The organism is Clostridium ljungdahlii (genome assembly GCF_001636845.1).
Taxonomy (GTDB): domain Bacteria; phylum Bacillota; class Clostridia; order Clostridiales; family Clostridiaceae; genus Clostridium_B; species Clostridium_B ljungdahlii_A.
In genome coordinates, this window is sequence record NZ_LITT01000002.1 from 1 (window position 1) to 57,671 (window position 57,671).

At 31.4% G+C, this 57,671-nt stretch carries 50 protein-coding genes and 5 riboswitches (1 of these 55 running past the window's edge); of the genes, 45 read left to right on the forward strand and 5 right to left on the reverse strand.

All coding sequences use genetic code 11. From position 1 onward, the window contains the following. Positions 1 to 213: 213 nt before the first annotated feature. The 6 genes from WY13_RS00735 (at position 214) to WY13_RS21600 (ending at position 6,885) form a co-directional block, all read left to right on the forward strand. On the forward strand, positions 214 to 1,731 hold the full coding sequence (locus tag WY13_RS00735; protein WP_063553811.1) for a hypothetical protein: 1,518 nt from the start codon (positions 214 to 216) through the stop codon (positions 1,729 to 1,731). A 167-nt stretch (positions 1,732 to 1,898) separates the two neighbouring features. After that, the gene (locus WY13_RS00740) at positions 1,899 to 2,489 is read left to right on the forward strand and encodes an ECF transporter S component (protein WP_063553922.1); all 591 of its coding nucleotides are present in this window, start codon (positions 1,899 to 1,901) and stop codon (positions 2,487 to 2,489) included. 84 nt (positions 2,490 to 2,573) lie between these two features. Beyond that, a complete protein-coding gene (locus WY13_RS00745) occupies positions 2,574 to 3,533 on the forward strand; it encodes a P1 family peptidase (RefSeq protein WP_063553812.1) in 960 nt (319 codons plus the stop codon). Between the two features lie 124 nt (positions 3,534 to 3,657). After that, a complete protein-coding gene (gene rpsA, locus WY13_RS00750; RefSeq protein ID WP_063553813.1) occupies positions 3,658 to 4,836 on the forward strand; it encodes a 30S ribosomal protein S1 in 1,179 nt (392 codons plus the stop codon). 142 nt (positions 4,837 to 4,978) lie between these two features. Next, on the forward strand, positions 4,979 to 5,695 hold the full coding sequence (locus tag WY13_RS21595; protein WP_242866293.1) for a PocR ligand-binding domain-containing protein: 717 nt from the start codon (positions 4,979 to 4,981) through the stop codon (positions 5,693 to 5,695). Positions 5,696 to 5,724: 29 nt separating this feature from the next. After that, positions 5,725 to 6,885, forward strand: coding sequence for a putative bifunctional diguanylate cyclase/phosphodiesterase (locus WY13_RS21600; RefSeq protein ID WP_242866294.1), 1,161 nt, complete (start codon positions 5,725 to 5,727; stop codon positions 6,883 to 6,885). 75 nt (positions 6,886 to 6,960) lie between these two features. On the opposite strand, the gene WY13_RS00760 is transcribed toward WY13_RS21600, so the two are convergent. Beyond that, the gene (locus WY13_RS00760) at positions 6,961 to 7,662 is read right to left on the reverse strand and encodes a hypothetical protein (protein ID WP_063553814.1); all 702 of its coding nucleotides are present in this window, start codon (positions 7,660 to 7,662) and stop codon (positions 6,961 to 6,963) included. 325 nt (positions 7,663 to 7,987) lie between these two features. Here WY13_RS00760 and WY13_RS20255 point away from each other — a divergent pair, with 325 nt between their 5' ends. The 19 genes from WY13_RS20255 (at position 7,988) to WY13_RS00850 (ending at position 31,371) form a co-directional block, all read left to right on the forward strand. Then, positions 7,988 to 8,131 (forward strand): AgrD family cyclic lactone autoinducer peptide, encoded by a 144-nt coding sequence (locus WY13_RS20255; RefSeq protein ID WP_082848333.1) that lies wholly within the window; start codon positions 7,988 to 7,990, stop codon positions 8,129 to 8,131. Positions 8,132 to 8,231: 100 nt separating this feature from the next. Further along, positions 8,232 to 9,551 (forward strand): sensor histidine kinase, encoded by a 1,320-nt coding sequence (locus WY13_RS00765; protein ID WP_063553815.1) that lies wholly within the window; start codon positions 8,232 to 8,234, stop codon positions 9,549 to 9,551. Between the two features lie 4 nt (positions 9,552 to 9,555). After that, positions 9,556 to 10,107: an accessory gene regulator B family protein gene (locus WY13_RS00770; RefSeq protein WP_063553816.1), complete on the forward strand. Its 552-nt coding sequence runs from the start codon at positions 9,556 to 9,558 to the stop codon at positions 10,105 to 10,107. 148 nt (positions 10,108 to 10,255) lie between these two features. Further along, entirely contained in the window at positions 10,256 to 10,429 is a 174-nt protein-coding gene (locus WY13_RS00775) for an aspartyl-phosphate phosphatase Spo0E family protein (protein WP_063553817.1), read from the forward strand. A gap of 272 nt (positions 10,430 to 10,701) precedes the next feature. Next, a complete protein-coding gene (locus tag WY13_RS21605) occupies positions 10,702 to 11,955 on the forward strand; it encodes a transposase (protein ID WP_063553818.1) in 1,254 nt (417 codons plus the stop codon). 234 nt (positions 11,956 to 12,189) lie between these two features. Further along, positions 12,190 to 12,373, forward strand: a riboswitch (cobalamin riboswitch). 235 nt (positions 12,374 to 12,608) lie between these two features. Next, the gene (locus WY13_RS00785) at positions 12,609 to 14,573 is read left to right on the forward strand and encodes a cell wall-binding repeat-containing protein (protein ID WP_063553819.1); all 1,965 of its coding nucleotides are present in this window, start codon (positions 12,609 to 12,611) and stop codon (positions 14,571 to 14,573) included. Between the two features lie 41 nt (positions 14,574 to 14,614). After that, positions 14,615 to 17,641, forward strand: a complete 3,027-nt coding sequence (locus tag WY13_RS21610) for an Ig-like domain-containing protein (protein WP_063553820.1) — start codon at positions 14,615 to 14,617, stop codon at positions 17,639 to 17,641. Between the two features lie 99 nt (positions 17,642 to 17,740). Next, a complete protein-coding gene (locus WY13_RS00795) occupies positions 17,741 to 20,638 on the forward strand; it encodes a cell wall-binding repeat-containing protein (protein ID WP_063553821.1) in 2,898 nt (965 codons plus the stop codon). A 62-nt stretch (positions 20,639 to 20,700) separates the two neighbouring features. Further along, positions 20,701 to 21,639 carry an energy-coupling factor transporter transmembrane component T gene (locus WY13_RS00800; RefSeq protein ID WP_063553822.1) on the forward strand — a complete coding sequence of 313 codons (939 nt, stop codon included), beginning with the start codon at positions 20,701 to 20,703 and terminating at the stop codon, positions 21,637 to 21,639. Beyond that, positions 21,620 to 23,248 (forward strand): ABC transporter ATP-binding protein, encoded by a 1,629-nt coding sequence (locus WY13_RS00805; RefSeq protein ID WP_063553823.1) that lies wholly within the window; start codon positions 21,620 to 21,622, stop codon positions 23,246 to 23,248. Before WY13_RS00800 ends, WY13_RS00805 begins: the two co-directional genes overlap by 20 nt. Beyond that, positions 23,245 to 23,934, forward strand: a complete 690-nt coding sequence (locus WY13_RS00810) for an ECF transporter S component (RefSeq protein WP_063553824.1) — start codon at positions 23,245 to 23,247, stop codon at positions 23,932 to 23,934. Before WY13_RS00805 ends, WY13_RS00810 begins: the two co-directional genes overlap by 4 nt. A 22-nt stretch (positions 23,935 to 23,956) precedes the next feature. Further along, positions 23,957 to 24,721 carry a DUF4430 domain-containing protein gene (locus WY13_RS00815; RefSeq protein ID WP_082848335.1) on the forward strand — a complete coding sequence of 255 codons (765 nt, stop codon included), beginning with the start codon at positions 23,957 to 23,959 and terminating at the stop codon, positions 24,719 to 24,721. Positions 24,722 to 24,753: 32 nt separating this feature from the next. Further along, on the forward strand, positions 24,754 to 26,643 hold the full coding sequence (locus WY13_RS00820) for a cell wall-binding repeat-containing protein (RefSeq protein WP_063553825.1): 1,890 nt from the start codon (positions 24,754 to 24,756) through the stop codon (positions 26,641 to 26,643). 38 nt (positions 26,644 to 26,681) lie between these two features. Further along, the gene (locus WY13_RS00825; RefSeq protein WP_063553826.1) at positions 26,682 to 27,425 is read left to right on the forward strand and encodes a hypothetical protein; all 744 of its coding nucleotides are present in this window, start codon (positions 26,682 to 26,684) and stop codon (positions 27,423 to 27,425) included. A gap of 22 nt (positions 27,426 to 27,447) precedes the next feature. Further along, the gene (locus tag WY13_RS00830; RefSeq protein ID WP_063553827.1) at positions 27,448 to 28,203 is read left to right on the forward strand and encodes an efflux RND transporter periplasmic adaptor subunit; all 756 of its coding nucleotides are present in this window, start codon (positions 27,448 to 27,450) and stop codon (positions 28,201 to 28,203) included. An 18-nt stretch (positions 28,204 to 28,221) separates the two neighbouring features. Next, positions 28,222 to 28,929 carry an HlyD family secretion protein gene (locus WY13_RS00835; RefSeq protein ID WP_063553828.1) on the forward strand — a complete coding sequence of 236 codons (708 nt, stop codon included), beginning with the start codon at positions 28,222 to 28,224 and terminating at the stop codon, positions 28,927 to 28,929. 13 nt (positions 28,930 to 28,942) lie between these two features. After that, on the forward strand, positions 28,943 to 29,911 hold the full coding sequence (locus WY13_RS00840) for a TIM barrel protein (protein WP_063553829.1): 969 nt from the start codon (positions 28,943 to 28,945) through the stop codon (positions 29,909 to 29,911). Between the two features lie 97 nt (positions 29,912 to 30,008). Next, positions 30,009 to 30,182: riboswitch (cobalamin riboswitch) on the forward strand. Positions 30,183 to 30,334: 152 nt separating this feature from the next. After that, on the forward strand, positions 30,335 to 31,009 hold the full coding sequence (locus tag WY13_RS00845) for an energy-coupling factor ABC transporter permease (protein WP_063553830.1): 675 nt from the start codon (positions 30,335 to 30,337) through the stop codon (positions 31,007 to 31,009). 2 nt (positions 31,010 to 31,011) lie between these two features. Beyond that, positions 31,012 to 31,371 (forward strand): hypothetical protein, encoded by a 360-nt coding sequence (locus WY13_RS00850; protein WP_063553831.1) that lies wholly within the window; start codon positions 31,012 to 31,014, stop codon positions 31,369 to 31,371. 98 nt (positions 31,372 to 31,469) lie between these two features. Further along, positions 31,470 to 31,646, forward strand: a riboswitch (cobalamin riboswitch). A gap of 230 nt (positions 31,647 to 31,876) precedes the next feature. On the opposite strand, the gene WY13_RS00855 is transcribed toward WY13_RS00850, so the two are convergent. Further along, complete coding sequence (locus WY13_RS00855; protein WP_063553832.1) at positions 31,877 to 33,052, reverse strand: phosphoribosylaminoimidazolecarboxamide formyltransferase; 1,176 nt, start codon at positions 33,050 to 33,052, stop codon at positions 31,877 to 31,879. A 52-nt stretch (positions 33,053 to 33,104) separates the two neighbouring features. Further along, positions 33,105 to 33,185, reverse strand: a riboswitch (ZMP/ZTP riboswitch). 61 nt (positions 33,186 to 33,246) lie between these two features. After that, entirely contained in the window at positions 33,247 to 34,179 is a 933-nt protein-coding gene (locus WY13_RS00860; protein ID WP_063553833.1) for a metal ABC transporter substrate-binding protein, read from the reverse strand. A 217-nt stretch (positions 34,180 to 34,396) separates the two neighbouring features. Here WY13_RS00860 and WY13_RS00865 point away from each other — a divergent pair, with 217 nt between their 5' ends. The 11 genes from WY13_RS00865 to WY13_RS00915 all read left to right on the forward strand — a co-directional run bounded on the left by WY13_RS00865 (position 34,397) and on the right by WY13_RS00915 (position 45,882). Beyond that, positions 34,397 to 34,870: an HAD family hydrolase gene (locus tag WY13_RS00865; protein WP_063553834.1), complete on the forward strand. Its 474-nt coding sequence runs from the start codon at positions 34,397 to 34,399 to the stop codon at positions 34,868 to 34,870. Positions 34,871 to 34,886: 16 nt separating this feature from the next. Further along, entirely contained in the window at positions 34,887 to 36,569 is a 1,683-nt protein-coding gene (locus WY13_RS00870; protein WP_063553835.1) for a MutS-related protein, read from the forward strand. Between the two features lie 276 nt (positions 36,570 to 36,845). Further along, positions 36,846 to 37,667: a molybdate ABC transporter substrate-binding protein gene (gene modA / locus WY13_RS00875; RefSeq protein WP_063553836.1), complete on the forward strand. Its 822-nt coding sequence runs from the start codon at positions 36,846 to 36,848 to the stop codon at positions 37,665 to 37,667. Between the two features lie 26 nt (positions 37,668 to 37,693). Then, complete coding sequence (gene modB / locus WY13_RS00880; protein ID WP_063553837.1) at positions 37,694 to 38,380, forward strand: molybdate ABC transporter permease subunit; 687 nt, start codon at positions 37,694 to 37,696, stop codon at positions 38,378 to 38,380. Between the two features lie 2 nt (positions 38,381 to 38,382). Continuing rightward, a complete protein-coding gene (locus WY13_RS00885) occupies positions 38,383 to 39,447 on the forward strand; it encodes a sulfate/molybdate ABC transporter ATP-binding protein (protein WP_063553838.1) in 1,065 nt (354 codons plus the stop codon). A 96-nt stretch (positions 39,448 to 39,543) separates the two neighbouring features. Next, positions 39,544 to 39,750 (forward strand): TOBE domain-containing protein, encoded by a 207-nt coding sequence (locus WY13_RS00890; protein WP_063553839.1) that lies wholly within the window; start codon positions 39,544 to 39,546, stop codon positions 39,748 to 39,750. Positions 39,751 to 40,206: 456 nt separating this feature from the next. Then, a complete protein-coding gene (locus WY13_RS00895; protein WP_063553840.1) occupies positions 40,207 to 40,569 on the forward strand; it encodes a response regulator in 363 nt (120 codons plus the stop codon). A gap of 25 nt (positions 40,570 to 40,594) precedes the next feature. After that, positions 40,595 to 42,580, forward strand: a complete 1,986-nt coding sequence (locus WY13_RS00900; RefSeq protein ID WP_063553841.1) for a chemotaxis protein CheA — start codon at positions 40,595 to 40,597, stop codon at positions 42,578 to 42,580. Positions 42,581 to 42,608: 28 nt separating this feature from the next. Then, complete coding sequence (locus WY13_RS00905; protein ID WP_063553842.1) at positions 42,609 to 43,097, forward strand: chemotaxis protein CheW; 489 nt, start codon at positions 42,609 to 42,611, stop codon at positions 43,095 to 43,097. A gap of 20 nt (positions 43,098 to 43,117) precedes the next feature. After that, complete coding sequence (locus tag WY13_RS00910; protein WP_063553843.1) at positions 43,118 to 44,785, forward strand: methyl-accepting chemotaxis protein; 1,668 nt, start codon at positions 43,118 to 43,120, stop codon at positions 44,783 to 44,785. Between the two features lie 77 nt (positions 44,786 to 44,862). Then, complete coding sequence (locus WY13_RS00915; RefSeq protein ID WP_063553844.1) at positions 44,863 to 45,882, forward strand: protein-glutamate methylesterase/protein-glutamine glutaminase; 1,020 nt, start codon at positions 44,863 to 44,865, stop codon at positions 45,880 to 45,882. On the opposite strand, the gene WY13_RS00920 is transcribed toward WY13_RS00915, so the two are convergent. Then, positions 45,879 to 46,661, reverse strand: coding sequence for an SDR family NAD(P)-dependent oxidoreductase (locus tag WY13_RS00920; RefSeq protein ID WP_063553845.1), 783 nt, complete (start codon positions 46,659 to 46,661; stop codon positions 45,879 to 45,881). The genes WY13_RS00915 and WY13_RS00920 overlap by 4 nt on opposite strands. A 500-nt stretch (positions 46,662 to 47,161) precedes the next feature. After that, a riboswitch (FMN riboswitch) is annotated at positions 47,162 to 47,277 on the forward strand. 172 nt (positions 47,278 to 47,449) lie between these two features. Between WY13_RS00920 and ribD the strand changes: the two genes are divergently transcribed. From ribD to ribH, 4 genes are all read left to right on the forward strand, one after another. Continuing rightward, on the forward strand, positions 47,450 to 48,568 hold the full coding sequence (gene ribD, locus WY13_RS00925) for a bifunctional diaminohydroxyphosphoribosylaminopyrimidine deaminase/5-amino-6-(5-phosphoribosylamino)uracil reductase RibD (RefSeq protein ID WP_063553846.1): 1,119 nt from the start codon (positions 47,450 to 47,452) through the stop codon (positions 48,566 to 48,568). A 15-nt stretch (positions 48,569 to 48,583) separates the two neighbouring features. Further along, a complete protein-coding gene (locus tag WY13_RS00930) occupies positions 48,584 to 49,237 on the forward strand; it encodes a riboflavin synthase (protein ID WP_063553847.1) in 654 nt (217 codons plus the stop codon). Positions 49,238 to 49,570: 333 nt separating this feature from the next. Then, a complete protein-coding gene (locus tag WY13_RS00935) occupies positions 49,571 to 50,776 on the forward strand; it encodes a bifunctional 3,4-dihydroxy-2-butanone-4-phosphate synthase/GTP cyclohydrolase II (RefSeq protein ID WP_063553848.1) in 1,206 nt (401 codons plus the stop codon). A 23-nt stretch (positions 50,777 to 50,799) separates the two neighbouring features. Beyond that, entirely contained in the window at positions 50,800 to 51,261 is a 462-nt protein-coding gene (gene ribH, locus WY13_RS00940; RefSeq protein ID WP_063553849.1) for a 6,7-dimethyl-8-ribityllumazine synthase, read from the forward strand. A gap of 100 nt (positions 51,262 to 51,361) precedes the next feature. Here the strand turns inward: ribH and spoVB are convergent, their stop codons facing one another. Further along, complete coding sequence (spoVB, locus tag WY13_RS00945) at positions 51,362 to 52,699, reverse strand: stage V sporulation protein B (RefSeq protein WP_063553850.1); 1,338 nt, start codon at positions 52,697 to 52,699, stop codon at positions 51,362 to 51,364. 161 nt (positions 52,700 to 52,860) lie between these two features. Here spoVB and WY13_RS00950 point away from each other — a divergent pair, with 161 nt between their 5' ends. From WY13_RS00950 to WY13_RS00970, 5 genes are all read left to right on the forward strand, one after another. Further along, positions 52,861 to 53,424, forward strand: coding sequence for a ferritin family protein (locus WY13_RS00950; RefSeq protein WP_063553851.1), 564 nt, complete (start codon positions 52,861 to 52,863; stop codon positions 53,422 to 53,424). 120 nt (positions 53,425 to 53,544) lie between these two features. Then, a complete protein-coding gene (locus WY13_RS00955) occupies positions 53,545 to 54,852 on the forward strand; it encodes a hypothetical protein (RefSeq protein WP_063553852.1) in 1,308 nt (435 codons plus the stop codon). Between the two features lie 40 nt (positions 54,853 to 54,892). Then, the gene (locus tag WY13_RS00960; protein WP_063553853.1) at positions 54,893 to 55,597 is read left to right on the forward strand and encodes a zinc dependent phospholipase C family protein; all 705 of its coding nucleotides are present in this window, start codon (positions 54,893 to 54,895) and stop codon (positions 55,595 to 55,597) included. Between the two features lie 91 nt (positions 55,598 to 55,688). Then, positions 55,689 to 56,216, forward strand: coding sequence for a class I SAM-dependent methyltransferase (locus WY13_RS00965; protein WP_156498938.1), 528 nt, complete (start codon positions 55,689 to 55,691; stop codon positions 56,214 to 56,216). 31 nt (positions 56,217 to 56,247) lie between these two features. Next, positions 56,248 to 57,671: the 5' portion of a B12-binding domain-containing radical SAM protein gene (locus tag WY13_RS00970; RefSeq protein ID WP_063553855.1), read on the forward strand. The gene runs 289 nt beyond the window's last position; only the first 1,424 of its 1,713 coding nucleotides appear in the window; its start codon is at positions 56,248 to 56,250; its stop codon lies off the right edge, out of view.

Sequence of the window (57,671 nt, forward strand, 5' to 3'; positions counted from 1 at the left end):
CCACCAAGGGTGGTTGCTGGAAATGTTTTGCGATTGGCGGTCTATTCAGGGCGCGAGTAGCGCTTGCCAGTACCATGCCCTTATAGGGCTTAATCAAGCCACCAGCTTAGCTGGTGGTACTTGACTTATATGAAAGGTTTTGCGGTGGTATAATATATATATTTGAAAAATAGTAATTAATTAAAATTGAATTAAAAGGAGGGAGATGGGTTTATGCCTGAAAAGTATTGGCCTGAAACGGTAGTATTATGGGGAGCTGGTGCTACTAAAAATTTGGGACTTCACCCTACAAGTGAGTTAATACAATTGGTCTTAAAAATCAGTAAAAATGACTTTTCTTTTTTAGAAGGTAAAGACCAAAAACTAGCAAGTGCTTTTAAAAAATTAGTAACAGAAGATCTGGTTAAGGATTCTAAATTGTCAAAAATTTATGACTTTAAGGCTCTTGAAACTATAATAAGTACAAATACTAAGTTTAATATGCATGAATTATTTACTATGCTGGATCAGCTTATTGATAATAACATGGGCTTTAATGCATTTTGTGATGGAAAAAGGAAATTTTTAAGAGTTGAGAGAGTACAGGCAGCTAAAAGATGTCTTATACTTCTTATTGAAGAATTAGAAAGATTGAGTATACAAAAGGTACCGGGATATATGGATGAAGAAAAAATGAAACCTTATTATCAATTTGGAAAAATTCTTTCCGAGCTTATGGTAGAGGAGGCAAAAACATTTGAAAGCAGAGGATATAAAATGGATACAAGGAGGTTTTACCTTTATTCCTATGCTATAATATCTTTTAATTGGGATCCTGTAATACTTTGGAACATATTTAATGTGCACAAAGAAGAGAATAGGGATCCTACCTATCTAGAAAATGGATTAAAGCTTCAGCTATATGATGATTTTGGAACTCAAATAGCTTCTGCTGGATTAGACGGAAATGAATGCGAAATACGGTATACTACTAATGAATCCCAGTGCAAGGTCATAAATGATTATAGCTATCCTTCTAGAACAATGAGAATAGGTAAAGTATTATTTCCTCATGGAATGTTTGGATCAAGGATTTGCCCTGAATGTGGGAAATCTATAGTAACCTTTGCAGAAAAATGGGATAGATTATCTTCAGAAATTTTTGGACCATCTATTTTAAAACCTCTACAAAAAAATTGGAAGTATAGGACACCTAAGGAAAAGTTAAATAAAAGAGGAGCAATAGAATGTCCTTATTGTGGACAGATAACCTATCCCTATGATATGACACTTATAATACAGAGTCTTTCTAAAAAAAAGAATATACCTGCTTTAGAAGAGTTAAAAACCGAGATGGGACTTCTTATAAAGAATGCAAAACATATAATTTTTGCAGGATATAGTTTGCCTATAGATGATATTATGGTTAAAACTTTTTTTATGTCATCTATATCGGGAAATGATAAAGAAAAATTAAAATGTACTGTTATAAACTATGATGAGAAATATAAAGGGCCTGATTGGCTAAAGGGAGGAAAAATAGACGAGTACATAAGGAAATCTAAAAATAATTCTGTTGTAGAATGTATAAAAAATGTATGTGATATATTTCCTAAAGAAAATGTACGGGTTTATTTGAAAGGAATACCTGACGTATTTATGAAAGATGGAAAATGCAGTAAGGAAAAGGTAATAAATTTACTGTATCCTAAGGAATGTTTTAAAGATGGCTTTCCAATAAAACGAGATTAAATTCTATATTTATAATTTATATATTGAACTTTTGGTTAAACATGATAGAATTAAATCGTCAGTATTTATTAAAATAAAACTGAACTAAATTTTATAAAGGAGGGTCCGTGTTGTATCTACATAAGGCATTTTTTTTCAAATGCCTAAGAACAACAACGGGAAAAATTATGGAAAGACAAATAAAAAGTCATTCAAAGTTTGGAATTAGGCAGATTACTTTAATTGGAATGCTGTCTGGTATTTCTATTGTACTTGGAATTACAGGACTGGGTTTTATACCTATTCCACCGGTGAAAGCCACTATAATGCATGTACCTGTTATAATAGGTTCTATTTTAGAAGGACCTATAGTTGGTGCCTCAGTAGGGCTTATTTTCGGCATATTTAGTATGATTCAGTCTATAACTGCACCTACACCAGTTTCTTTTGTATTTATGAATCCACTGGTATCAGTTATACCTAGAGTACTCATAGGTATAATACCTTATTATGTATACAGGTGCTTGAGTATGAAGAAAAAAATTATTCCTATAGGAATAGCTTCAGCAGTAGGTTCATTGATGAATACTATTGGGGTTTTAGGAATGATATACATTATATATCTTGGATCTTATGCAAAGGCTTTGAATATAAGTTCAAGTGCTGCCCAAAAGGGAATTATGGCTATAGGTGTTACACATGGTATACCTGAAATGATTTTATGTATACTTATTACAATATCTGTAGTTACTGCAGTTACTAAGATAAAACACAAATAGATGCAATTATGTTTTATCTTAAATTGATAATATAGAAATAAACCCTAAGCTTTTAGCTTAGGGTTTTGATATAGGAGGAAAAAAATGAAGGAAATAACATTTAATAGCATAGAGGGAATGAGAATAGGAAATTCTCAAAAATTAAATGGACCTACAGGTTGTACTGTACTTGTGTTTGAAGAAGGAGCAGCTGCTGGAGTTGATGTAAGGGGAGGTTCTCCAGGTACAAGGGAAACCGATCTTTTAAATCCCGTAAACTTAGTAGACAAAATTCATGCTGTAGTACTTGCAGGAGGAAGTGCTTTTGGGCTTGATGCAGCAGGAGGAGTAATGCAGTACTTAGAAGAAAATAGTATTGGTTTTGATGTATCAGTTACAAAAGTGCCTATAGTTTGTGGAGCTGTTTTATTTGATTTGAATATAGGAGATTTTAGAGTAAGACCAGATAAAGCTATGGGATATGAAGCCTGTAAAAATTCAGAATTAAATCTATGTGAAAATGGAAATGTGGGTGCTGGAGCAGGTGCAACTGTAGGAAAGATACTTGGAAATGAACATGCTATGAAGGGTGGACTTGGAAGTTTTGCAATTCAGGTTGGAGAGCTTAAGGTAGGAGCTGTAGTTGCAGTTAATTGTCTTGGGGATGTAATAGATAGCAAGAGCCAGCGTATAATTGCAGGAGCCTTAAATAGGGATGGAAAATCTTTTGCAGGCACTGAAAAAGTAATGCTTGAAAGATATGCTGAAAAGAAAAATTTATTTAGTGGAAATACTACCATTGGGGCTGTGGTAACCAATGGAAATTTTACAAAAACACAAATGAATAAAATTGCTTCAATGGCACATAATGGCTATGGAAGAGCAATAAGACCTGCCCACTCTATGTTTGATGGAGATACTATTTTTGCTGCATCATGTGGAAAAATAGAAGCTGATTTAAGTGTAGTTGGATTTTTAGCTGCTGAAGTTATGGAAAAAGCTATTGTAAGAGCTGTAAAAAGTGCAGATTCAATTTTACAGTATAAAAGTTATAAAGACCTTTAAGTATGTTTAGCTAGGTAAATGTAACTTTATATAGCATTTGTGATAAAATATAATTATTAAAATGGTATAGTGATTTTAAGTAAAAATTAAACTATAACTATAACAGAATGGGAGATGGAATTTAATGGATAATGATAATGAATTAAATTCAATGAATGAAGTTATGGATCAAATTGATTCATCTATGAAAAATGTGAGAAATGGAGAAGTAGTAAAAGGTAAAGTAATTTCTGTAACCGATGAACAGGCTACGATAAATATTGGCTACATAGTTGATGGAATATTACCTAAAAGTGAAGTATGTAAAGATGAAAATGCAAATATGGATGAAGTCCTAAAAGTTGGGGATGAGGTATACGTTTATGTAATTAAAACAAATGATGAAGATGGAAATGTACTGTTGTCAAAAATTAAAGCAGATAGGGAGATATCCTGGGACAGGCTTACTAAGTTGTTAAAGGATGACAAAGCATTTGAAATAGATGTAAAACAAGTGGTAAAAGGTGGAGTAATCGCCAATTTATATGGCCTTAGAGCATTTATACCGGCTTCACAACTTTCAGTTAAATATGTTAGCGATTTAAACGAATTTTTAGGAAAAACTCTTCTGGTGAAGATAATAGAACTGGATAAAAGTAAATCAAGAATTGTGTTATCTAGAAAAGAAGTAGAAAAACTAGAGGTTGAAAAGAAAAAAGAAAAACTTTGGAGCAGCATATCTAAAGGAGATAAGGTGAAAGGAGTAGTAAGCAGGCTAACTGGATTTGGAGCTTTTATTGATTTAGGTGGTGTAGAAGGACTTGCACATATTTCAGAACTTTCTTGGAGAAGAATAAAAAATCCTTCTGAAGTAGTGTCTGTTGGGGATTGTGTAGAGGCATATGTGCTGAACGCAGATAAAGATAAAAATAGAATATCACTTTCCTTAAAGGATACAAAAAAAAATCCATGGGATAATATGGATGAGAAGTATAACGTAAATGATATAATAGATGGAACTGTAAGCAAGATTATAAATATAGGTGCATTTGTAGAAATTGAAACAGGAGTAGAAGGACTTGTCCATATTTCAGAAATATCTGAAGAACATATTGCAAAACCATCTGATGTATTAAAAGTAGGTGATAGAGTAAAAGTAAGAATATTGGATATAAATACAAAAGACAGCAGAATATCCCTTAGTATAAAAGATGCAGTGGATAATCCTAAAGATAATTTTAAACAGTATTTAGATGAGGATGAAAGTGGAGTTACCCTTGGAGATTTACTAAAAGATAAATTAAAAAACATAAAATTTGAATAAAAGTATTTTCAAAATCATGAAATGATTATATAATTTAAAGACAATATGCAAATTTATTAACACTTTCAAGTAAAGCTTTGCAATATGATTATGATAGTAACAATTTAAATAGTAAAATACACTTTATAATTTCTGTAAATAAATGAGAATGAAAGTTGGTGCCCATATGGCCTTTGTATTAGCTGATATGATAAATATATCCGAACTTAAAAATTTAATGGAAAGATTTTATTCTATAACTTCAATAGCCTGTTATGTAAAAGATATAAGTGGAGAAGTACTTAATATAAATTCACAAAAATACATACATATATTTGATAAATTAGGTGATAACAAAAAAGAAGAATATATATTAAATCAAATTAGAAACGAAAGGAAAATAGGAGTTTTCGAAGGATATGGTAATTTAGTTTACATAGGTATACCAATTACCATAAATGAAGATCATATTGGCACGATTTTTTTAAACCCTGTCTTTCTTGAAAAGTCTGATAAAGATTGTTTTAAAGTTAAATTTGAAGAACCTAACTATGATGAAGGAAAATATAAGCTTCTAATAAAAAATACACCTGTTATTTCGGAAAGGTACATTGAAAAAATTACCCAGTTTTTTCATTATGGGTTGATATTAGCACAAAAGACGGAAAATGGATTTATCACGGATTTGGATACAAATAAAAAGCTAAATCAAAGTTATGTAGAACTTTTTGGTATATATGAACGATTATGTGCATCAGAACGGCAGCTTAGATCTAAATATTATGGGATAAAAAAATTAGCCTATTATGATCAATTAACTAACTTACCTAATTGGAATCTTTTCAAAAAGGAAGTTGAAAAGAGAATAGAAAAAAATTAGAGGATAATTTTTCTATATTCCAAATAGACTTGGATAATTTTAAAAATATAAACGATATCTTTGGATATGAGTATGGAGATAAACTGTTAAGAAAAACAGGAGAGGTTTTAAGCCAATTGCATTTGGGTATGGTTGCAAGGATGGGCGGAAGTGAGTTTTTAATTTTAAAAAATGGATATGATAATAAACAGCAGTTGGAAAGCATAGCTCAGTGTATGATAAATACCATAAGTGGACTTTGGAATATAGATGGAACGGAAACCTTAATATCGGTTACTGTGGGAATAACTGTATATCCTAGAGACGGAGAAGAAGTTGCCACTTTACTTAGAAATGCAGATATAGCGTTAAATAGAACTAAATTGCTAGGTAAAAATTCTTATAAATTGTTTGAAAAATCCATGTACAATGAAATTTTGAAAAAAGTTGAGATGGAAAAAGAACTGAGAAAGGCAATAAAAAATAATGAATTTATTCTATACTATCAACCTCAAGTGGATATGGAAAATACAAAAGTAGTAGGGTTTGAAGCCTTAATTAGATGGAATAGTCCTAAGCTAGGATGGGTTATGCCTTTAGAATTTATAAATTTAGCAGAGGAAACAGGACTTATAATACCTATAGGAGAATGGGTTTTGAAAACTGCTTGTTCTCAAAATAAAATGTGGAAGGATAATGGATATTCTTATGATTTTATATCTATAAATGTATCACCAATACAACTTAAAGATGATAATTTTGTATATACGGTAAAGAAAGTTCTGGAGGAAACCGAATTAAAACCAGAATACTTGGAAATAGAAATAACTGAAAGTGTGATGATGGAATCTCTTGAAGGTAACTTAAAGGTCATAAATGAACTTAAAAACATGGGAGTAAAAGTGGCATTAGATGATTTTGGAAGTGGGTATTCTTCTTTGAACTATTTAAAAAGTATTCCAATAAATACACTTAAGATTGACAAAACTTTTATAGATGGTATATGCAGTGATTATTATGAAGGTATTATAACGGAAGAGATAATAAAACTTGCTCATAGAATGAAATTGGAAGTAGTAGCAGAAGGTGTTGAAGAAGAGGATCAGATTAAATCTTTAAAAGGTAAAAAATGTAATAAAATTCAAGGATATTATTTTGGAAAACCAATGCCTTCAGAAGATATAAAAGATTTTTTAAAAAAACAGCTTTAATGTAATAAATACATTTGTATTTATTACATTAAAGCTGGCTTACCTTCTGGTAAGTTAATGATTTAACGTAGATTTTTAACTGTCACAAATAGTTCCAACACCAAAATCAGTATTATTCCAAAGCACTTCTATATTTTTTTCTCCATCTAAAAAGGAATAATTTTTTTTAAACCAATTTATTAATTTTTCATCTCTTTTTATGTTTGTTGAATTTTGTGTAAATATATTTACGCATCCGTATTGAAAATATTTAATCAGGTACTCTATATCTTTTTTTATCATTTCAGTAGTCTGTCCTTTTATGCCAACTAAAAGACATATGGATTTAAAATATTTGGCAACTTCAGCTGGACCGGAAAAAACAGCACCTTTACGTAATACCTTATTTCTAAAATTATCGTCAAAGGTTTCGATACCACATTTGAATATTATAGGTACTTTAAAAAAATTTTCCATTTCATGAAGCCTGTCTTTGTAAAGCCAGTGGCTTTCAAAAAATAACTTTTTTATGCCTTTTGAAACTACTACGGATTTAATGTATTCCAGTGTTTCAATGGGTAATTCAAAGCAGCTTCCTGAATTTATGATCTCTAGAGTTTTATATTTTCCTGTAACTTTTTTGAGAATGTTCTCATTAAAAATTATATTTGAATTAGTGTCTGTGCTGTTGTCATCTATGTAATCACAAAAACTGCAGTGTCCCCATATGCAAGGAGAGGCTTTAAGTAAAACAATCTCTCTGGGATTTTTTTGTGTTACTAAGCTGTATCTTATCATATTAAAATCCTCCTTATTTAGTGTATTTATCTAAAATATGTTCAGTTATTTTATTAGAATTTTTTATTTGTTCTCTAGTTTAAAGATTTGCGTGTCTATAATACTACAAAATTAATAAGAATGTAAAGAAGGGTTATTTGTGTAATTAGAAATCTGCTAATTGCAAAGTTTTTTAGATATGTTTTAAGTAATATTTATGCAAAAAAATGATTTTTTATATAAATGTTACTTTTTTATAAGTTGAGGAAGGAAAAAACAATATATTGTAGAATATATAAAATGGGCTATATAATTACAAAATTTTTATTAAGGAGTGTAGTATAAAATGAAAAATTTGAAAAAATCTTTATTAAGTAAGACAATGAAGGCAGTAGGTTCATTATCTCTATTTTTGGCAGCAATAGTTATAACTCCTACTTCATTGGGCATGGGACATCAACCAAAGTGTTCTGAAGATCTTTTAAAATAATGAAGTAGAATATTTATAAATATTGGGGTTAAAATTTTAACATGATATTAATTTTTAACTTCAATATTTATTAGAAGGACATAAATAGAGGAGATGGCATATGAATGTGGTAAAAGAAATAATATTAGATGAAATCGAAGCTTTACTTTTTTTGGGTGTCTTTGAAGCACTTTATAATGAAAAAAGATTTATGATGAACAATAAAATTAGAATCACTTTATTTTCTATAGCATATATTTCTGTAACTTGTTGGAGTACATTTTATATTCCAAATGTTTATCATACACTTTTTCTTTCAGCAGTTAATATTTTACTATTATCCTGCATTATAAAAATAAAAATATATGATTCAACGGTCGTGTATTGTTTATTTGTTACAGTAATTTTGGCTACTGAAACTTTTGTTGAAATTATCGAAATGTTTATATTTAACGTAAATATAAATCAAGTTTTTCTAAAACCTCAACATGTGTGGATATTTTTGTCATTCTCTAAAATTCTACAAATAACCGTTGTAGTTATACTTTTGAAATTTAATTTCTATTTTACAAAGCTCAAATTATTTGAAAAAGAAGGTCGTATTTTTTCAAATTTAATAATTGAAATTGGAACAGTTACTTTATTTGTATATAGTGTTAATTTAAGTATTCTTGATATAAAAAATATACAAACCTATAATATATTAATTTTCACCGTATACTTCATATTTCTGATTTTGAAGTTCAAGAACTTAAAAGAGAAAGAAACTCTCGTAGACATAAATGCTAAGTATAAAGTTCAAGAAAGCCAAATTAAAAACATGGAGGAAATAATTAGTATAATAAGGCAGGAAAAACATGATTTTGCCAATCATATAAATGTCATACAAGGACTATGCATGTTAAATAAGCCTAACACTGTTGAAAGAATAAACGATTATGTGTTAAAAATTTCAGATACCGTGCATTCTTCTTTTAAGTACTTGGATACAGGAAATGATTACATAGATGGAATATTGTCTATCAAAAATAACTATGCTATGAAAAATAATATAGATTTTGAAGTGATGATCGATGAACCTTTTGACTTGATAAAAATTAGGCAGGATGAGTTGATAAGCATTATAAGTAATCTAGTAGACAATGCTTTTGAGGCCTTCCAATCTAAATCATATACAGATTATAAAGAGATAGCTGTCAGTACCTTCAGAGAGCATGAGGATTTTTGCATTGAAGTAGCTGACAATGGAGATGTTATTTCAGAAAATACGAAAAAAAAGATTTTTGATAAAGGCTTCTCTACGAAAACCAGCAAAAAAAGTGATCATGGTTTTGGACTATATATTATTAAACAGCTAGTTGAAAAAAACGATGGAAGTATATATGTGGAAAGTAATCCTGAAATTACTAAATTTACAATAAGATTTAAGATAGAAGGATAGATAAATGGATGAACTTATAGGAGCTATAGTAAAAAAAATTTCTGAAACAAATCCTGAATTTTCTGATTTGGAACTAAAAAAGATGGAATATGGATTGCTTTGTATTTTTGATGAGATAACAAAGATTATTCCATATTTTATTATATTTTGGTTGTTCTCATTGCAGCAGTATTATATAGTTATTCTCATATTTTTTTGCCCAATTAGGATATTCTCAGGAGGGTATCATGCAAAAACCTATTGGGGATGTTTTTTCATTAGTTTTATTGCATTTTTATCTATAATAATTGTTGGAAAATATGTTTCATTTAATACGTACATATTGTTGATGCTGGAGGCTATTTCGTTTGTACTTATTTGTATTTTTTCTCCTGTAGATAATATTAATAAAAGAATAAAAAGTAAAGAACGTAAAATGAAGCTTAAATATACTTCTATAATAATTACGTCCTTTTTAATTATATTATGCTATTTTTTACCACATAAATTTTTAAATACTGCAGTAATATCTATTACTAGTGCAGCAGTATTTATGATTGCTGGTAAATTTAAATAATTGATAATTTTGTTTAGAACTGGTATTTACCAGTTCTTATTTTTGTATTTAAATACAATTAATCAATACTATGGTAGTATTTCCAATAAACTAATATTTATAAGAATTTCCTTCCTTTCTATACTAATTTGAGAGAGGAGGGAATAATATGGATGAAATTGAAGGAATATTTCAAAAAATAGCTGAATTAAGAAAAGAACTAGAAAATTTAATTGAGCAAAAGAAAAATTTGCTTGATCCAGAAGTAATTGTTGCAAGTCAAATGTTGGATTCAATTTTAAATGAATACAATAAAATAATTAAAAACAAAACAGGCAATTAACAAAAGAGAGAGACAAAATGTCTGTCTTATACATATAAAAGTTGACATACTAGAGAAATAATAAAGGAGAATGAATTATTAAAACCAGAAGTTTAGCACTTAAAAAATTTTTAGGACGATAGTCCTTTGTATTATAAAGCCTTATGAATATTTATAGTAGAATTAATAGATTCCGATTTTTACTGGAAATTATATGAGTAAAATTTGCATAATAAAAGCATCCTTTTTATAATGGTTTTGCTGAAAACTAAAAATAAAAGGATGCTGATAAAATGAGTAAAAGTTATTTAAAACAGTTTCTCACTTATATTAACAGGGTATATGATATAGGTGAAAAAATCAATACCTTGAAAGATAAAATGGTAAGATCTCCAGTAAAAGTTTCAACAATAGCTTTCGTAGTATTATTTGGATTCATGCTTCAAATAAGAAGTTTCAATAGATTAGAACATTGGATTAAAAAGAATAAATTTAAAAAGGTATTACCTAAAAATACTAAAATGCTGCGCATTGACGCCGTTAGACGTTGCTTGAGTGATTTTGATCTTGATGGCTTAAAAAACATGAACAAACACATAATAAAAACTACTATGAAGAATAAAGTATTTAGAAATGGAACTATAGACGGTTTAAAAGTAGCCGCCATAGATGGTGTAGAATTATTTGATAGCATTAAAAAATCTTGTAAAAACTGTCTTACAAGGATTGATAAAAATGGTATAACTCATTATTTCCACAGGTCAGTAGTTTGTGCAATGGTTGGTTCTGATCCACATGTTGTCTTAGGTCAGGAAATGCTTGAACCTAAAAAGGATAGCTCTAATAAAGATGAAGGCGAAATTACAAGTGGTAAACGACTAATTAAAAAACTATATAAGGAATATCATCACTTTGCAGATATTATTGTAGCTGATGCTTTATATTGTAAGTCCACATGGGTAAAGGAAGTCCTTTCCATAGGAATGGATGTAGTAGTTAGAGTAAAAGATCACAGACTTAATATTGTAAAAGATGCGTTAGCCCTATTTAAATGTCGTGAGGCAGATAAATGTTGGACTGTAAAGAAAAACATAAATGCTTATAGAAATATTAAAGCTTGGGATGATGATAATTTCCAAATGTCCAATTCAGATATAGAAGTAAGATTTATAAAATTTATAGAAGAAATTCATACTGGAGATAAAATAGAAATTAAAGAAGGGTGGATCATAACAACAGATAAATTTACATCAGTAGAAACCTTGTGGAAGATAATGCATAAAAGATGGGACATTGAGAATAATGTCTTTCACCAACTGAAAACGGAATGGCATTTAGACCACTGTTTTCTTCATAGCCCTACGGGCGTGGAGACAGTTTTAATGTTTATAATAATAGCATTCAATCTAATGCAGTTATACTTTTTTAGATGTTTAAGAGGTTTTAGAGAGAAGAATATGCTTCAAATAGATGTTATTGAAGATATAAAAGATGAAAGATTTACTATAGAAGATGATTGGTATAATCCACTATTTATAAAGACCTAAGTTGAAAGTAAAACTGGAAATTAATTTTTAAGATTTCTTGGGTTAAGGGAATTGTACATATTTTTACGACCTATCGGTCTAAAAACTTACCATTACTTAAAATAAGTGTAAAAAGATACAATTCCAGTAAAAATAAAATTTTTACTGGAATTTAGGTGCTAAATCTCTGTATTTATGAAGATAATGTTGACTTTTCAAAAAATATGTACTACACTTAATATAAAAGTAATGAAAATTTAATATTTAGTATTAGGTGCTGTCAAATATGACAGTTAAAAGGAAAAGTGCAAGAAACACTGCAGCCCACCGTTACTGTATGGAGGATGAAACCCTAATTATGTCACTGGATTTATATCTGGGAAGACAGGGAAGTAAGATGACTCTGAGCCAGGAAGCCTGCCTGATATGTTGTTAATTCTTTCGGAGGGGAAGATATGTTGCATGTAAAAATGTACGTTTACGACGTAAGTAAACAGTTACATTTGAAATAAGAGGACCCTCAGGGGTCCTTTTTATTTATTTCGTTGTATTTTCGTCTCCTAAAAAGGGAGGCGTTTTTTAATTACATCAAGATACTATAAAAAGAATATTCTAAATTTCAATAATATATAGGCAATTCTAGAAATATTACATTAATTTGAAGGAGGGATAATATGCAAAAAGTTATAAGTAAATGTACTACATTTTTATTTATGATAGGTATTGCATTATCTGCTTTTGGAAATCAGGTGAATGCAGATACAAATGTAAGCAAAAATAGAATTTATGGAAATGACAGAATTGAAACTTCATTAAAAATAAGCCAAGATGGCTGGAAAGATGGCTCAAGTACTGTAGTTATAGCTCAGGGTTATGGTTATGCTGATGCCCTTTGTGCAGGATCACTTGCTAAAAAATACAATGCACCTATAATACTTTCCAAGCAAGATGGATTAAGTGATGAGACTATAAATGAGTTAAAAAGGCTTAAGGCAAGTAAAGCTTTTGTAATTGGAGGTAAGGCCTCACTATCTGATGGTGTGGAATCTGAGCTGAAGAATATTGGTATAAATGATGTGGAAAGGCTTGGAGGTGCAACAAGATATGAAACTTCTGTTAAAATAGCTGAAAGTCTAGGAAGTGTAGATAGTATTGTAGTTGCATCTGGCAGTGGTTATGCAGATAGTCTTTCTATAGCACCTATAGCATCTAAAAAAGGAATGCCAATACTTTTATCAGAAAAGGACAGCCTTCCTGATGTAGACACTGAATACATAAAAAAAGTAAATGCAAACAAAAGTTATGTAATAGGTGGAGAAAGTGTTATATCAGATAATATAAAAAATTCTCTTCCAAATGCACAGAGAATTGGAGGAAGTACTAGATTTGAAACAAACTTAGCTGTACTTGAAAATTTCAAGTCTGATCTTGACTTTAGCAATGTGTATATAGCTGAAGGAGATGGACCTAATGGAAATGAATTTGCAGATGCTCTTTCAGGGTCAGCTCTTGCAGCACAGAAATCAGCTCCTTTAGTACTTATGTATAACAGCTTAAACTCAAATGTGGAGGATTTTATAAAGTCTAATATTTCTAATAAGACAGTATTTACGGCATTAGGAGGAACTAAAGTAGTTCCAGATGATGCTATAGATAATATTATAACTGCATATAACCAAGCAAATAGTGGGAAAAACACTAATATCTCAGGGGGTCCTTCAGGAGGATCTAGTGGAGGATATACTCCAGTTCAGCCATCAGGTGATTTAAGTTTAAATTCAGCAAATCAAACTTATGATGGAAATACTTCTGGAAATAAGAACGAAATAACAGGAAATGTAAATATATCAGCAGATAAAGTTTCTCTTCAAAATGTAAAAATTGATGGCACACTTACAATAGATCCAGGTGCAAGTGGAGTTAGCACTATAACGAATGTTACAGCTGGTAATATAGTAGTAAAATCTGGGGCAGATCACAGTATTTATTTGAATAACGTGAAGTCTGATTCACTCCTGGTTAATAGCAGTAACAGCGTAAAGGTTGAGATAAGCAGTGGAACTCAAATAGTAGATACACAAATAGCAAGTAGTTCAACACTAGTGGCTCCAGATGATGCTAAATCAACTTTTGGACAAGTTGTTGTGGATTCAACTTCAAATCCACAAATAACACTTACAGGTGGATTTGAAAATGTTAATGTAAAAAATAAAGCTGCCATAAATTTAACAGGAGCCAATGTATCAGCAATAAATGCTTCTGAAAGCTTTACTTTAAATATAAATGATGACACATCTACTGTAGCTGCACTAAAGGTGCTAGAAGGTTGCGCTGTTGATGGAAACAAAAAAATAACACAAACAACTGTAAAAAACATCGTAAATGTAAATAAGGATGGAATTAACTTAAATATAATTGAAAATACTTCAGATGATATAGATATAAGTGCAGCTAGTAAAAATGATAACGATAAAATTGCCTTAACTTTATATGATAGCCAGGGGAACTTGAGTTACATAAATCAATCTGAAAATGGTAACTTACAGGTTAAAACTGCTCTTAAGTCCGGAAAATATCATGGCTTTATCAAATCTTCAAGTACTGAGGTAGTTGATATAAATGAATTTGAAATTAAGTAATAGGGTTATTACCAATTATGATGTATGAAAGGAGAGAGTATATGAAGAATTTTAAAGTTAATCTGATGTCATTTATTATGACATTTGTAATGATGATTGGCTTATTAGGAACTGGTACAGTTCAAGTATTTGCAGATGGAACTGGATATTCATCTCAAATAAATAGTCTTATAAATTCAATGAGTCCATCTATTACACAAAACATGGGTGATTGGCAGACTTTGGATTTAAATAAGGCAGGAAAAGAAGTACCGGGAAGTTATTTAACAAATCTTGAAAGTAATATAAAAAGTGGTTCAGATTCCTTATCTTTACCTACAGATTATGAGAGAACTTCTTTGGGAATACTTGCAGCTGGTGGAGATCCAACAAACTTTGCTGGAATGAATTTAATAGAAAAAATATATAACAATGAGGGCATCAAAGATCAAGGCATAAATGCCTATGTATTTGCACTTATAGCTCTTGATGCGGGGAAATTTAATATACCTGATGGCTCAAAATGGACTAGGGATAGTTTGATTCAGGGAATATTAGATAATAGGACTACAGATGGTGGCTGGAGTTATAGTGGTGGTTCAGCAGATCCTGATATGACAGGAATGGCACTTTCAGCTTTAGCTCCATATTATGGCACTAACGCAAATGTAAAATCAGCTGTGGATGGAGCAGTTGAAATACTTGCAAATATTGAGAAGAATGATGGTGGATTTGCATCATGGAGCCCTAAAGATGGCGGGGGCGACGAAAATGCAAACAGTGTAGCTATGGTAATAATAGGATTATGTGATAGTAACGTAGATCCAACTACAGATAGTAGATTTACGAAGAATGGCAAAAACCCTTTAGATGCATTATTGAGCTATACAGTAAGTGACAATAGTGGATTTGGATATACAGATAATAAATCAGTTAATGGTATGGCAACAGAACAGGGATTTAGAGCACTAGCTGCATACAATCTTTTTAAAGAAAGCAAAGGATCAGTATATAAGAATTTTGCAGCAAATACTTCAGATACTAAGGTAACTGGAATAAGCCTGGATAAAACAAGTGCAAATCTTACAGAAGGGGATTCATTGCAGCTTACACCAACGATAACACCAAAAGATGCCACTAACACGAAGGTAGATTGGTCAAGCAGTGATAAAACTATAGCAGCAGTAGATGGAAATGGAAAGGTAACAGCAGTAAAGGCAGGAACAGCAACTATAACAGCAACTACAGAAGATGGACAGAAAACAGCAGTTTGTGCTATAACAATTATTGCCAAAACCGTACCTGACAAAACTATACACGTATCAATGATTATTGATGGATATAAGGGAAATATGTTAACTGATGAAAATATAGAAGCTGCAGAAGGACAAACAGTTTACAGTATGTTTAAAAATGAACTTGCAGCCAAAGGAATAACTTATAAAAATCCTGATGGTGATTTCTCACCATATATATCTGATATAGCAGGTGAAACGGAAAAAGATAGAGGAGCACAAAGTGGCTGGAAATACAGCGTAAATGGGGTATTCCCTAATGTAGGCTGTGGAAGTGTTAACCTTAAAGATGGAGATAAAGTGCACTGGATATATGTAGAAGGTGCCTGGGATGAATTCCAGTTTAGAGATGTAGATTCAATTAGCTTAGATAAACAAAGTTTGAACTTAAATGTAAATGGTACAGAGAAGCTTACAGCTACAATTGATCCAGATAATGCTACAGATAAAGATGTAACCTGGAAAAGCAGTGACCCTACAGTGGCAGCAGTAGATAAAAATGGAACTGTAACAGCAGTAAAAGCAGGGACAGCAACAATAACAGCAGCATCAGTGGACAATGATAGAACAGATTTCAATCAAAAAAAATATGTGGCTAAAACAGCTCAATGTACAGTTATAGTAAATTCACAACAGCCACAGACAGTAAAGGTAACAGGAGTAAGTCTTGACAAAACAAGTGCAAACTTGACAACAGGAGATACATTGCAGCTTACACCAACGATAACACCAAAAGATGCCACTAACACGAAGGTAGATTGGTCAAACAGTGATAAAACTATAGTAGCAGTAGATGAAAATGGAAAAATAACAGCAGTAAAGGCAGGAACAGCAACTATAACAGCAGTATCTGAAGACAATAAAGATGCAAAAGCACAGTGCACAGTTACAGTATCAGATAAAAAGCAAGCTGTTCAGGTAGATTTAAGTGTTACAGGCTATAAGGGAAGTATATTAGATGCTAAATCTATTGAAGTAGAAGATGGAAAAACAGTAGAACAAGTTGTAAAGCAGGTATTAGATGATAAAAAAATAGAATATACCGACGATAATGGATACTTTTCTATGATAGGTAATGAGTCAGAGCGTGATAGAGGAGCGATTAGCGGATGGATGTATGATGTTAATGGCATACAACCAAGTGTAGGAATGAAAGATTATAAAGTTAAAAAGGGAGATAAAATAGGATTATTTTTCACAAGCGATTTTGGAAAAACTATGTTTAGAGACATAGACAAAATTAGTTTGGACAATACAAAAATGGGCTTAAATGTAGGTGATATACAAACTATTCGAGCAAATGTATCTCCTATAACAGCTACAGAAACGGTGAATTGGTCAAGTAGTGACCCAACAATAGCGGCGGTAGACAGCAATGGAAAGGTAATGGCAGTAAAGACAGGAACGGCAACTATAACGGCCTCAGGTAAATATAATAAAACTATAACGGCACAGTGTGCAGTTACAATAGTTCAGCCATTGGTAATAACTAATTTGACAACAGAAGATTCATTTAAATTAGGTGATGATGCAAAGATATCTGTAAAAACTGAAAATAATTCAGGTAAAGACCAGGATGCGTCATTAATAGTAGCATTATATGATGAAGGTGGTAAATTTATCAATTATGTATGTGGAAGACAAACAATAAAAAATGGTGATTCATCCATCTTAACAACTATGATGAAACTTCCAGAAGAAGGAGCATACAAATTGAAAGCATTTATTTGGGACAGTTTAGAAAGTATGAATATTATTTCTGATAGTATAGATATACCCGTCCAATCAAAATAAATAAATTTAAAATATGTTTTAAAGGATGGCTTCTCTTACTCAGCCATTCTTTAAGCAGTTTTAAACAATTAAAACTTATAGGTTCTTAGGGGGGATACTATGAAAAAAATTATAACTAAGATTATTATGTTTTTGTTTATAGTAGGCATTGGGATGTCTGGTTTTAGTGGCAGTGTACATGCAGAAGCAAGTACAAATGAAGTATCTGCGCAGCAAAGTGTAAATATAAATAAAGACAGGATTTATGGAAATGATAGAATTGAAACTTCACTGAAAATAAGTCAAAGTGGTTGGAAAAATGGTTCAAGTACTGTAGTTATAGCCCAGGGTTATGGATATGCAGATGCCCTTTGTGCAGGACCACTTGCTAAAAAATATAATGCACCTATAATACTTTCAAAGCAAGATGGATTAAGTGATGAGACTGTAAGTGAATTAAAAAGACTTAAGGCAAGTAAAGCTTTTGTAATTGGAGGTAAAGCTTCATTATCTGATAATGTGGAATCTGAACTAAAAAATATTGGTATAAATGATGTAGAGAGGCTCGAAGGTGCAACAAGATATGAAACTTCTGTGAAAATAGCTGAAAGTTTAGGAAATAGTGTAAATAGTATTGTAATTGCATCTGGAAACGGCTATGCAGACAGTCTTTCTATAGCACCTATAGCTTCAAAAAAAGGAATGCCAATACTTTTATCACAAAAGGATAGTCTTCCTGATGTAGTTAAAAATTATATAAAAAAAGTAAACGTGAACAAAAGTTATGTAATAGGTGGAACAAATTCTATATCTGATAATATAACAAATTCTCTCTCAAATGTGCAGAGAATTGGAGGAAGTAATAGATTTGAAACAAATTTAGCTGTACTTCAAAATTTTAAATCTGATTTTGATTTTAGCAATGTGTATATAGCTGAGGGAAATGGAACAAGTGGAAATGAATTTGCAGATGCTCTTTCAGGTTCAGCTCTTGCAGCAGAAAAATCTGCTCCTGTTGTACTTGTTTATAATACAATATCTACCGACACTGCAAATTTTATAAAGTCTAATATGTCTAAAGATACTGTTCTTACAGCTTTAGGTGGAACATTAGTGGTACCTAATACAATTTTAAATGGAATTGAAGATTTGTTTAATGGCAAAACTCCTGACAGTGGTATAGGAAATCCAACAGCACCAACAACACCAACAAATCCAATAACACCAACAAACCCTACTTCAGATCAATTACATGTGTCGCTTGTAATTGATGGTTATAAAGGGAATATAATCAATGAAACAAATTTGGAGGCTTCCAAAGGAGAGTCAGTTTATGACTTGCTAAAAAGCACTCTTGATAGTAAGGGAATAAAATTTGTAAATAAGGGAACTGGTGGTAGTACTACGGGTGCAAGTGTATATATATCAAGTATAGATGGAGAAACGGAATTTGATAGGCCAAGAGGAAATGGACAGACAAATCAGAGTGGATGGAAATACAGTGTGGATGGCACTTTCCCAAATCATGGCTGTGGGGTGGAATACATTAACAATGATAATGAGAAAATACACTGGATTTATGTTGTTGGAGCTTGGGATGAGACTCAATTTAGAGATGTAGATTCAATTACTCTTAACAAAACTGATTTAACTTTAAATGCAAATCAAACTGAAAGCCTTACAGCTACCGTTAGCCCTTCTAATGCTACTGATAAAAATGTAACATGGGAAAGCAGTGATAAAACTGTAGCTACAGTAGACAGCAATGGTAAAGTAACAGCCATAAATTCAGGTACAGCGACAATAACTGCAAGTTCAATAGATAATACAAAAGGGTTTCGTAATTATACACCACAATCTGATTCTTGCAAGGTTACTGTTAAATCAAATGGAAATATTCCATCTTCTATTTCTGTAACAGGAATAACTTTAGATAAAACAGGGACTGTGGCAGTAGGAGGTACACTCCAGTTAAAGGCATTAGTACAACCAGATAATGCTACTGATAAAAATGTAAATTGGTCAAGCAGTGACAAGACTATAGCAGCAGTAGATGGAAAAGGACTGGTAACAGGAATAAAAGAAGGAACAGCAACTATAACAGCAGCTACGGAAGATGAAAATAAAACAGCAGCTTGCACTATAACGGTAAAAAACTCCCAGACAAAAGATTATACATCATCTATAAATAATCTTATAAATGGGATAAGTTCAATCATTACAAGTGATAATTGTGATGACTGGATTGCCCTTGGATTAAATAAAACAGGCAATCAGGTACCGAAAGATTATTTATCAAAATTACAGGACAGAATAACAAGCAATACAAAAGGAGGAGTACTGGATTTAGGACGGCCTACGGAGTATGAAAGAACTACTCTTGCAGTACTTGCAGCTGGAGGAGACCCTACAAATATATCAGGTCAGAACCTTATAGAAAAAATGTGCAACAGTGATATGGACAGCCAGGGGATAAATGCCTATGTGTTTGGACTTATAGCCCTTGACTCAAAAAATTTCAAGGTACCGGATAATGCAAAATGGACTAGAGATGCTTTAATTAAAGTCATATTAAATAATAAAACCAAAGACGGCGGGTGGAGTTATGCTGGTGATTCAGCAGATCCTGACATGACTGGTATGGCAATTTCTGCACTAGCTCCATATTACAGCACTAATTCAGATGTAAAATCAGCTGTTGATGTGGCAGTTAATACACTTTCCAAAATACAAAAAGATGACGGTGGATTTGTATCCTGTGGCATTGAAAATAGTGAGAGTTCAGCTCAAGTTATAATAGGTCTGTGTGCAAATGGTATAGATCCAACTACAGACAGCAGATTTGTAAGAAATGGTAAAAACCCAATGGATTCACTATTGAGTTTTGCCACAAGTGACAACAAAGGTTTTGGACATACAGATACTTCATTGAATGGTATGTCTACAGAACAGGGATTGGAAGCTGTGGCAGCATATAATCTTTTTAAGAGTAAAGGAGGATCTCTATATAAATTTTAGAGAATGGCTTACTTTTATTAAGTCATTCTCCAGTTAGTTTTAAGGAAGTGAGAATTAATATAATGAGTGAAGGAGTAAAAGCAGTATCTTTGCCAAAATCACGGAATAAGGAAAAGGTTAGACATTTTATTGATTTTAAACAGTATCATGTTCTTACTGCATCACTGGTATTTATGTCTATGATGATTATAATATTTTCTAATGACAATCCAGTAATACTTGGATCTGTGTACATATTTATTATAGGAATGATAATATTTTCAAAGGAAAAACAAAAGTTTAAAACCGGATTCTATTATTTTATTCCAATTGCTATTTTGATAATAGTTATAAATATGCTTTTTGTAAGTTCAGGAAGCACTACCCTTTTTTATCTTTTTCACAAGCGTTTTACATTAGAAGCTGTAATTTATGCAGTAGTTATGTGTTTTAAATTTTTAGCTGTCATATACCTTTTTTTAATACTTGAAATCATGATTGATACGGATAAAGCAGTTTCCTATTTTTCATCTATAATGCCAAAATCCACTCTAATGCTTATGATAAGTTTTAAACTTATTCCGACTATGAAGGACAGATTTAAGAATTTAAAAGAAATATATGAAATAAGGGGAGTTATATTTAACAAGAAAAAAGCAAAGGAAAAAGCGCACAGCTATATTCCCGTAATGTCTGTCCTACTAGAGGATTCTATGGAAGGTTCTTTTAGCATAGGTGAATCTGCCTATGTAAGGGGATTTTTAAGTGGCAGCAGGAGCGTTTATGATAGACAAAAATTTAAAAATAAGGACTGGGAAGTTATAGTTTTAAGTGTAGCTCTCATGATATTTTATGTTGTTGCACAGTTTAAGAAATGGGTGGAGTTTAACATATATGATGGTGTGACTGCTGTTAATTTTTTTAATATTGGTATAGCCATAATGATTGCATTTATAGTAGTAATTACTTTAACCATAATTTTTAATAGTGAGGAGAAGGAATATGTCGTATATAGAGATTAGCAATTTAAATTTCACTTATCCCCTTGAGAAACATAGGTCGCTAAAAGGCATAAATTTGTCTCTAGAGAAAAATGATTTTCTTCTCATAGCAGGTAGATCAGGCTCTGGGAAATCTACACTTGCAAGGGCTATAGTAGGAACAGTACCTAATTTTTATGGAGGTACTATAGGTGGAGAAATAAAAATAGATGGTGAATTGGTAAACAAAATGAGCCATAAAGAAAGGGCAAAAAAAATAACTATGGTTTTTCAAGATCCAGAAAAGCAGCTTGTTATGAACAAAGTACACAGAGAAATAGCTTTTGGACTTGAAAATATAGGAGCGGATGAAGGAGTGATAAAAAGGAGAGTTTATGAAGCTCTTCAGTTTTCGGGTATACTTCATCTGGCAGAAAGGGATGTAACTTCTCTCTCAGGAGGAGAAAAACAAAAGGTAGCAGTGGCTTCTGCCCTTGTATATATGCCAAGCTGCATAATATTAGATGAGCCTACCTCCCAGCTTGACCCTTCATCAGCAGAGGAAATGTTAAATCTAGTAAAGAAAATAAATCAAGAGCTTGGAATAACGGTTATAGTTATTGAGCAGAGAGTAAACAGATGGTTTGATACTGTTGACTCCATAGCAATTATGAACGATGGAACTTTAGAATTGTTTAAAGATAAAAAGGATTTTTATGATAATTGCAATGAAAGACAATATATGTTTATGCCAGATTATCTAAAATTTTTTAAAAAATTGGATTTTAATACTATGCCCCAGGATTTTAAAGATGCCAGGGTTAAGATTTTAAGCAGCTCTTTAAAATTAAAAGAAAAGGATAAAAGTGTTTTTCAGGAAAATGATGAAGCCGAGGTACTTTCTGTAAAGAAAATGGGTTGTAAATATGGCTCAAAAAAAGTTTTGAATAATTTAAATTTTAATGTAAAAAAAGGTGAATTTATAAGCATAATGGGGGCTAATGGTGCAGGGAAAAGTACTCTTTTAAAATGTGTTATGGGGCTTAAGAATTACGAAGGAATAATAAAACTTTATGGGAAAGACACATCTAAGATGAATATACGTCAAATAGCAAAGCATATAGGATATGTATCTCAAAATCCTAATGACTATTTGTCTAAGGAAAGTGTATATGAAGAAGTAAAATTTACTATGGATAACTATGGTATATATGATGAGAAGGTTATAGAAAATATTTTAAAAGAACTTGAAATATATGGCTTGAGAGAAAAAAATCCAAGAGATTTAAGTGGTGGACAGCGTCAAAGGGTAGCAATTGCTACTATACTTGTTTTGCAGCCGGATATAATCTTACTTGATGAACCTACTAGGGGACTGGAAAGTGGACTTAAATATAAGTTAGGCAAATTACTGGAAAGATTAAATAAAAAAGGCACATCTATTGTGCTTATAACCCATGATACTGATTTTGCCAGTAATTTTTGTAAGAGGTACATGATTATGTTTAACGGTGCCATAGTAGCAGACGGGGATAAAAAACAGGTATTAGGAGATGGAATATTTTATACTACTTCCATGAATAAACTGCTTAGAGATAGGGAAGACAGTATATTTACATTGGAAGAAGCGCTTGGAAGGTGTGAGGTATGAAAAAATTAATAATTGCAATTACAGCTGCCATAATTATAGTATTAATGGCCCTTACAGTAAAGAGTGATTTTCAAACTGGAGTTTCAGTTATGTGTATGGTTGGTGTTTTTGCAATTCTATTCATGAGTTATTTTTATTTTGAAAAAAGTAATGCGGGAACAAAAGAAATAGCAATTATAGCTACGTTGAGTGCTTTTGCGACTGTTGGCAGAATAGCTTTTGCACCTATTCCAAATGTAAAACCTGTAACTTTTTTAGTTGCTTTGACTGGATTTGTGTTTGGACCTTATGAGGGATTTCTAGTTGGAAGTACTACAGCTTTTTTATCCAATATATTCTTTGGACAGGGTCCTTGGACACCATGGCAGATGTTTTGTTGGGGACTTGTGGGAATTATAGCAGGTTTTTGGGGTAAAAAAGGAAAAAAAGTATCAGCCTTTAATTTTTCAGTAGTATGTTTCTTATTTGGTTTTATGTTTGATTGGATTATGGATCTTCAATATATAATTGGATTTGTAAAACCTTTAAATTTCTGGACATTTATAGGAGGATATGTATCGGGGCTTACTTTTGATGTTTTACATGGAGGAAGTTCATTTATATTTTCAATTATATTTTATGATAGCTTTTTACCTGTATTCAAGCGGTATAAGCGAAAACTCATTATAAGTTATATTAGGCAATAAATAAAGGAGGTAATGTGTATTTATGAATATTAAGAAGAACAAAAAGAAGTATGTTATAGCAATTGCTGCTTTTGTTATATTTGCAATTATGTTTACTTTTGGCTTAAAAGCTGAAAAAATGTATGCTAATACGCTGACAAATAAGCAGATGAGTGCTGAAAATTCTCAAAGCAAATCCAGCCATAAAAATACTGCAGGTAATGCTGCAGAAAATAAAAATGATTCTACTTCAAAGCCTTCTGAAAATGTTAGTAAATCTTCTGGTTCTGGTGGATCTTCTTCTGCAAGTAGTAAGTCTTCTTTAGATTATCCATCAAATACTGAATCTAAAAATGGATCAAAATCAAGTAATCCTTCTACTGTTACCTCAAAAGGAAGTGTAAAGGTTACTTCTACAGATCCAGAGAGTAAGTGTACTTTTCAGGTTATTGATACGGTCCACGGCAATAAAATGGTTGTTTCAAAAGATGTGGACAAAAGCATGGAGGGTGAAACAGTAGGCTATATAACGGAAAGAATTTTGGATGATGCTAAGATAAATTATAGATGCACAGGTTCTGTTTCTACACTTTATTTTGCAGCTATAGATGGACTTGAAGAGAAAAAAGCTGGAAAACTTTCAGGATGGTGTTATTATATCAGAAAAAATGGAGACAACGTATTTCACAAACCTAATATAGGCAGTGGACAGTGGACATGGCACAGTGGTGATGTAATAGTTTGGAGGTACCTTGCTGATGGAATTCATGATGGTTACGAAGGTGACTGGGGGAAGAGCAGTTTTTAAAATAAAATAAAAGAGAAGGGAATGAAAATAATATGAAAAAGAATATGAATAAGTTTATTGTATTTTTATGTACACTAGGTATTACAATATCTGGGCTTGAAGCAAATGTAAATGCTGATGCAGAAAGTAAAAATTCTGCTGATAATACTATAACTAGAGATAGAATTTATGGAAGCGACAGAATTGGAACTTCACTTAAAATAAGTCAAAATGGGTGGAAAGATGGGTCTAGTACTGTAGTTATAGCTCAGGGATATGGTTATGCAGATGCTCTTTGTGCAGCTCCTCTTGCAAAAAAGTTCAATGCACCTATAATTCTTTCAAGACAGGGTGCATTAAACGATAATACTATAAGTGAAATTAAAAGACTTAAAGCAAGTAAGGTATTTTTAATTGGAGGAACAGCTTCATTATCTGACAATATAGTAACTCAACTAAAAGGTCTTGGAATAAGTGATATACAAAGACTTGGAGGTACAAATAGATATGAAACTTCAGTGAAAGTAGCCCAGAATATTGGCAATGCAGATAGTGCCGTAGTTGCATCAGGAAATGGTTATGCAGATAGCCTTTCTATAGCACCAATAGCTGCAAGTAAAGGCATGCCAATACTTTTATCAGGAAGTGGAAACTTGCCAGATGTAGTAAGTAACTATATAAAAGGCAGTAATGTAAAAAAGACTTATGTAGTAGGGGGAACTGCTTCTATAGGAGACAATGTAAAAAATGTACTTCCAAATGCTGAGAGACTAGGAGGTTCTACTAGATTTGAAACAAATCTTTCTATACTTCAAAATTTTAAATCAGATCTTAAATTTGACAATGTATATATAGCAGAAGGAGATGGGCCAAGTGGAAATGAATTTGCAGATGCACTTTCAGGTTCAGCCCTTGCAGCAGAAAAATCTGCTCCTATGGTACTGGTTTATAAAACTATTTCTACTAATACTTCAAATTTTATAAAATCTAATATGTCAGATAATACTGTACTTACGGCTTTGGGCAGCAATTTAGTTGTACCTGATTCAATTTTAGATGAAATTGAAGGTATATCTAGTGGAGTTTCTTCTTCTGTAGACAATTCATTAAATTCAGCTGTAAGCAAAATACTAAGTAATGCAGAAAAAGAAGGAATAGATGATTGGCAGGCATTGGCAATATCGAGATATGGGGCAGCAGTTCCTGCAAGCTATCTAAGTAATCTTCAAAATAGCATAAATTCTGTAAATGGAGAATTAACACAACCTACTGATTATGAGAGAACTACTTTGGCACTTATGGCCATAGGACAGGATCCTACAAATTTTCAGGCTAGTGATAAAAGTTATAATTTCATAGAAAAGATATATAATAACAAAGATATATCAGAACAGGGAATAAATGCAGAAGTATTTGCACTTATAGCTCTGGATTCTGGAAATTTTAACGTACCACAGGATTCCGTATGGACAAGGGATAAGTTAATAAGCGAAGTCTTAAAGAATAGAACAAATGATAAAGGTTGGGATTATGCTGGTGAGAAAGCTGATCCAGATATGACTGGTATGGCACTTACGGCTTTGGCACCTTATAAAGATAAGGAAGATGTGAAGGCTGCTGTTAGTACAGCTTTTGATAAGCTTTCTTCTATGCAAGATGCAGATGGTGGTTATTCTTCCTGGGGAGTATCTAATAGCGAGAGTATATCACAGGTCATAATAGCTCTCTGTGCCAACGGAATAGATCCTACAAGTGAAGCTTTTACTAAAAATGGGAAAACCACAATAGATGCCCTTTTAAGCTATGAAGTAGCAGGTGGAGGATTTTGTCATGTAAAAGGAACAGGATACAATGCCATGGCAACGGAACAGGCAACCCAAGCACTTGAGGCATATAAAATGTTTAAGGGAAATGCAGGGAGCGGCATATATAAATTTAAATAGATTATTAATGTATTAAAAACATTGTGGGGTGCAAGACGATGAATAAAAAGAAAAAATATATTATAGCTGTAGTAGCATTTGTGGTCTGCGCCGTCCTATTTACATTTGCTATAAAGGCTCAAAGAATGTATAGCGATAGCCTTACAAATAAGCAGACAAGCTCTCAAGATGCAAATAGTAAATCAAAGGGATTTAGTCAGTCACAGGGTGCTAAAGATAAAGAAAATGGAAAACCAGGAGATGCATCTAAAAACTTCAGTGGATCACCTTCTTCTGAAACTCAAAAAAATGATAAATCCTCATCTATAAGTTCTACGGGAAGTGGCTCAGGGAGTAATTCCAGCCAGAAAGAAAATAATCCTACAGCTTCCCAATCTTCAGGTGAAAATATAGTGGTTAAGTCGGGTGATCCAGAAGAAAATAATTCTTTTCAGTTTATTGATACAGTTAATGGTAATAGTGTTTTTTTAAGAAAAGATGTAAACAACATGGACGGTGAAACGGTAGGTTACATAACGGAAAGAATTTTGGATGATGCTAAAATAAATTACAAATGTACGGGATCTACTTCTACAGTATATTTTGCAGCTATAAAAGGACTTGAAGAAAAAAAGGCAGGAAGGCTTTCTGGATGGTGTTATTATGTTAGAAAAAAGGGTGAAAGTAAGTTCGTAAAACCAAATGTGGGAAGTGGACAGTGGATATATCATACTGGGGATATAGTTGTATGGAAATACTTAGCTGATGGCATACACGACGGTTATTCAGATGATTGGAAATAATATGATTCATTGGAGGATGCAGATGAAAAAATCTATTTTATTTTGTTTAGCTATTGGAATATTTTTTAGTGGATGCAGTTCTACAAATAATATAAATAATACTAAATCTACAAATTTAGATATATCGAATTCTGATACTACCTTTATAATGGGTGGAAAGATTGCAACAAATGACAATGTAGATATAACTTCTAATATTTCCGGAAGAGTTTCTGAAATATCAACGGAATTAGGTAAAAAGGTAAATTCAGGAGATATTGTTATCAAATTAGATACATCAGATTTACAGAGCAAAGTTGATCAGGCTAAGTCAGCAGTAAATGCAGCACAGACAAACCTATCTAGTGCAACTACTTCGACTTCATCTAATATTGGTGAATATCAATCTGAGCTGGCTCGGGTTCAAGCTCAATTAAAAACTTCAGAGGCATCTTTAAAAGATGCCTCTATTACAGCACCTATTTCAGGTATAGTAAGCTCACAAAACATTAATGTAGGAGATATGGTTATTCCAGGTAAACCACTTGTTTCAATAGTTAATGCAGATAATCTCTATGTAAATGTATATGCACCAATAAGCGTTTTAAATCAAATTCAAGTTGGGCAGAGTGTAGTGATAAAAGTACCAGATATCTCAGATAATGAGTTTTCAGGAAAGATATCTGTCATAAATTCAAAAGTGAATTCACAGAGCCAGGATGTTCTTGTGAAGGTAACTTTAAATAGTAAAAATGCACTTTTAAAACCAGGTATGTTTGCAGAGGTTGGATTGAAATAATGAAAAAGGTGGGTTAATATGAAACTTGGTATAGTTATTAATACAGTTAAAAATCGCAAAAAATTAATTATAGGAATATTAGCAGCAGTTCTGATAATGTTTATTGGTTGGGTTTCCTATTATGTATATGAACACGTGTACTATGTAGCTACTGATGATGCAAAAGTTACGGCAGATGTGATTAAAGTAGGTTCACAAATTCAAGGAAAAGTACTACAATTTAATGTAAACGAAGGAGATCTAGTTAGTAAAGATGAAATATTGGCACGTCAGGATATGGGTAATCTCCCGGATTCTAGCATAGATCAATCTTTAATAAAATCACCTATTGATGGCATTGTTGTAAAAAAAGAAGCAGATGCAGGGGAAGTTTTATCTCCAGGAAAAACTGCAGCACTTTTAGTGGATTCTGAAAACTTTTATGTTACTGCAAAGATAGATGAAACAAAAATAAGAAGATTAAAGATTGGACAACCTGTTCAAATAACTATAGATGAGTATGGTTCACAAAAATTTCAAGGAAAAATAAAATCTATAGGTGAAATGACAGAAGATGCGTTAAATCCCACAGCATATTCAACTGATAGAAAGCATAATAGAAAAGTTGAAAAAGTACCTGTAAAAATTGTATTTGACAACTCTAAAAAATTAAAAAATCAGCTCACTATGGGTACCAATGCCTCTGTAAAAATTTGTGTAGTAAACGAAAATACTAAAAGTAAATAGGAAGTGTGGAAAATTGTTGAAGTTAATGAATTTGTCTACATATAATTATGATGTTGAAAGATTTGATTGTAATAAAAATAATATCATAAACTTTTTAAAAAAACATAAAATGAATGGTATTGAACTTTTGCATCCTATAGGGTTAGATGAAAATATTATTCCATGTAACCTTGTTAAAGGTGTCCATTTAAAGTATTATCCTACATGGCTGGACTTTTGGAATAATAATACACAGGAACTTTTAAAACAATTCAGAAGTTTAGACGTTATTGAAAAATATTATGGTAGTACTAACAGAGAAATTATGATAGAGCACTACAAAAAAGAGATTAAAATGGCTGATAAAATTGGTGCAGAATATGCTGTTCTTCATGTAGCTCATGTGCAAGAAAAACATGTTTTCAATTATGGTTTTACATATACTGATGAAGAAATTATAGATGCTGCTAGCGATCTAATAAATGAAGTTTTTAAAGGAATGGATACAAACATAAAATTATTATTTGAAAATGAGTGGTGGCCTGGATTTACCATGTTAAGTTATGAAAATGCATATAGGCTATTAAATAAAGTTAATTATTCAAATAAAGGATTTGTATTGGATACATCACATTTAATGAATACAAATTTGCATCTTAAAAGTGAAAAACAGGGAATTGAATATATAATAAATACTGTAAAAAATTTAGGAGAATTAAAAAAATTAATAAAAGGTATACATCTTAATTGTTCTTTATCAGGTGAATACGTAATGAAAAAAATAAATAGCACAAGAGGAAAAGAGTTTACTCTACCTCCAATGAGTGAAAAAATATTTATGCATGTTTTTAATATAGACAGCCATAAGCCTTTTACAGACACTTGTGTAAAAAAACTGCTGGATTTTGTAAAACCGGAGTATCTTGTCTACGAACTTGTTGGAAACTCTATTGGAGAGTTGGAACAATATATCGATACTCAGGATGCAGCTTGTTTACTATAATAGGCACAGTAAAGATCATACTTGACATAAAAGAGAAATTGTGAGAAAATTAACGTAAATAATTACATGGTGTAATTTTACAGTAATTATCATAAAAAAATATAAAAAAGATATAGGTGCATGATTATGCTGAAAAGGGAAGCCAGATGAAAAGTCTGCACGGTCCCGCCGCTGTAAAAAAGGAGTCCTTATTATATGTCACTGGGAAACTGGGAAGGCTATAAGGATGATGATCTTAAGTCAGAAGACCTGCCTATATTGTTTAGAAGCCGTTAAGCTCTACGAGTGATAGGGAGGTGACTTAATTTTAGTATATTATTTTATTATTATACATTTTAACCCTCCTGGTTTAGTCTAGGAGGGTTAAAATCGTTTACGATGCGTAAGAAGAAGTAACTTATTAAAATTGGAGGTCTTATAAAAATGCATATTGAAGATGGAATTTTATCACCACAGGCCTGGGGTACATGGTATGTAGTAAGTGCCATGTTTATTGTACCGGGTATTAAAGAGATTAAAAGAAGAGTTAAGGAAAATTTATATTATAAACCTTTTCTTGCTATGATGGGAGTGGCAGTATTTGTTATTTCTTGTATGCACTTTCCTGTACCTGTAACCGGTTCCTGTTCTCATCCTTGTGGCACACCACTGGCAGCTATTGTAGTGGGACCACTGGCTACTGCTGTAATTTCAGCTATTGGATTGTTTTTTCAAGCTATATTTTTGGGACATGGTGGTATTACAACTATAGGTGCCAATGATTTTTCGATGGGTATTGCAGGAGGAATTTCAGGATATTTTTGCTGGAAGGTTTTAAGGCATTTTAAAAGCCCTATATGGCTTGCAGCTGGAGCCGCAGGTTTTGTTGGAGATATAGTTACATATTTGGTAGCAGCTTTGGAACTTGCAATAAGTTTGCATGGACATATTCCTATAGTCAAGCAGTGGATGATATTTTTTGCAGGGTTTGGACCTACTCAAATACCTCTAGCCATAGGCGAGGCAGTATTTACAGCTGTAATTCTGCAGGTTATGGTAAGCAGACGTCCTGATTTAATGCCAGATGTACTTGGACGGAAATATAAGGAGGCAAGATAGTGATGAAATCAACTACAAATGCAGTGGATATAGAAAATAAAAAAGGTACAAGTATTAAATTTATAGATGGATTTACTAAATCTATTTTAACGGTATTGTTAATTTTGCTGGTTCTTATATTTGGAGCAGGTAAGTATATGAGCAGTCATAACATGGAGGCAGGTGGCACTGATGACAAGGTAAACACCATGGCTTCAAGCAAAATTAAAGCAGATCACCATCCATTTATTGAATTGCCTGGTGATGCAGAAGTAGGAGCTTTTTCTGTGGCAAATTTTTGTGCAGGATTGATAGTTGGACATCATTGGGAGAAAATATTTGGCAAGTCAAAGTCAAATAAAAAATCTTTAGAGGAAGAGTAGAGTATCAATGAATTATTATTACAGAATTTTTTTATAATTAAAATATTTGATGCGCTTTACTTGACAAATGAATGTCACAAGTATATAATGTAAACATAATCAAATAGTAAAGTATGTGGTTTACGTAGGTAATTAAAAGGGAAAATGGTGAAATTCCATCACAGCCCCCGCTACTGTATTGGGTGACGATTTTAAATTTCCACTGGAGTATTCCGGGAAGGAATTAAAGAGGATGACCCTATAGTCAGGAGACCTGCCTATACTTTTGAAATAATCTTTCGGAGGGAAAGATTAATGCATTAGTAATTTTTAGGCTATGTTGTTACAAGATTGATGTAGCTATGTGATGTGTTAATTAGGGACTTCCAAAAGAAGTCCCTTTTTATATATTGGTGTTAACTTAAACATATCTAATCCCTTTAATGCTGCTGTTGCAATGGTGTGCAACAGCAGTTTTTTTATATCATTACTTAAAGTTTAAATGTAGCCGCTTAGATAATCTAAATTAATGATGAAATAATCTCAAATTTGAAAATGCCATTGCTATATTATAGTCGTTACAAGCTTTTATTACAATGTCATCTCTCATAGAGCCACCTGGCTGAACGATATATTTCACACCGCTTTTAGAAGCTCTGTCTATATTATCTCTAAATGGGAAAAATGCGTCAGATCCTAAAGATACACCTTGAAGTTTTGAAAGCCAATCCTTTTTTTCATCTAAAGTAAGTCTTTTAGGAATTTCAGTAAATACATCTTTCCATCCCATAGTTTCTTCATGAGTTACATCATCACGGAGATACTGGTCTATTACATTATCCATTTCAGGTCTTTTAAGTCCTTCTTTAAAAGGAAGGGATAGTACCGTCGGATGTTGTCTTAAAAACCATATATCTGCTTTTGATGCAGCAAGTCTTGTGCAGTGGACTCTTGACTGCTGGCCTGCTCCAACTCCAATTACCTGACCGTCTACCGCAAAACAAACTGAGTTAGATTGTGTGTATTTTAGGGTGATCATTGAAATTAGAAGATCTCTTTTAGAGCTTCCTGGCATATTCTTATTATCTGTTACTATGTTTTTTAAAAGATCATCTGTTATAACTGCGTCATCCCTTTTTTGTTCAAAAGTTACTCCAAATATCTCTCTTTTTTCCATTTCTTCTGGTTCATAATTTGGATCAATTTGAATTATACAGTAGTTTCCTTTTTTCTTTGTCTTTAGAAGCTCTAGTGCTTCCTTGCTGTAGGATGGGGCAATTATTCCATCTGAAACTGATGTTTTAAGTATTTTAGCAGCAGATAAGTCAACTTCATCACTTATAGCTGCAAAATCTCCGTAGGAGGACATCCTGTCTGCTCCTCTTGCTCTTGAATAAGCAATAGCTGCAGGGGAGAGTTCTATATCTGAAATTGCATATGCCTTTTTTAATACATCATTTAGAGGCACTGCAACTGCAGCACCTGCAGGGCTTACATGCTTAAAAGAAGCAGCACTACAAAGTCCTGTGGTATTTCTAAGTTCCTTTACAAGTTGCCAGGAATTAAAGGCGTCCATAAGATTGATATATCCTGGTTTTCCGTTTAATATCTTAAAGGGAAGAGGACCTTCTTTCATATAAACTCTTGCAGGTTTTTGGTGTGGGTTGCACCCATATTTAAGTACAAATTCATTCATTTCCATTTATAAAATACCTCCATTTTAAATTTAAGCATAAAAAACCTGGGCAAATTATATAATTTACCCAGGCGGTCGATATCTTTGTTAATCATGCTCCCTATGGTAAACTCCATTTCCGCCAGTTACATGATTATTTTATGCAATTTACTAAATTATATTATATTGAAAATGCCATGTCAAACAAATTGTTGAAGAATTTATTTTAAGCTGTTATAAATCATTTGTAAATTATATTTCATACTTTGCATGTAATTTTTATTATCTTCGTTTCCTTCTATTGTATATATTTTTTCTACTTTTGCCCCTACTTCCTTTGCAAGGGTATTTGATACCTTAGGGCTTACCATGTCTTCCACAAAGATAGTTTTTATTTTATTTTGCCTGCAGTAGTTTACAAGTCCCTCTAATTTTTTAGGAGAGGGTTCTCCTTCTGCAAATACATCTTCTACACTATTTTGTTTTAAACCAAAATCTCTGCAGAGATATGCAAAAGCAGCATGTCCTGTTACAAAACTTTTATTTGAAACTGTCTGAAATTTTTTGTTATATTCGTTGTACAAATCATCAAGTTGTTTTGAAAAATCATTATAATTTTTTTCGTAAAAGTTTTTGTTTGACGGATCTGCTTTGATTAAGGCATCTTTTATGTTTTTAGATTGATTCTTGGCATTTTTTAAACTTAGCCACATATGAGGGTCGTATTGCCCATGCTCTTTTGTTTCATTACTATCAGTATTTTTAATTGGAACTGAACCTTTTGAAGTATCTACTACAATCAAATTTTTATTATTTATAGATTTTAAAACCTTGTCTTTCCAGGATTCCATATCCAGTCCATTATATATAAACACATTGGCATCACTTAAGTTTTTGAAATCTTTTGCAGTTGGTTCAAAATCGTGAGGTTCTGTGCCAGTAGGTATCATTGTAATAATGTCAATTTTATCCTTTCCAATAGCTGAAGTAAATTCTCTCATTGCGTTAAAGGATACAACCACTTTTACTTTGGATTTGGATTCTTTAGTATTATTTGAAGCTGTTCCAGCAGTACAACCTCCAAAAATGAAAATAATGCAGGTAAAAATAAGGGCTAGTATGGTGAACTTAATTGATGTATTTCTTTTAAGCATAAACTTCCTCCTAAAATATTATATATGCAAATGCAACCTGTTTGCATTTGCATATATAATATTACTAGCTGAAAAGGAATTTGTCAATAAATACTAGAAACTTAAGATTTTTATCTTTAGGAATATGATGGTAAAGTTAATATTGACAAGTTATGTTTGAATAGTTTACAGTAAAATTAAATAATTTGTAAAATGTTATAAAGGGGATAATTAGAAAATGATAATATTTAATATACCCGGGAGCAGGAGTATTACCATAAAAAATGTTATTTTTGATTTTAATGGTACTCTTGGACAAGACGGGATTTTAATTGATTCTGTGGGGGATAAATTAAAGGAGTTGGCAGACAAAGGCGTTAATATTTATGTGATTACGGCAGATACTTATGGAACTGTAAAAAAGCAGTGCAGGGATCTTCCGGTTGAAGTTAAGATATTTAATAAAGAAGATTCATCTAAAGGTAAAAAATATATGGTTGAAAAGTTGGGATGTGATGTTACCGCATCTGTTGGCAATGGAAGAAATGATTTGGAGATGTTCAAAAATAGTATTATATCTATTTGTGTTATTGGGGGAGAAGGATGTTTTACTAAATCTTTGCTAGAATCTGATATAGCAGTTACAAACATTTTAGATGCTGTAGATTTATTGTTAAATAATGATAGAATTAGAGCTACACTTAGAACTTAAATAAGGAGGAATAAATATGTGGGTTGTACTCGGATACATAGCTGCTATTATATTAGTAAGCATATTAATATCAGTATTTTCAAACGTCAAGTCAAATAATGAAATTAGGAGAAGAATAGAAAATGATTGGGGTGCAGAGTCTGAAGAAAAATATACGGAAGATGACCTAAAGAGTACAGCTGAATACTTTAATAATAGAAAAGAAGTGGAAAAAGAAACAGTTTTTATCGATGAAATTACCTGGAAAGATCTTGATATGGACAGTATTTTTAAAAAAATAAACAATACAGAAAGTAGTCCTGGAGAACAGTATTTATATAATATATTAAGAGAACCTATATATGAGGAGGAGAAACTTAAACATAGAGATGAATTGATAAAATTTTTTCAGAATAATGATAAAGAGAGAAAAAGTATACAATATATACTTGCAAAACTAGGCAAAAATAGGGTTTGTTTTATAACTGATTACTTTTACAATAAGGGTAATAAGAGAAAATCATTACTGCTTTACTATAGAATTTTGTCCTTGATCCCCTTTGCAGGTGCAGGATTAATATTTTTAAATCCGTATATTGGACTCACTACCATTGTATTGTCCTTTTCCTACAATATATTTTTATATTACAAAGAAAAGAATAGGATAAAGCATAAATTTGAATCCTTTATGTACATACTTAAAATAGTAAAATATGCTGGAGATATTCTGAAAGAAAATGTAAAAGAGTTTAAAGATTACAATGAAAAATTAAGGGAGGCTCTTAAAAAGCTAAAATCTATAACAAGACTTTCTTTTGCTTCAAGAAATAATGGCACAGACGTAGGCATAATAGCTGAGTATACTAGCATGTTTTTACTTACGGATTTAATTAATTATGAAAAAATGTCAAATGCCCTTATGGAAAGAAACAGTGAGTTCAAAGTAATATTTGAAGTAATTGGAACTATAGATAGCTGTATGTCTATTGCAGCTTACAGGAAAAGAATAAAAAATTATGTTACTCCAGAGCTCACTAAATCCAGGAGAAAGCAGGAAAATGTGAATGTGTTTAAAGATATAAGGCATCCCCTTATGAAAAAATCTGTGCCAAACTCCATAGAGATTTCAGATTCCATTTTAATTACAGGGTCCAATGCATCAGGTAAATCAACTTTTTTAAAAACAGTAGCTATAAATATTATTTTAGCTGAGACAATATATACATGTCTTGCTTCAGAATTTAAATGCTGTTATTTCAAGATATATACATCTATGGCTTTGAAAGACGATATATTTAGTAATGAGAGTTATTATATAGTAGAAACTAAATCTTTAAAAAGAATTATAGATAATTTAAATGAGGATATGCCTACTATATGTTTTGTAGATGAAATTTTACGGGGAACCAATACTGTAGAGAGAATTTCGGCTTCTTCTCAAGTGTTAAAATATTTAACTTTAAATAACTGTATATGCATTGCAGCCACCCATGATGTGGAACTTACTCATATACTTGAAAGATATTTTGAAAATTATCATTTTCAAGAAAGCATTGAAAATAATGAGATAAAGTTTGATTATAGAATTCATGAGGGAAGGGCTACCACTCAAAATGCAATAAAACTTTTAGGTATTTTAGGATATAGTGATGCTATTGTAGAAAAGGCACAGGATAAGGCAAACAAATTTTTAACTGATGGTATATGGGAAGTAGAATAATTCCAATATCATACATATAATTATAATAATGAGCATTCAATTTATAATTGAATGCTTTTTGCATGCATTAATGCTTTTATGTTAAGTATTATTATAACGTTTTTATGACAATGTTTACAAATGGGTTGAATAATTGTTTAATTAGATGGTATAATAAATATATCATATTAAAACACTATATTATGAGATAAAAAATTCTTTTATCTAACACTATATAATGTTATGTTATGATTTGTTGAAAAATAATATAAGTCTTAAACACTGGGGGGTATTTTAATGAAAAAACTAAAAAAAAGTTTAGCACTTATTCTGATTTTAATTGTCACAACCATGGCAGCAGGTTGCGGCGGTAGTCAGAGCTCAAGTGAGAAAAAATCAGATTCATCTGCAAAACAAGAGAAAGCAGTTACTTTAACTGTATCTGCTGCTGCAAGTTTAAAGGATTCTATGAATGAAATCAAACAGTTATATGCAAAAGATCATCCTAATGTTACCATTACATATAATTTTGGAGCATCAGGAACTCTTCAACAGCAAATTGAACAAGGAGCACCAGCAGACATATTTATTTCTGCAGCAACAAAACAGATGGATGCATTAAAAGGTAAAAATTTGCTAGTAAACGATACTATAGCTAATCTTTTAAAAAATGATGTAGTTCTTATAGTACCTAAAAATTCATCTTCTAATGTTAAGAGTTTTAACGATTTAGCAAGTGATAAGGTTAAAAAAGTAGCTCTTGGGGAAGTTAAAAGTGTACCAGTAGGGCAATATTCCCAGGAAATACTTACAAATTTAAAGATAATGGATAAGGTTCAACCAAAGGCTATTTATGGTAAGGATGTAAAAGAAGTTTTAACCTGGGTTGAAACCGGAAATGCAGATGCTGGTATTGTTTATAAGACAGATGCATTAGTATCAAAGAAAGTAAACATTGCAGCTACAGCACCTGAAAACTCTCATAAGGATGTAGTATATCCAGCAGCTGTAATTAAAGCTAGTAAAAATCCTACTCAAGCTAAAGATTTTCTTAAATTTTTATCAAGTGATAAAGCTAAAGCCGTATTTCAAAAGTATGGATTTAAACTTGGAAAATAATTTATTGTAATGGAGAGGATAAGTTTATGAGTTTTGATGTTTCGCCTGTATGGATTTCGTTAAAGACTACATTTACGGCTACATTTATAACTTTTTTTATAGGAATTGCAGTAGCTTATTTAATGGTAAATTATAATGGAAAGTTAAGAAATATTTTGGATACTATACTTACCCTCCCACTTGTTCTGCCACCTACGGTGGCAGGATTCTTTCTACTCCTTATATTTGGAATAAATAGTCCTATAGGTAAATCACTTTCTAAAATTGGAATCAATATAATTTTTTCTTGGCCTGCTACAGTAATAGCAGCAGCTGTTGTAGCTTTTCCTCTTATGTATAAAACTACAAAGGCAGCTTTTGAACAGATAGATAGAAATATTGTAAGTGCAGCAAGAACATTAGGTGTTTCTGAATGGAAAGTTTTTTGGAAAGTTGTACTGCCTCTTGCCTGGCCAGGTATAGGGGCAGCTACAGTTCTTTCTTTTGCAAGGGCTCTTGGAGAATTTGGAGCTACTTTAATGATAGCAGGTAATATACCTAACAAAACGGAGACTATTCCTATAGCTATTTATTTTGCAGCTGAAAATGGAGAGATGAATAAGGCTCTTATGTGGGTACTGTTAATAGTTGCAATCTCAACTATAGTCATTTTGCTTATGAATTATTGGAATGACTATCAACAGAAAAATATATACGGTGTTAGGAGAAATTAAAAATGGGACTGTATGTAGATATTGAAAAGAAGTTATCAGGATTTAGTTTAAAAGTAAAATTCAACAGTGAAAGAAATATAATAGGACTTTTAGGAGCTTCAGGATCTGGTAAAAGTATGACACTTAAGTTTATTGCTGGGCTAGATACGCCTGATAGGGGGAAAATAGTATTAAATGAAAAAGTACTATATGATTCTGATAAAAAAATAAATATTCCAAGTAGAAAACGAAAAGTGGGTTTCTTATTTCAAAATTATGCCCTATTTCCAAACATGACTGTAGAACAAAACATAGGGTTTGGATTGCAAAACATGGATAAAGATAAGAAAAATAAGATAATTTCTGAAAAAATAAATATGATGAACCTTAAAGGATTGGAAAGAAGATTTCCAAGTCAACTTTCAGGAGGACAGCAGCAGAGGGCTGCTATTGCCAGGGCTCTTGCAATAGATCCTGAAATACTTCTATTAGATGAACCCTTCTCTGCGTTAGATACTCATCTGAGAAGTAAAATGGAAGAACAACTTATACATATATTGTCGAATTATAATGGACATACGGTATTTGTGTCTCATAATAGAGATGAGATATATCGTATTTGCAAAAATATAGCGGTAATTAATAAAGGTAAAGTAGAAGCTTTTGGAGATAGAGACTATATATTTAAAAATCCTCCCACTGTTTCAGCAGCACAGCTTACAGGGTGTAAAAACATATCTAAGGTTGAAGTAATAGATGAACATACTATAGAAGCTGTAGATTGGGGATGTACTCTTAAAGTTAAGGATAAGATTGAAGATAAGGTATCCTATGTAGGAATTAGAGCACATTACGTTGAATTAGCAGATGATAATAAAAATGAAAACATATTTAAATGCTGTGTAAATCATATAAATGAAAGTCCTTTTACAGTTTCAATTTATTTGGACAGTGTAGAGGAGAAAACATATACTAAGAATAAAAGTTTACTATGGGAAATTCCAAAGGAAAATTGGATTGCACTGAAAAAAATTCACCAACCCTGGAATATATATATAGATAAAAATAACTTTTTCTTAATAAAATAAAAACTGCAAGATAGGGATAAACTAAAACTATCTTGCAGTTTTTATTTTACTGAAGTAAAAACATTACAAAATACATTAAAAGGAAGGTAATTTAATATGAAAATCAGTGCAAGAAATCAGTTAAAAGGAAAAGTTTCTGAAATTAAAGAAGGAGCTGTAAATGGTGAGGTTATAGTAGACTTAGGAAATGGAACAACTATATGCTCAATTATTACAATGGAATCCATTAAGAATTTAGGAATTAAAGTTGGTTCTGAAGTTACAGCACTTGTTAAAGCTTCTTCAGTAATTCTTATGGCATAAGACATTTTCAAATAAACAGAGTTCTTGGTATCAGATGGAGTTTTAAACTCCATCTGATGCTTAGAAATCGTTATCCAGGGACATAGCCGCTCTTTACCCCATTTGGAGAAGTGGAGTATTAGAGCGGATAGTCATCGGAGAAATAACCAGATTATTTACTAAATTAGCAAGTAATGTTTATTACATAACTTGCTAATTTTTTTATGCATTTATATTTAGGAAGGTAACTTCCTGTACTGTTATATACGATGAATTGTATAACAATAATGTAAATTTTAATATATTTATATTTTTTATAATAAGAAAACAAAAAATAAAGGAAAATAGATATAGATGTAGAATTTATAAACAAATGGAGATAATATAGAAAGATATAGTTAATAATTAAATTGATTTTAAAATTTAATTATATTTTTAAGATTTAATAAAATATTTAATTATAAGGGGGACAAATTTATGTCAAAGGTACTTATTGTTGATGATGCATCTTTTATGAGAATATCTCTAAAGACTATGCTTGCTAAAAATGGATTTGAAGTTATTGGAGAAGCTAAAAATGGAGTTTCGGCAATTCTTAAATATAAGCAATATAATCCTGATATTGTAACAATGGATATTACAATGCCTGATATGGATGGAATTGAGGCACTTAAAAAAATCAGAGAATATGATAATAAAGCTAAGGTTGTTATGATAACTGCAATGGGACAAGAAGCTATGGTTAAAAGGGCAATAGTTAGTGGTGCTAGGTCATTTATTGTTAAACCTTTTAAAGAAGATCAATTGGTTAAAGCACTTAATAAAGTATTATCAGTCTAAATATTAAAACTGGGGGTGGTAAATTGTGTCAGATAAAAGCTCAGATGATGTCATACTTGAATCCTATATATTTGAAACATCCCAGCTTATTGATCAACTTGAAACATTAATATTAGAAAATGAAAGTGGAAATTGCTATTCGGAAGAAACTATCAATGAGATATTTCGCATTATGCATACAATTAAAGGATCTTCCGCTATGATGTCCTATGAATATATTTCAAAGTTAGCTCACTCTATAGAAGATTTGTTTTATTTTCTCAGAGAAGAGAAGCCTAAAGATGTAGATTACGAAAGTTTATCAGACTTGATTTTAAGATGTGTAGATTTTATAAAAGTGGAACTTGAAAAAATAAAAAATGGAGATAAAGTTGACGGCAGCTGTGATTCTATAATAGATAATAATAGGAATTTTCTTATAAAATTAAAAGATCGGAACTCTAAGGAGGACGTTAATAAGGAAAATGTAGGTGAGACAAAATTAGCCATTAATGTGTATGAGACAGTTGTATTTTTTGAAGATGACTGTGAAATGGAAAACTTAAGGGCTTATACTGTAGTGGAAACTTTGAGAGAGTTTTCAGAAGAGGTTAATTATATACCTAAGGATATAATGGAAAATGATGATACCTGTAAAACAATACATGAAAGCGGTTTTAAAATATTTATAAAATCTCATAAATCTTATGATGAGCTTTCTGAAATTTTAAACCATACAGTTTTCTTGAAAACCTTTAAACTTGAAAAAGTGGAAAATGCTGAACAGTTTCATCAATCTACTAAACCCAATCAAAGCACAAACGTATGTGATGAAAATACGAAGGATAAATCAATTATACAAGATTTTATAAATGTAAAAGTGGACAAGCTAGATAAACTGATGTATTTAGTAGAGGAAATGGTTATTGCTGAAGCTATGGTTACTCAAAATCCTGATTTGAGAGGAATGAAACTGAGTAATTTTGAAAAATCCTCAAGGCAGCTTCATAAAATTACAAGCGAGCTTCAGGATGTAATAATGTCTGTAAGGATGGTGCCTATATCTATAGTATTTCACAAAATGAATCGTATAGTGCGGGATATGAGTAAAAAATTAAAAAAACAAGTTCACTTAAAATTAATTGGAGAGGATACTGAAGTAGATAAAAATATAATTGAACATATATCAGATCCCCTTATGCATTTAGTACGTAATTCTATTGATCACGGAATAGAATCAGTAGAAGATAGAAAATGTCTTGGAAAAAGTAAAACTGGAACCGTCACATTAGAAGCGAAAAATGAGGGAAATGACATTGTTATAACTGTAAAAGATGATGGTAGTGGATTAGATAAAAAAAGCATATTAGAAAAAGCCATTTCAAATGGAATACTTAAGAAGAATCCAGAGGAAGTGAGTGACCAAGAAATTTATAATTTAATTTTTATTCCAGGATTTTCTACGAACCAAAATGTTACAGAATTTAGCGGCAGAGGGGTTGGAATGGATGTAGTAGTTAAAAATATTCAAGATGTAGGGGGATCAGTTTCAATAGATAGTTTGGAGAATGGTGGCTCTACTACAACTATGAAAATACCTCGAACCCTTGCAATTATAGATGGCATGAATATACGGGTAGGAAATTCATATTATACTATTCCTATTACATCTATAAAAGAACTTTTTAGTGTGGAAAAAAATAATGTAATTTCTAATATGAATGATGATGAAATGATAATGGTAAGAGGTGAGTGTTATCCTATCGTTCGTATACAAAGATTATATAATATAACTACTAATGTTAAAAATTTAGAAGATGGAGTAATTGTTATGGTAGAAAAAGACAATAGGGGACTATGTATATTTGCAGATGAATTAGTTGGACAGCAGCAGGTTGTAGTAAAGTGTTTACCTAATTATATAAAAAAAATAAAAAATATAGATGGAATTGAAGGATGTACCCTTCTTGGAGATGGGAGTATTAGTTTGATACTTGATGTAGGTGAACTTGTAAATATGCTTGGCAAATAAAAACTCACAGCGAAAGGAGAATGTAAATATGTCAGAAGTTGTAGTAGATGATTTAATTGAAGAAGAAGATACGCAAAAGAATAAATATCTTACCTTTACTCTTGAAAATGAATTTTATGGTATAGAAATTAAATACGTTATTGAAATAATAGGAATTCAGCCTATAAGCGAAATACCTGAACTTCCTGAATACATAAAGGGAATTATAAATTTAAGAGGCAAAATAATACCTGTAATGGATGTTAGGTTAAGATTTAAAAAGGAACCACTTGAATATAACGACAGAACATGTATTATTGTAATTCAGATTGAAGATATTTCTGTAGGACTTATTGTAGATGGTGTCTCCGAGGTAATAGATATACCTGACTGTCAAATTGTAGAACCTCCAGAAATCAGCAAAATTAAAAATAAGTTTATAAAAGGTATAGGAAAGGTTCAAGATAATGTAAAACTACTTTTGGATTGTGATAAGCTGTTAAATCATGAGGACGCAGACAGTTTAAGTAATATTTAATATCAAAGGAGTGGATAGATGTGAAATTATTTAATAATTTAAAAATAAGTATAAGATTATTTATAGGTTTTACTTTAATTATAGCTATTGCATGTATAATTGGAATATTTGGATTAACAAGTATAAATAAGATAAATAATTTGGACACTCAATTGTATGAAAATAGGGCAGTTCCGCTAGGAAAGTTGACTGAAATTACTTTATCTTCTGGGGATATAAGATCTAATTTAAAGGATGTAATCTTAGAAGATAGCCAATCGGATATAAATCAATCTATAAACAAGGTAAATTCTTTTAGCTCTAATTTTGATAGACAATTAGATGAATTTTCAAAGTCAATTTTAACTGATTCTGGGAAAGAGGCAGTTGAAAAGCTTAAATCCTCTAAAGAAAAGTATATGGAAATAGCTAATGAAATTATGGAAATGTCGAAAAACGGAAATAACAAAAGTGAAATAAATTTACTTAATAGTAAGCTTGCTACGGCACAGAATGATGTGGCAAATAGCTTAAAAGTGATTATAAGTTTAGAGGAAAATAGTGCGAAAAGTTTTTCAGAGAGCAATGATAAAACGGCAAGTGCAAGTGGAAAACTAATTATAATTTTTATAATTATAGGAATTGCTGCTGCTGCATTACTAGGGACAATTATTTCATTATCTATAATAAGGCCTATTAAAGAACTCATGGCATCTGCAAATAAAATTGCAAGTGGGGATTTAAATGTACATATAAATACTAGTGGAAAAGATGAAGTGGGAATACTTTCAAAGTCATTTAAAAAGATGTCAGATAGTTTAAATGAGGTTATAACCAATATTGAAGCTGCAGCAAACCAGGTAGCTGCTGGGGCTAAGCAGGTATCAGATTCAGGTATAGCTCTTTCAGAAGGTTCTACGGAACAAGCAAGTTCTGTGGAGGAACTGACAGCTTCTGTGGAAGAGATTTCTTCACAAATAAAACTCAATGCAGATAATGCAGGCAAGGCAAATAAGTTGACTGAACACGTGAAAGTTAATGCAGTTAAGGGAAATTCACATATGAAGGAAATGTTAAAAAGTATGGATGATATAAATGCAGCTTCAGGTAATATATCTAAAGTTATAAAGGCTATAGATGATATTGCTTTTCAGACAAACATTTTAGCTTTAAATGCTGCTGTTGAGGCTGCAAGGGCAGGTAAATATGGCAAAGGATTTGCAGTAGTTGCGGAGGAAGTAAGAAATTTAGCTGCAAAATCACGGGATGCTGCAAAAGAAACTACTGCATTAATAGAAGATTCTATTAAAAAAGTGGATACAGGTACTAAAATTGCAAATGAAACGGCTGAAGCTCTTGGTGAAATTGTAGAAGGAGTTGCAAAAGTAGCAGATTTTGTGGAAAGCATAGCAGAAGCTTCTAATGAGCAGGCCACTGGTGCAGAGCAGATTAATAGTGGAATAATGGAGGTATCCCAGGTGATTCAAGAAAATTCTGCTACATCTGAAGAAAGTGCATCAGCAAGTGAAGAGCTTTCAAGCCAGGCGGATATTATGCTAGAACAAGTTAAGAAATTTAAAATAAGAAGAATAAATTCTAGTTATGATAAAATGGAAAATATAAATCCAGAAGTGTTTAATATGTTAAAAGATATGAAGTCAAAAAAGAAATATCATGGAAAAATTGATTTAGGTGATGAAGAATATTAAATGTTTCCAATAGGCAGTTATCTGCGTGCATATTGAGTATTTTTAAATCATTCTATTTACAGAAAGGAAAAGACAAAATGGAGACAAAAAAAATAAGGGTTCTGATTGTCGATGACAGTTTAGTATTTAGAGAAGTTATATCCATGGGTATTTCTTCTGAACCATATATAGAAGTAGTAGCTAGAGCGGTTGATCCTTTTGATGCCAGGGATAAAATACTTGAATTTCATCCTGATGTGATGATATGTGATGTGCAGATGCCAAAGATGAATGGTATAGAGTTTATAAAAAGATTGCTTCCACAGTATCCACTTCCTATAATAGTTGTAAGTTCTATAAATGAATCATTAGTAGATGCAATGGAAGCAGGTGCTGTAGATTTTGTTTCAAAGCCAGATGTACAATCTACAAATAGTGTAAAAGCTTTTATAGGCACTTTGATAGAAAAGATCAATACGTGCTATGGTGTAAATGTAGTATCTGGTAAAAAAAAGAAATCAGTTTTGTTTAATATAAGTCAGCACATTAATACAAATAAGATAATTGTAATAGGAGCATCTACAGGAGGTACTGAAGCTGTATATAATATACTTAAAACATTTCCTGAAAACATGCCCGGTATTTTAATTGTACAGCATATACCGCCTGTCTTTTCAAGAATGTTTGCAGAAAGACTTAATAGTCAAACAAAATTACAAGTAAGAGAGGCACAAGGGGGGGAGTATGTTGAAACTGGAAGGGTATTAATTGCCCCTGGTGATAAACATATGACCATTAAAAAGATTGGAAATAAGTATAAGGTTCAACTATTTCGTGGTGAAAAAGTCAATGGACATTGTCCTTCTGTAGATGTACTTTTTGAATCGGTAGCAAAGGAAGCCTCTAAAAATGCAATTGGTATTATACTTACTGGTATGGGCTATGATGGTGCTAAGGGACTTCGTTATATGAGAAGAAAAGGAGCTCAAACTATTGGACAAGATGAGAAATCATCTGTAGTATATGGCATGCCCAAAGTTGCCTACGAAATAGGGGCTGTAGAAAAACAAGTATCTCTTGATAATATACCTGAGGTGCTGTTTGGTATGCTGCGCTAATTATGAGTCCTGTGCTTTTTTGCCCATATTTTAAATACTAGTGCGTTTATAATATCATATATACCATAAATGAATGGAAAAACACGATTTATGGTGTAGTAACTAAGGGCATATAAAGGTGAAGGGTAAACGGAATGAAAGTTGAATTTTATACCTATGAGCATACAGAAGGCTACCCATTTAGGTGGATGAATAGGGAATGGAATGGGTGCTTTTTCACCTGCATTTTTAAAAAAATTTGATGCAGTTGCTACTGGATAAACAAGAGTGAGTTTCCCTCTGTCATTTTTTTCAAAACGGTATGTGTGAACAAAGTGGTCTATAGCTGATTTTGTTGAACAATAAAGGGCATAGCCGGGAAGTGGTACATGGCTTACTGCAGAACATGTTATTACTACAGTATAACGCCTTCCTTTATTTAGCTCTTTCATTTTTTCAAAGGAGTATATTGGTGAAATTACGTTTGTTTTAAAAATATTTTCTATATGATTCCAATCAGCTTTGTTTAGTTCTTCGCAATAGGCAAAACCTGCATTTGCAATGAATAGATCTATACCGCCCATTTTTTTAAAAGCAAAATCAAATAATTTATCTATATTTTCTTTCTGAGATACATCACATTTATAGGGAGTTATTTTATTGTTTATATCAGGTATATTTTCTATGCTTCGTCCGACTGCAATAATTGTAGTATCATATTTTGCTAGCATTTTCAGTAGTTCCCCTCCAATACCAGAAGAAGCACCTGTAATTATAATTCGTTTTCCATTTAAGTTCATAGTTATCCTCCTTTAACTAATTGAACTTTCGCACATATAAAATTTTGACTTAATATGAAAATAATGCGAAACATTTTTTAGAGGACAATTGACAGAGGACATAGGACAGTGAAGGTAAGTTTCCTTCCTTATGTCAGAAAACTAATTTATTTTTTTAGGCTTGTTTTGCTAATATAAAAAGCTTCAAATTTATATAAATCAGCAATATTTCGCTTTAGCGAAATGAGTCATTAAAAATTTAATTAAAGATTTTTCGTAGTGCAGCGGAGGAAAATCCTCCTTCACTGTACTATGTCAATTGTCCTCTGTCCTCTCAAAAATATTGCGACGCAATATTTTTAAATTGCGAAAGTTGAGTTACTAATATTATATTATTTTAAAAAGGTATAATAAATACCTGTAAAACTATTAAGACAAAAAAACATAAAAAATTGTAAAATTATCATTGACAATAGAAAAAAATAGGTATATATTGAAAGCATAATAAAACTTAATAAAGTTAAAACTTTCGGGGCAGGGTGAAATTCCCGATCGGCGGTATAGTCCGCGAGCTTTTATAGCATGAACTGGTTTAATTCCAGTACCGACAGTAAAGTCTGGATAAAAGAAAGTAAAGATATAGTTTAAGCTATGTTTTTATGTGTTTTGTAATTTTATTCCCTGAAGGTTGCTTCAGGGAATTTTTATATGCAAAATTTCAAGAAAAGTAGGAGTTCTATAAATATTCAATGTTATATTTTTATAAAAAAGTAAATAAATATATAATTTAAATTATGGAAGTGAATCTTATGGAAAAAGAAAATACAGATGAAAAGTATATGAAAGAAGCTTTAAAACTAGCTTTATTGGGAAAAGGATTTGTGAATCCAAACCCCCTTGTGGGAGCTGTGATAGTTAAAAATGGAAAGATAATAGGAAAAGGTTATCATAGGTTCTTTGGAGGGCCTCATGCGGAAGTATATGCACTTAGAGAAGCAGGAGATAATGCAAAAGGTGCAGATTTGTATGTAACGTTAGAACCTTGTTCACATTATGGAAAAACTCCGCCTTGTGCAAAAGCTATAGTAGAAGCTGGAATAAAAAAGGTAGTAATAGGAAGCGTAGATCCAAATCCTCTTGTATCAGGAAGAGGTGTAAAAATTTTAAGAGATGAAAATATAGAAGTAGTTACCGGGGTTATGGAAAGAGAAGCTGTAAAAATAAATGAGATATTTATGAATTATATAAAGTCAAAGTTACCTTTTGTAATTTTAAAATCGGGAGTTACTTTAGATGGAAAAATAGCTACAGTTAGTGGTGAATCTAAGTGGATAACAGGTGAAAAATCAAGGTTAAAAGTTCACAAGATGCGAAATAGAGTTATGGCAATTATGGTTGGAGTAGGTACTGTGATTTTAGATGACCCTCTCTTAACTACAAGGCTTGAAGAAAAGTGTAAAAGTCCTAAGGCTGTAATTGTAGACTCAAAGCTGAGAGTACCTGTTGAATCTCAAATTTTTAAAACTTCTTGTGAAAGAGAAATAATAATAGCATGTACAGAAAAATTTGATAAAGACAAGGCAGAGTCTTTAAAATCTATGGGAGTAAATATAGTTGTCTGTCCAGAAAATAAAGAAGGAAGGGTGGATTTAAAATATTTAACTGAAAAACTTGGAGAAATGGGTATAGATAGTGTACTTGTTGAGGGAGGTGCAGAACTTAATTTTTCTGCACTTAAGTCTGGAATTGTAAATAAAGTTATTTATTTTATTGCACCTAAAATACTTGGAGGTAAGAATGCTAAAACTTCAGTTGAAGGATATGGAATTGAAAACCTCTCAGACAGTATAAAATTAAAAGATATATGTGCAGAAAATGTGGGAGAGGATATTATGATACAAGCCTATGTAATAAATGCTGAAAATTAGAAAGAAGGGATAAACTTGTTTACTGGTTTGGTAGAAGAAATAGGAGAAATATTAAAAGTATCAAAGGGAAGAAATTCTTCAAAAGTGTGTATAAAGGCAGAAAGTTTACTGGATGGAGTTAAATTGGGAGACAGCATTGCTGTAAATGGAACTTGTGTTACTGTAGTTGATTTAAAAAAAGATTCTTTTACTGTAGATATTATGGCTGAAACTTTGAGAATGAGCAGTTTAAAAGATTTAAAAATAGGAAGCAAAGTTAACCTGGAAAGGGCTCTAAGGCTTGGAGACAGATTAGGTGGGCATATAGTAAGTGGACATATAGATGGTACTGGAAAAATTGTAGATGTGAGAGAAGAGGACATCTCAACCTGGATAGACATAGAGGCGTCTTCTGATTTACTTAGATATATAGTACGAAAAGGTTCCGTGACTATAGATGGTGTGAGCCTTACTGTAGCAGAATTAAATAAAAATTGTTTTAGTGTGTCCCTTATACCCCATACTAAGATGGAAACTATTTTAGATTATAAAAAAATAGGGGATTTAGTAAATATAGAGTGTGATTTAATAGGAAAATATGTAGAAAAGATGGTTTTGAATCCAAAAAAAGAGTCAGAAAAGAGCGGCAGTATAGATGCCTTAAAACTAAAGGAATATGGCTTTATCTGATGGCTACCTACTGTAACACTCCCACGCGCACAGCGAAAGCGACTATCACCAAATCAAAGATTTGGGATATCTGCTTTTCTATCAAAGCGGGAGCTAACAGTAGCTACGCCCCTAGATAATTCATCTAAACTTAGTGAGAGAAACAAAACTCTAAAGAGAAAGCGACTATCATCAAATCAAAGATCTGAGATATCTGCTTGCACACAGCGAAAGCGACTATACCAAATCAGAGATTTGGAATATCTGCTTTTCCCACTAAGTAAGATTCATTGATGCAATAAGGCATTTTCTTTCAGATGCCTAAACATTTATTTTTGAAGGGAGATAAAAATCATGAATTTTAAATTTGATACTATAGAAGATGCAATAAAAGATCTTAAACAAGGGAAAATGATCATAATTGTAGATGATGAAGGAAGAGAAAATGAAGGTGATTTAGTTATACCTGCAGAAAAGGCAACTGGGGAAAATATTAATTTTATGATCAAATATGCAAAAGGTCTCTTGTGTGCACCAATTGAAGAAGAAATAGCAATAAAACTTGGATTAAATCCTATGGTTCAGCATAACACAGACAATCATGAAACGGCATTTACTGTAACTGTTGACTATAAAGATACTACAACGGGAATATCAGCTTTTGAAAGGGCTCATACCATAAATATGATAGCTGCTTCAAATTCTAAAGATGACTTTAGGAGACCAGGACACATATTTCCGCTTATAGCTAAAGAAAATGGAGTGTTTGACAGAACTGGGCATACGGAAGCTTCAGTTGATCTAGCTAAGCTTGCAGGATTTAAAGGTGCAGCAGCAATATGTGAAATAATAAAAGATGATGGAACTATGGCAAGAAGAGATGACTTGATGGAGTTTGCTAAAGAACATAATTTAAAAATTGTTACTATAGTGGACTTAATAGCCTATAGAAAGAAAACAGAGAAATTAGTTAAAAGAGTGGCTTCTGCTAATCTTCCAACTAGGTTTGGAAAATTTAAAATTATAGGTTATAAAAATATATTAAACGGTGATGAGCATGTGTGCCTTGTAAAGGGAGATAACTTTGAAAAAGAACCTGTCCTTGTGAGAGTACATTCAGAGTGTCTTACGGGAGATGTTTTTCACTCACTTAGATGCGACTGCGGACAGCAGCTTCAATCTGCACTTAAACAGATAGAAAAAGAAGGCAAAGGTGTACTTTTATATATGAGTCAAGAAGGAAGAGGCATAGGAATTTTAAATAAGATAAAAGCTTATAAGCTTCAAGAAAATGGAATGGATACAGTAGAGGCAAATTTAGCATTGGGATTTCCAGCAGATATGCGTGATTATGGGATAGGAGCACAAATACTTAAAGATATAGGTATTAAAAAAATAAAACTTCTTACGAATAATCCAAAGAAAATTGAGGGACTTTCAGATTATGGATTGGAAATAGTAGAGAGAGTACCTATTGAAGTAGATTGTTCGAAGGAAAGTAAGAGATATATGAAAACTAAACGGGAAAAGATGGGACATTTATTAAAATTATATAAATAAAAATAGAAAAGAGAGGATTATTTATGAAGACATATGAAGGAAAATTAGTTGCAGAAGGTTTAAAATTTGGAATTGTAATTGCAAGATTTAATGAATTTATAGGCACAAAATTGCTAGAGGGTGCGTTAGACTGCTTAAAAAGACATGGAGCATGTGAAGAAGACATTGAGGTAGCTTGGGTTCCAGGAGCTTTTGAAATACCAGTGATTTCAAAGAAAATGGCTTTTTCTAAAAAGTATGATGCAGTTATTTGTCTGGGAGCAGTAATAAGAGGACAGACGCCTCATTTTGATTATGTAGCAAATGAAGTGTCAAAGGGAGTAGCAAGTGTTTCCCTTGAAAGCGGTATGCCAGTTATATTCAGTGTTCTTACCACAGATAATATAGAGCAAGCTGTAGAAAGAGCAGGAACTAAAGGTGGAAATAAAGGGTATGATGGAGCTATGTCAGCTATAGAAATGGCAAATTTAATGAAACAGTTTTAAAGATAATAAACGCTAAATCAATTCACAATGAATGATGTACAATTCACAATTAAGGATGATTTTCTGTTACCACAGAAAATCTACCGAAATTGTGAATTGATTATAGAATATGACAGCAGCTCCTGCTGCTTTTTTTTATTTCTTTCATATTTAAAATTAAAGTGGTAGATGAAGTTATTATTAAACTTATTGCAGTACTGTATATATTTATCCATGATATACCTGCAAGTATGTATATTAATATGACTTCTAAGATGGCAGAAATCAAGGAGTTTTTTAATAGTATATTTTGTTTGCCAATGCCATTTAAAATACCAGAAGTAGAAAAGGAGACAAAGGTAACAGGAGCAGCTAGTGAAGCAAATTTTATATAATTTCCCAGGTCATTTCTATTATAAAATAATTTTCCTAAGTAATCTCCAGTGGAAAGGCAAATTACCATGGTACAGATACCTAAAAATAAAGATATTTTTATAATCTGATGAATTCTTTTTTCTATAGACCAGTAATTTTTACGGCTCATCTTTTCTGATAAATCTGGAATGAGAACCATGGATATGGAATTTATAATTGTAATTGGAAAAAATATTATATTTAAAGCCATGCCGTCAAATTTACCTATCATAGCTAGGGCTAAGTTGTACTCTATGCCAGATGCTACAAGCCTTCTTGGGGTTATAAGTGTAGAGACAGCACCAAGTGCAGTAGACAAAAATCCATTTAAACAAAGGGGAAAAGATAGTACCAGTATATTGAATAAAAGCTGAAGTTTGTCTTCGGGATTTGAAAAACTAGATCTAAATTTTCTCCTTCTAGTTTTATACATGATGTAAAGTAATATAAAACTTATAAATTCTCCTATAGTTAAAGTTGTATAAGCTGCTGTTACAGTGCTGCTTACATCTTTCAAGGAAAATATAGTTATTATGCTAATTATTATGACAATGCGGAGAAATTTTTCTGATATATCTATAATTGCAGGTATTTTAACCTGAGATATTCCATAAAAATATCCTTTTAGTATGGAAGACAAAGCTATGAAGAACATAGCTGGGCACATAGCCTGCAGGGCATGTATCGATCTAGGGTCATCTACTATTTTAGTACCTATGTAAGGAGCATTTATAAAGACGGTACAGACTATAAGTAAAGCAAAGAGTGAATTAAAAGTTAGAGATGCATCTATGGAATTATTTAAATTATTAAAATCATCTTTGCTAAAATATACGGCAGCTATTTTGGAAATGGCTGCTACCATACCTCCCGATATAAGGCATATGAACAAATCATATATAGGCATTATTAGTCCATAGAGACCTATTCCTTCAGCTCCAAGTTCTCTAGATAATATTATGGGAAATATAAATGCAAATATAGAAGTAATTAAATTTGAACAAATTAAAATAAGTGAATTTTTTAAAAACCTGTCTCTTTTCATAAAAACTCCCGTAATTAAAATTAGAATTAATATTAATAATTATGATAAGGATTTAAAGTATATTCTTTTTACTCATAAAAGTTTCTATTAGGCATTTTGTGATATACTAAACTTAAATTGTAAAGTTATATGAAAATTCATGATAGAAAGGATTGTTTTTGATGAATAAATTAATTTGCAGCATCTGTGGTATGATTATAGATGATAAAAATTATTTTTTCAATAAGGAGGCTTTTCTTATAAAAAACACTTCGGAAAATATAATGTTTTGCCCTTTTTGTGGAGCTCCTGTAAGATATTTAGTTGAAGATGAACATAAAATCAAAACTTCAGGACACAATTTGGATGAAGGGCATTTAAAAATAGTGAATAATGCATTTAAGCTGGAAGTATTTAATGGAGATTTTTATAAAGAAGCTTCAAAATTAGCTGAAGATTCAAAGATAAAAGATATGTTTAAGGCACTTTCTAGAATAGAGTATATGCATGCTTCAGTGCACAAGAAAATAGGAGGATTTACATCTGAACCTAATCTCAAAAAATTAGATTACTCTAAATACGCAAGTAATGATAAATTACTTGAAATGGCATGTAAAAGGGAAAAACATGCAGTGGAATACTATGAAAAGTATGCTAACCGTATGGAAGATAATAAAATTAGAGATGTATTTAATGTACTAGCATATGTAGAAAAAATACATATACAACTTACAGATAAAAAATAAGCTAAAAATTCATAAGCCATATATTAAAATTAAAAGAACTCTGCATTTAGTTATTCATATGCAGGGTTCTTTTTTAATATATATATTCTAGGATCTATAATTTTGAGGAGAGTAGTGTATATGAAAAAAATTATAAAAATTTTATTTACAATTACAGTTGTATTTGTGTTAACCTTTGTAATTGTAAATTATTTTTCTAAAACTCATTATAAAGTTGAAGTTCAAATGAAGGACAATACTCTAAGTTATGATTTAAAGTATTCCAGATTAAAAGGCGCAGTTGACTTTACAAAAGATGAAAAGCAAAATTATTACATAGCATATAGTAATAGAATACAGATTATAAAAGATAATGGGAAAAGTTATGACATATTGAAGAATTCAGATTTGAATATTCACAGCATGGACTATTATAAGGGAAATCTATATTATTCTTCAGGAGATAGTATATATTGCTATAATATGAATGAAGGTAAAAATACAATTTTAATAAAGGGATTGCCTAATTATGGTGATTATAAGGATAGCTTAGTAAAAGTAAGCAATGCATGCTTATATATTTCCGTAGGTTCTGCTACTAATTCAGGTGTAGTAGGAAGTGATAATAAATGGGTAAATGGCAATCTTTATGCCCATGATATGAGCCCAGAGAATATAACTCTTGGGGGAATAAATTTTGGAAAGAGTAAGACAGGTGCTTTTCAAAGCTATAATACTAAAAGTATAAAAGGTCAAATAGTTCCAGCACATTTCCCAGGAAATGCTTGTATTATAATATATAATTTGGAAAGCGGAGCAAGTGATACTTTTGCTTGGGGAATAAGGAATGTTACAGGAATGGATTTTACAGACAGCAGTAAATTAATATGTGCTGTAGGGGGAATGGAAAATAGAGGCAGCAGGCCTGTTATTGGGGATACAGATTATATATATGAAGTAAAAAAGGGAAGGTGGTATGGATGGCCAGATTATAGTGGGGGAGATCCAGTTACTTCGCCTAAGTTTAAAAGTGTGAAGAACTCTCCGCTGCAATTTATACTGGACAATCACCCTACGACAAATCCACAAGCTCCTATATATCAGCATAAAACGGTAAGCAGTATTGGAACTCTTGCAGTGGATTCAAAAGGTGACTTAAACAATAGAAATTGTATATTTTTTTATGATAATATTGATAATATAATATATAGCTTTCGAGGAACAGGTTTACCGGAGGAAAAAGTTAAATTTAGTGAAAGAACTAAAATTTCAAGTATAAAAATATATGATAAATCTTTATTATTACTTGACGGTAAAGAAGGTTATTTATATAGTATAAAAAGAGGTAAGCTTAAAAAGGTTTCAGAAATAAATAAAAATATTTATCCATACATACTTATGACAACAGTACTTGGAATAATATTAATTTTAAAAGTTCAAGGACGTTGATTTAAGTATATATTTAAATTAAAGAGGAGATTGTAATTAGATGAAACAAGAAATTGAAAAAACCTATGGAAGTGCTGTAAGAAAAATATTTTTCGCAGTTAACCCACTTAAGAAAAAAATTATGAAAACTAACTGTACTGTTCACAAGTTTATAATCATACGTGCTATTGAAATATTAAAAAATGATAATTATATGGAAGAGTATGAGTTTTTTAGAAAACATGTTAAAAGGTTAAATGCAGGAGTTACATGGGCAGATCAGGACTTTAAAAGTTCAAATCATTTCTACCATGTGAGTAAAGGAAAAGGGTTATATGGATTTTCGGATGCACTTACAGAATGTGAGAAATATTATGATAAGTCAATACAATTTCTAAAGAATAAAGAAGAGGAAAGAGCTCTATTTTATTTTGGTGCATCCTGCCACCTCATTCAAGATGTAACAGTCCCTCATCACGTAAATAACAAACTTTTGAGTAGTCATAGAAGATTTGAGCTGTGGATAATAGGAAGGCTTATGACAGATTATTCTTTTGTAGCTGAAGAGGGTGCTATAATATATGATAAAGTGGAAGACTTTGTAAAAAACAATGCAATAATGGCCAATAGTGTATATATGAAGAATATAAATATACAATCTAGAGAGGAAAGATATTCTAAAGTAGCTGCAACTATTATAAAAGAAGCTGAGAGAACCACAGCAGGCTTTATGATTAAATACTATTGTGAACTAAAAAAACTTTAATATTTTTCCATAAAATGGAGGATTTTTTCCTGCTTTTACAGAACATATATAATAAAGATTTAACTCTGTTTATATATGTTGGTAAAGGATAGTGATTAAATTGAGTAAGAATATATTTATAAATATGGAAAAAGAAATATTCAAAGGAAATTTATTGGATATAGGTATGGATAATCAAGGCATAATTTATAATATATATAAGGAATTTAATGATAATGTAAACGTGGAATATGTAAGTGGAAAAGAAGAAGGCAAAAATATAAAAGAAGATTATTATAATAATTGTATATTATTATTTTCCTTTAATAAATTATGGGTAAAATTTAAAAAGAAAAATTTTATAAAAGATATATACAGCCATTTAGGAAAAAATGGGATTATCCATATATGGGATATTGATAAAGGGTATAGAAAAATCTTTAATGCAGATATAAAGATATTAATACCTGGAGGAAAACTGAGAAAAATAAAAATAAGGGATTTTAATATTTTAAAAGATAATTCTAAGGAAAGTACTATACGACTACTAGATAATTATTTTAAAATTTTAGAATGTAGAAATTCTGACGGACTTTATTATATAAAGGCTGAAAAGAAGAACTTGGTTTGTAAAAGCTAGGACAACTAAAAAAGGACGGGAGACTCATATTATGAAGGTACTATTAGCAGCACTTAATTCAAAATTTATTCACAGCAATTTAGCAGTGAGATATTTAAAGGCTTATACAAAAAAACTCAATTATAATTGTACTATAAAGGAATTTACTATAAATGATAGAAGGGAAAAAGTATTAGAAGAAATTATAGGGGAGAAACCAGATGTAGTGGCTTTCTCCTGTTACATATGGAATATAGAATACATAAAATCTTTAGCGGTACTCATTAAGCTTATAAATCCTAAAGTGGAAATTTTGTATGGGGGACCTGAGGTGTCTTATGATAGTGATAGCTTTTTAAAAAATATGCCAGGAGAGTATGTAATAGTAGGTGAAGGAGAAGAAACTTATTATGAATTTGTAAAACTCAGGATTAAATATTTTGAGGCTTCAGGAAAAGTTGATAATAAAGAGTTTTTCTCAGAATTGAGAGATATAAAGGGTCTTTGCTTCAAACAAAATGGAAATGTAATTTTAAATGAACAAAGGCAGTCAATGGATATGAACAAGATAGTATTTCCCTATACAAAAGAAGATAATTTGAAAAATAAAATTGTGTATTATGAAGCCAGCAGAGGATGTCCCTTTAAATGTAAATACTGCCTTTCTTCTGCGAGTTTTGAAGTAAGGTTTTTGAATATAGAGAGAGTAAAAAAAGAACTTAAATTTTTAATGGACAAGGATATAAAGCTAATAAAATTTGTAGATAGAACTTTTAATTGTAATTATGAATTTGCTATGGAAATTTGGAAATTTGTAATAAATGCAAATACAGATGCTACATTTCACTTTGAGATTTCTGCAGATGTTTTAAAAGATGAAGAAATAAAACTTCTTAATACAGCTCCTAAAGGAAGAATCCAACTTGAAGTAGGAGTACAAACTACAAATGATACTGTGCTAAATAATATAAATAGATATGTTAAATTTAATTATATATATGACAGGGTGAAGAAAGTTCAAAAGTATCACAACATAAATCAGCATCTTGATTTAATAGCAGGACTTCCTGGAGAAGATTTTGAATCCTTTAAAAAATCTTTTAATGATGTATATTCTATAAAACCAGAGGCTCTTCAACTTGGATTTTTAAAGTTATTGAAAGGTTCATCTATGATAGAAGAAGTCTCCAAATGGGGAATGGTGTATTCACCCTATGCCCCTTATGAGATATTAAAGACAGATAGTATAAGTTATGATGAAATTGTTATATTGAAAAGAATAGAGGAAGTCTTTGATAAATACTATAATTCTGGCAAATTTAAAAATATACTAAATTATTTTGTACCTAAATTTAAAACAGCTTTTGATTTTTACTATAAACTTGGAAAGTTTTTTTATGATAAAGGATATTTAAATAAAAATATATCTTCATCAGATTACTATAAGGTATTTATAGAATTTGAAAATGAGTGTTT

Coding starts and splice junctions, on each gene's coding strand:
- WY13_RS00735 (WP_063553811.1), top strand. CDS start 214: ATGCCTGAAAAGTATTGGCCTGAAACGGTAGTATTATGGGGAGCTGGT.
- WY13_RS00740 (WP_063553922.1), top strand. CDS start 1,899: ATGGAAAGACAAATAAAAAGTCATTCAAAGTTTGGAATTAGGCAGATT.
- WY13_RS00745 (WP_063553812.1), top strand. CDS start 2,574: ATGAAGGAAATAACATTTAATAGCATAGAGGGAATGAGAATAGGAAAT.
- rpsA (WP_063553813.1), top strand. CDS start 3,658: ATGGATAATGATAATGAATTAAATTCAATGAATGAAGTTATGGATCAA.
- WY13_RS21595 (WP_242866293.1), top strand. CDS start 4,979: ATGAGAATGAAAGTTGGTGCCCATATGGCCTTTGTATTAGCTGATATG.
- WY13_RS00760 (WP_063553814.1), bottom strand. CDS start 7,662: ATGATAAGATACAGCTTAGTAACACAAAAAAATCCCAGAGAGATTGTT.
- WY13_RS20255 (WP_082848333.1), top strand. CDS start 7,988: ATGAAAAATTTGAAAAAATCTTTATTAAGTAAGACAATGAAGGCAGTA.
- WY13_RS00765 (WP_063553815.1), top strand. CDS start 8,232: ATGAATGTGGTAAAAGAAATAATATTAGATGAAATCGAAGCTTTACTT.
- WY13_RS00770 (WP_063553816.1), top strand. CDS start 9,556: ATGGATGAACTTATAGGAGCTATAGTAAAAAAAATTTCTGAAACAAAT.
- WY13_RS00775 (WP_063553817.1), top strand. CDS start 10,256: ATGGATGAAATTGAAGGAATATTTCAAAAAATAGCTGAATTAAGAAAA.
- WY13_RS21605 (WP_063553818.1), top strand. CDS start 10,702: ATGAGTAAAAGTTATTTAAAACAGTTTCTCACTTATATTAACAGGGTA.
- WY13_RS00785 (WP_063553819.1), top strand. CDS start 12,609: ATGCAAAAAGTTATAAGTAAATGTACTACATTTTTATTTATGATAGGT.
- WY13_RS21610 (WP_063553820.1), top strand. CDS start 14,615: ATGAAGAATTTTAAAGTTAATCTGATGTCATTTATTATGACATTTGTA.
- WY13_RS00795 (WP_063553821.1), top strand. CDS start 17,741: ATGAAAAAAATTATAACTAAGATTATTATGTTTTTGTTTATAGTAGGC.
- WY13_RS00800 (WP_063553822.1), top strand. CDS start 20,701: ATGAGTGAAGGAGTAAAAGCAGTATCTTTGCCAAAATCACGGAATAAG.
- WY13_RS00805 (WP_063553823.1), top strand. CDS start 21,620: ATGTCGTATATAGAGATTAGCAATTTAAATTTCACTTATCCCCTTGAG.
- WY13_RS00810 (WP_063553824.1), top strand. CDS start 23,245: ATGAAAAAATTAATAATTGCAATTACAGCTGCCATAATTATAGTATTA.
- WY13_RS00815 (WP_082848335.1), top strand. CDS start 23,957: ATGAATATTAAGAAGAACAAAAAGAAGTATGTTATAGCAATTGCTGCT.
- WY13_RS00820 (WP_063553825.1), top strand. CDS start 24,754: ATGAAAAAGAATATGAATAAGTTTATTGTATTTTTATGTACACTAGGT.
- WY13_RS00825 (WP_063553826.1), top strand. CDS start 26,682: ATGAATAAAAAGAAAAAATATATTATAGCTGTAGTAGCATTTGTGGTC.
- WY13_RS00830 (WP_063553827.1), top strand. CDS start 27,448: ATGAAAAAATCTATTTTATTTTGTTTAGCTATTGGAATATTTTTTAGT.
- WY13_RS00835 (WP_063553828.1), top strand. CDS start 28,222: ATGAAACTTGGTATAGTTATTAATACAGTTAAAAATCGCAAAAAATTA.
- WY13_RS00845 (WP_063553830.1), top strand. CDS start 30,335: ATGCATATTGAAGATGGAATTTTATCACCACAGGCCTGGGGTACATGG.
- WY13_RS00850 (WP_063553831.1), top strand. CDS start 31,012: ATGAAATCAACTACAAATGCAGTGGATATAGAAAATAAAAAAGGTACA.
- WY13_RS00855 (WP_063553832.1), bottom strand. CDS start 33,052: ATGGAAATGAATGAATTTGTACTTAAATATGGGTGCAACCCACACCAA.
- WY13_RS00860 (WP_063553833.1), bottom strand. CDS start 34,179: ATGCTTAAAAGAAATACATCAATTAAGTTCACCATACTAGCCCTTATT.
- WY13_RS00865 (WP_063553834.1), top strand. CDS start 34,397: ATGATAATATTTAATATACCCGGGAGCAGGAGTATTACCATAAAAAAT.
- WY13_RS00870 (WP_063553835.1), top strand. CDS start 34,887: ATGTGGGTTGTACTCGGATACATAGCTGCTATTATATTAGTAAGCATA.
- modA (WP_063553836.1), top strand. CDS start 36,846: ATGAAAAAACTAAAAAAAAGTTTAGCACTTATTCTGATTTTAATTGTC.
- modB (WP_063553837.1), top strand. CDS start 37,694: ATGAGTTTTGATGTTTCGCCTGTATGGATTTCGTTAAAGACTACATTT.
- WY13_RS00885 (WP_063553838.1), top strand. CDS start 38,383: ATGGGACTGTATGTAGATATTGAAAAGAAGTTATCAGGATTTAGTTTA.
- WY13_RS00890 (WP_063553839.1), top strand. CDS start 39,544: ATGAAAATCAGTGCAAGAAATCAGTTAAAAGGAAAAGTTTCTGAAATT.
- WY13_RS00895 (WP_063553840.1), top strand. CDS start 40,207: ATGTCAAAGGTACTTATTGTTGATGATGCATCTTTTATGAGAATATCT.
- WY13_RS00905 (WP_063553842.1), top strand. CDS start 42,609: ATGTCAGAAGTTGTAGTAGATGATTTAATTGAAGAAGAAGATACGCAA.
- WY13_RS00915 (WP_063553844.1), top strand. CDS start 44,863: ATGGAGACAAAAAAAATAAGGGTTCTGATTGTCGATGACAGTTTAGTA.
- WY13_RS00920 (WP_063553845.1), bottom strand. CDS start 46,661: ATGAACTTAAATGGAAAACGAATTATAATTACAGGTGCTTCTTCTGGT.
- ribD (WP_063553846.1), top strand. CDS start 47,450: ATGGAAAAAGAAAATACAGATGAAAAGTATATGAAAGAAGCTTTAAAA.
- WY13_RS00935 (WP_063553848.1), top strand. CDS start 49,571: ATGAATTTTAAATTTGATACTATAGAAGATGCAATAAAAGATCTTAAA.
- ribH (WP_063553849.1), top strand. CDS start 50,800: ATGAAGACATATGAAGGAAAATTAGTTGCAGAAGGTTTAAAATTTGGA.
- spoVB (WP_063553850.1), bottom strand. CDS start 52,699: ATGAAAAGAGACAGGTTTTTAAAAAATTCACTTATTTTAATTTGTTCA.
- WY13_RS00950 (WP_063553851.1), top strand. CDS start 52,861: ATGAATAAATTAATTTGCAGCATCTGTGGTATGATTATAGATGATAAA.
- WY13_RS00955 (WP_063553852.1), top strand. CDS start 53,545: ATGAAAAAAATTATAAAAATTTTATTTACAATTACAGTTGTATTTGTG.
- WY13_RS00960 (WP_063553853.1), top strand. CDS start 54,893: ATGAAACAAGAAATTGAAAAAACCTATGGAAGTGCTGTAAGAAAAATA.